This window comes from Microvirga sp. 2MCAF38, assembly GCF_052115485.1.
In the GTDB taxonomy this organism is placed as follows: domain Bacteria; phylum Pseudomonadota; class Alphaproteobacteria; order Rhizobiales; family Beijerinckiaceae; genus Microvirga.
Window position 1 is genome coordinate 53,344 of the sequence record NZ_JBFRGU010000002.1, and the last position, 56,604, is coordinate 109,947.

Annotated in this window: 53 protein-coding genes (2 of these 53 cut by a window edge); 28 read left to right on the plus strand and 25 right to left on the minus strand. The window is 59.9% G+C overall.

All coding sequences use genetic code 11. The features are described 5' to 3' along the window. The 3 genes from AB4072_RS04850 to AB4072_RS04860 all read left to right on the plus strand — a co-directional run. On the plus strand, positions 1-745 hold the 3' portion of the coding sequence (locus AB4072_RS04850; protein WP_441965856.1) for a dihydrodipicolinate synthase family protein. 185 nt of this gene lie to the left of the window's left edge; 745 of the gene's 930 nt are visible here — the last part of the coding sequence; its start codon lies beyond the left edge, outside the window; the stop codon is at positions 743-745. Between the two features lie 82 nt (positions 746-827). Beyond that, positions 828-1,844: a 4-hydroxyproline epimerase gene (locus tag AB4072_RS04855; protein WP_441965858.1), complete on the plus strand. Its 1,017-nt coding sequence runs from the start codon at positions 828-830 to the stop codon at positions 1,842-1,844. A 19-nt stretch (positions 1,845-1,863) separates the two neighbouring features. Next, positions 1,864-3,105, plus strand: coding sequence for an NAD(P)/FAD-dependent oxidoreductase (locus tag AB4072_RS04860; RefSeq protein ID WP_441965859.1), 1,242 nt, complete (start codon positions 1,864-1,866; stop codon positions 3,103-3,105). A gap of 4 nt (positions 3,106-3,109) precedes the next feature. Here the strand turns inward: AB4072_RS04860 and AB4072_RS04865 are convergent, their stop codons facing one another. Next, positions 3,110-3,463 carry a RidA family protein gene (locus AB4072_RS04865; protein ID WP_441965860.1) on the minus strand — a complete coding sequence of 118 codons (354 nt, stop codon included), beginning with the start codon at positions 3,461-3,463 and terminating at the stop codon, positions 3,110-3,112. A gap of 59 nt (positions 3,464-3,522) precedes the next feature. Next, a complete protein-coding gene (locus AB4072_RS04870) occupies positions 3,523-3,696 on the minus strand; it encodes a hypothetical protein (protein WP_441965862.1) in 174 nt (57 codons plus the stop codon). Positions 3,697-4,026: 330 nt separating this feature from the next. Here AB4072_RS04870 and AB4072_RS04875 point away from each other — a divergent pair, with 330 nt between their 5' ends. Further along, on the plus strand, positions 4,027-4,221 hold the full coding sequence (locus AB4072_RS04875; RefSeq protein ID WP_441965864.1) for a DUF1059 domain-containing protein: 195 nt from the start codon (positions 4,027-4,029) through the stop codon (positions 4,219-4,221). Between the two features lie 101 nt (positions 4,222-4,322). On the opposite strand, the gene AB4072_RS04880 is transcribed toward AB4072_RS04875, so the two are convergent. Then, on the minus strand, positions 4,323-5,981 hold the full coding sequence (locus tag AB4072_RS04880; protein WP_441965865.1) for a bifunctional metallophosphatase/5'-nucleotidase: 1,659 nt from the start codon (positions 5,979-5,981) through the stop codon (positions 4,323-4,325). A gap of 379 nt (positions 5,982-6,360) precedes the next feature. On the opposite strand from AB4072_RS04880, the gene AB4072_RS04885 reads away from it, so the two are divergent. The 5 genes from AB4072_RS04885 to AB4072_RS04905 all read left to right on the plus strand — a co-directional run bounded on the left by AB4072_RS04885 (position 6,361) and on the right by AB4072_RS04905 (position 12,017). Beyond that, positions 6,361-8,106, plus strand: a complete 1,746-nt coding sequence (locus AB4072_RS04885) for an alkaline phosphatase (protein WP_441965867.1) — start codon at positions 6,361-6,363, stop codon at positions 8,104-8,106. A gap of 15 nt (positions 8,107-8,121) precedes the next feature. Beyond that, on the plus strand, positions 8,122-8,577 hold the full coding sequence (locus AB4072_RS04890; RefSeq protein WP_441965869.1) for a hypothetical protein: 456 nt from the start codon (positions 8,122-8,124) through the stop codon (positions 8,575-8,577). Next, positions 8,555-9,274 (plus strand): ABC transporter ATP-binding protein, encoded by a 720-nt coding sequence (locus AB4072_RS04895; RefSeq protein WP_441965871.1) that lies wholly within the window; start codon positions 8,555-8,557, stop codon positions 9,272-9,274. The genes AB4072_RS04890 and AB4072_RS04895 overlap by 23 nt, the downstream gene beginning before the upstream one ends. Beyond that, positions 9,271-10,506 carry an FtsX-like permease family protein gene (locus AB4072_RS04900; RefSeq protein ID WP_441965872.1) on the plus strand — a complete coding sequence of 412 codons (1,236 nt, stop codon included), beginning with the start codon at positions 9,271-9,273 and terminating at the stop codon, positions 10,504-10,506. The genes AB4072_RS04895 and AB4072_RS04900 overlap by 4 nt, the downstream gene beginning before the upstream one ends. Before the next feature lie 95 nt (positions 10,507-10,601). Further along, entirely contained in the window at positions 10,602-12,017 is a 1,416-nt protein-coding gene (locus AB4072_RS04905) for a carbohydrate porin (RefSeq protein WP_441965874.1), read from the plus strand. 239 nt (positions 12,018-12,256) lie between these two features. On the opposite strand, the gene AB4072_RS04910 is transcribed toward AB4072_RS04905, so the two are convergent. The 3 genes from AB4072_RS04910 to AB4072_RS04920 all read right to left on the minus strand — a co-directional run bounded on the left by AB4072_RS04910 (position 12,257) and on the right by AB4072_RS04920 (position 16,090). Beyond that, on the minus strand, positions 12,257-13,351 hold the full coding sequence (locus AB4072_RS04910) for an ABC transporter ATP-binding protein (protein ID WP_441965876.1): 1,095 nt from the start codon (positions 13,349-13,351) through the stop codon (positions 12,257-12,259). Continuing rightward, positions 13,348-14,964 (minus strand): ABC transporter permease, encoded by a 1,617-nt coding sequence (locus AB4072_RS04915; protein WP_441965877.1) that lies wholly within the window; start codon positions 14,962-14,964, stop codon positions 13,348-13,350. Before AB4072_RS04915 ends, AB4072_RS04910 begins: the two co-directional genes overlap by 4 nt. A gap of 106 nt (positions 14,965-15,070) precedes the next feature. Continuing rightward, positions 15,071-16,090 (minus strand): iron ABC transporter substrate-binding protein, encoded by a 1,020-nt coding sequence (locus AB4072_RS04920; protein ID WP_441965879.1) that lies wholly within the window; start codon positions 16,088-16,090, stop codon positions 15,071-15,073. Positions 16,091-16,388: 298 nt separating this feature from the next. Between AB4072_RS04920 and AB4072_RS04925 the strand changes: the two genes are divergently transcribed. The 3 genes from AB4072_RS04925 (at position 16,389) to AB4072_RS04935 (ending at position 19,442) form a co-directional block, all read left to right on the plus strand. Then, positions 16,389-16,907: a MepB family protein gene (locus AB4072_RS04925; protein WP_441965881.1), complete on the plus strand. Its 519-nt coding sequence runs from the start codon at positions 16,389-16,391 to the stop codon at positions 16,905-16,907. Between the two features lie 201 nt (positions 16,908-17,108). Then, on the plus strand, positions 17,109-18,491 hold the full coding sequence (locus AB4072_RS04930) for an NAD-dependent succinate-semialdehyde dehydrogenase (protein ID WP_441965883.1): 1,383 nt from the start codon (positions 17,109-17,111) through the stop codon (positions 18,489-18,491). Positions 18,492-18,563: 72 nt separating this feature from the next. Next, positions 18,564-19,442, plus strand: coding sequence for an alpha/beta fold hydrolase (locus AB4072_RS04935; protein WP_441966536.1), 879 nt, complete (start codon positions 18,564-18,566; stop codon positions 19,440-19,442). 17 nt (positions 19,443-19,459) lie between these two features. Here AB4072_RS04935 and AB4072_RS04940 read toward each other — a convergent pair whose 3' ends face one another. Together AB4072_RS04940 and AB4072_RS04945 are read right to left on the minus strand one after the other, a co-directional pair. Then, entirely contained in the window at positions 19,460-19,690 is a 231-nt protein-coding gene (locus tag AB4072_RS04940) for a BrnA antitoxin family protein (RefSeq protein WP_441965885.1), read from the minus strand. 103 nt (positions 19,691-19,793) lie between these two features. Then, the gene (locus AB4072_RS04945; RefSeq protein ID WP_441965886.1) at positions 19,794-20,498 is read right to left on the minus strand and encodes a glutathione S-transferase family protein; all 705 of its coding nucleotides are present in this window, start codon (positions 20,496-20,498) and stop codon (positions 19,794-19,796) included. A 367-nt stretch (positions 20,499-20,865) separates the two neighbouring features. On the opposite strand from AB4072_RS04945, the gene aphA reads away from it, so the two are divergent. Continuing rightward, positions 20,866-21,552: an acid phosphatase AphA gene (gene aphA, locus AB4072_RS04950; RefSeq protein ID WP_441965888.1), complete on the plus strand. Its 687-nt coding sequence runs from the start codon at positions 20,866-20,868 to the stop codon at positions 21,550-21,552. Positions 21,553-21,684: 132 nt separating this feature from the next. Here aphA and AB4072_RS04955 read toward each other — a convergent pair whose 3' ends face one another. Next, positions 21,685-22,173: a GNAT family N-acetyltransferase gene (locus tag AB4072_RS04955; protein WP_441965889.1), complete on the minus strand. Its 489-nt coding sequence runs from the start codon at positions 22,171-22,173 to the stop codon at positions 21,685-21,687. Positions 22,174-22,401: 228 nt separating this feature from the next. Next, positions 22,402-22,659 (minus strand): hypothetical protein, encoded by a 258-nt coding sequence (locus tag AB4072_RS04960; protein WP_441965891.1) that lies wholly within the window; start codon positions 22,657-22,659, stop codon positions 22,402-22,404. Between the two features lie 361 nt (positions 22,660-23,020). On the opposite strand from AB4072_RS04960, the gene AB4072_RS04965 reads away from it, so the two are divergent. Continuing rightward, positions 23,021-23,611 (plus strand): acyloxyacyl hydrolase, encoded by a 591-nt coding sequence (locus AB4072_RS04965; RefSeq protein WP_441965892.1) that lies wholly within the window; start codon positions 23,021-23,023, stop codon positions 23,609-23,611. Positions 23,612-23,691: 80 nt separating this feature from the next. Here the strand turns inward: AB4072_RS04965 and pepT are convergent, their stop codons facing one another. Further along, positions 23,692-24,927: a peptidase T gene (gene pepT, locus AB4072_RS04970; protein WP_441965894.1), complete on the minus strand. Its 1,236-nt coding sequence runs from the start codon at positions 24,925-24,927 to the stop codon at positions 23,692-23,694. A gap of 291 nt (positions 24,928-25,218) precedes the next feature. Here pepT and AB4072_RS04975 point away from each other — a divergent pair, with 291 nt between their 5' ends. After that, a complete protein-coding gene (locus AB4072_RS04975) occupies positions 25,219-26,115 on the plus strand; it encodes a hypothetical protein (RefSeq protein WP_441965895.1) in 897 nt (298 codons plus the stop codon). A 9-nt stretch (positions 26,116-26,124) separates the two neighbouring features. Beyond that, positions 26,125-26,691: a hypothetical protein gene (locus AB4072_RS04980; protein ID WP_441965896.1), complete on the plus strand. Its 567-nt coding sequence runs from the start codon at positions 26,125-26,127 to the stop codon at positions 26,689-26,691. Between the two features lie 83 nt (positions 26,692-26,774). Here the strand turns inward: AB4072_RS04980 and AB4072_RS04985 are convergent, their stop codons facing one another. Beyond that, entirely contained in the window at positions 26,775-27,530 is a 756-nt protein-coding gene (locus AB4072_RS04985) for a class I SAM-dependent DNA methyltransferase (protein ID WP_441965898.1), read from the minus strand. Positions 27,531-27,750: 220 nt separating this feature from the next. Between AB4072_RS04985 and AB4072_RS04990 the strand changes: the two genes are divergently transcribed. Then, positions 27,751-28,278 (plus strand): cytochrome P460 family protein, encoded by a 528-nt coding sequence (locus AB4072_RS04990; protein WP_441965900.1) that lies wholly within the window; start codon positions 27,751-27,753, stop codon positions 28,276-28,278. A gap of 27 nt (positions 28,279-28,305) precedes the next feature. Here AB4072_RS04990 and AB4072_RS04995 read toward each other — a convergent pair whose 3' ends face one another. The 3 genes from AB4072_RS04995 to AB4072_RS05005 all read right to left on the minus strand — a co-directional run bounded on the left by AB4072_RS04995 (position 28,306) and on the right by AB4072_RS05005 (position 31,367). Further along, positions 28,306-28,566: a hypothetical protein gene (locus AB4072_RS04995; protein ID WP_441965901.1), complete on the minus strand. Its 261-nt coding sequence runs from the start codon at positions 28,564-28,566 to the stop codon at positions 28,306-28,308. A gap of 36 nt (positions 28,567-28,602) precedes the next feature. Further along, entirely contained in the window at positions 28,603-30,642 is a 2,040-nt protein-coding gene (locus AB4072_RS05000; RefSeq protein ID WP_441965903.1) for a hypothetical protein, read from the minus strand. 464 nt (positions 30,643-31,106) lie between these two features. After that, complete coding sequence (locus AB4072_RS05005; RefSeq protein WP_441965905.1) at positions 31,107-31,367, minus strand: hypothetical protein; 261 nt, start codon at positions 31,365-31,367, stop codon at positions 31,107-31,109. Between the two features lie 627 nt (positions 31,368-31,994). On the opposite strand from AB4072_RS05005, the gene AB4072_RS05010 reads away from it, so the two are divergent. The 5 genes from AB4072_RS05010 (at position 31,995) to AB4072_RS05030 (ending at position 38,548) form a co-directional block, all read left to right on the plus strand. After that, positions 31,995-35,120 carry a P-loop NTPase gene (locus AB4072_RS05010; RefSeq protein ID WP_441965907.1) on the plus strand — a complete coding sequence of 1,042 codons (3,126 nt, stop codon included), beginning with the start codon at positions 31,995-31,997 and terminating at the stop codon, positions 35,118-35,120. Positions 35,121-35,500: 380 nt separating this feature from the next. Then, positions 35,501-35,878: a helix-turn-helix domain-containing protein gene (locus tag AB4072_RS05015; protein WP_441965909.1), complete on the plus strand. Its 378-nt coding sequence runs from the start codon at positions 35,501-35,503 to the stop codon at positions 35,876-35,878. 471 nt (positions 35,879-36,349) lie between these two features. Beyond that, the gene (locus AB4072_RS05020; RefSeq protein ID WP_441966538.1) at positions 36,350-37,681 is read left to right on the plus strand and encodes a metallophosphoesterase family protein; all 1,332 of its coding nucleotides are present in this window, start codon (positions 36,350-36,352) and stop codon (positions 37,679-37,681) included. Between the two features lie 31 nt (positions 37,682-37,712). Continuing rightward, a complete protein-coding gene (locus AB4072_RS05025; protein ID WP_441965910.1) occupies positions 37,713-38,177 on the plus strand; it encodes a hypothetical protein in 465 nt (154 codons plus the stop codon). Beyond that, complete coding sequence (locus AB4072_RS05030) at positions 38,174-38,548, plus strand: hypothetical protein (RefSeq protein WP_441965911.1); 375 nt, start codon at positions 38,174-38,176, stop codon at positions 38,546-38,548. Before AB4072_RS05025 ends, AB4072_RS05030 begins: the two co-directional genes overlap by 4 nt. Positions 38,549-38,749: 201 nt before the next feature. Here AB4072_RS05030 and AB4072_RS05035 read toward each other — a convergent pair whose 3' ends face one another. Next, positions 38,750-40,438 (minus strand): FAD-dependent oxidoreductase, encoded by a 1,689-nt coding sequence (locus tag AB4072_RS05035; protein WP_441965913.1) that lies wholly within the window; start codon positions 40,436-40,438, stop codon positions 38,750-38,752. Positions 40,439-40,761: 323 nt separating this feature from the next. Between AB4072_RS05035 and AB4072_RS05040 the strand changes: the two genes are divergently transcribed. Further along, entirely contained in the window at positions 40,762-41,235 is a 474-nt protein-coding gene (locus AB4072_RS05040) for a VOC family protein (protein ID WP_441965915.1), read from the plus strand. Between the two features lie 325 nt (positions 41,236-41,560). Here AB4072_RS05040 and AB4072_RS05045 read toward each other — a convergent pair whose 3' ends face one another. Beyond that, entirely contained in the window at positions 41,561-45,253 is a 3,693-nt protein-coding gene (locus tag AB4072_RS05045; RefSeq protein ID WP_441965916.1) for a vitamin B12-dependent ribonucleotide reductase, read from the minus strand. A gap of 742 nt (positions 45,254-45,995) precedes the next feature. On the opposite strand from AB4072_RS05045, the gene AB4072_RS05050 reads away from it, so the two are divergent. From AB4072_RS05050 to AB4072_RS05060, 3 genes are all read left to right on the plus strand, one after another. Then, complete coding sequence (locus AB4072_RS05050; RefSeq protein WP_441965918.1) at positions 45,996-46,406, plus strand: NADH:ubiquinone oxidoreductase subunit NDUFA12; 411 nt, start codon at positions 45,996-45,998, stop codon at positions 46,404-46,406. Positions 46,407-46,424: 18 nt separating this feature from the next. Beyond that, positions 46,425-46,649, plus strand: a complete 225-nt coding sequence (locus AB4072_RS05055; protein WP_441965919.1) for a hypothetical protein — start codon at positions 46,425-46,427, stop codon at positions 46,647-46,649. 314 nt (positions 46,650-46,963) lie between these two features. Further along, positions 46,964-47,965, plus strand: a complete 1,002-nt coding sequence (locus AB4072_RS05060) for a hypothetical protein (protein ID WP_441965921.1) — start codon at positions 46,964-46,966, stop codon at positions 47,963-47,965. A gap of 36 nt (positions 47,966-48,001) precedes the next feature. Here the strand turns inward: AB4072_RS05060 and AB4072_RS05065 are convergent, their stop codons facing one another. Both AB4072_RS05065 and AB4072_RS05070 read right to left on the minus strand, forming a co-directional pair. Further along, positions 48,002-48,760 (minus strand): aldo/keto reductase, encoded by a 759-nt coding sequence (locus AB4072_RS05065; RefSeq protein ID WP_441965922.1) that lies wholly within the window; start codon positions 48,758-48,760, stop codon positions 48,002-48,004. A 2-nt stretch (positions 48,761-48,762) separates the two neighbouring features. Further along, positions 48,763-49,380 carry a hypothetical protein gene (locus AB4072_RS05070; protein WP_441965924.1) on the minus strand — a complete coding sequence of 206 codons (618 nt, stop codon included), beginning with the start codon at positions 49,378-49,380 and terminating at the stop codon, positions 48,763-48,765. Between the two features lie 320 nt (positions 49,381-49,700). On the opposite strand from AB4072_RS05070, the gene AB4072_RS05075 reads away from it, so the two are divergent. Then, positions 49,701-50,288: a DUF2155 domain-containing protein gene (locus AB4072_RS05075; protein WP_441965926.1), complete on the plus strand. Its 588-nt coding sequence runs from the start codon at positions 49,701-49,703 to the stop codon at positions 50,286-50,288. Here the strand turns inward: AB4072_RS05075 and aat are convergent. From aat to AB4072_RS05100, 5 genes are all read right to left on the minus strand, one after another. Then, positions 50,285-50,947, minus strand: a complete 663-nt coding sequence (gene aat / locus AB4072_RS05080) for a leucyl/phenylalanyl-tRNA--protein transferase (RefSeq protein WP_441965928.1) — start codon at positions 50,945-50,947, stop codon at positions 50,285-50,287. The genes AB4072_RS05075 and aat overlap by 4 nt on opposite strands. A 162-nt stretch (positions 50,948-51,109) precedes the next feature. Beyond that, positions 51,110-52,465: an acetyl-CoA carboxylase biotin carboxylase subunit gene (gene accC, locus AB4072_RS05085; protein WP_441965930.1), complete on the minus strand. Its 1,356-nt coding sequence runs from the start codon at positions 52,463-52,465 to the stop codon at positions 51,110-51,112. A 4-nt stretch (positions 52,466-52,469) separates the two neighbouring features. After that, complete coding sequence (gene accB / locus AB4072_RS05090) at positions 52,470-52,961, minus strand: acetyl-CoA carboxylase biotin carboxyl carrier protein (protein ID WP_441965932.1); 492 nt, start codon at positions 52,959-52,961, stop codon at positions 52,470-52,472. A gap of 25 nt (positions 52,962-52,986) precedes the next feature. After that, positions 52,987-53,454 carry a type II 3-dehydroquinate dehydratase gene (gene aroQ / locus AB4072_RS05095; protein ID WP_441965934.1) on the minus strand — a complete coding sequence of 156 codons (468 nt, stop codon included), beginning with the start codon at positions 53,452-53,454 and terminating at the stop codon, positions 52,987-52,989. A gap of 255 nt (positions 53,455-53,709) precedes the next feature. Further along, complete coding sequence (locus AB4072_RS05100; protein ID WP_441965936.1) at positions 53,710-54,486, minus strand: DsbA family protein; 777 nt, start codon at positions 54,484-54,486, stop codon at positions 53,710-53,712. Positions 54,487-54,913: 427 nt separating this feature from the next. Between AB4072_RS05100 and AB4072_RS05105 the strand changes: the two genes are divergently transcribed. Next, positions 54,914-56,095: a pyridoxal phosphate-dependent aminotransferase gene (locus tag AB4072_RS05105; RefSeq protein ID WP_441965938.1), complete on the plus strand. Its 1,182-nt coding sequence runs from the start codon at positions 54,914-54,916 to the stop codon at positions 56,093-56,095. 4 nt (positions 56,096-56,099) lie between these two features. Here AB4072_RS05105 and AB4072_RS05110 read toward each other — a convergent pair whose 3' ends face one another. Further along, positions 56,100-56,604, minus strand: partial view of a cadherin domain-containing protein gene (locus tag AB4072_RS05110; RefSeq protein ID WP_441965940.1) — the 3' portion only. 1,382 nt of this gene lie beyond the right edge of the window; 505 of the gene's 1,887 nt are visible here — the last part of the coding sequence; the start codon falls outside the window, past its right edge; it ends in the stop codon at positions 56,100-56,102.

Sequence of the window (56,604 nt, forward strand, 5' to 3'; positions counted from 1 at the left end):
CTCGGTCATGGAGGCGGCGAAGGATGTGGCACGCGGCCGGGTTCCGGTCGTCGCAGGTGTTGCGGAATTCACCACCGCATTTGCGTCCGAGGTCGCCAAGGATGCGGCGCGGGTCGGGATCGACGGCATCATGGTCATGCCGGCTCTGGTCTATTCATCGAAGCCGCACGAGACCGCTGCTCATTTCCGTGGTGTCGCGAAAGCCACCGACCTCCCGATCATGGTCTACAACAACCCTCCGATCTACAAGAACGACGTGACGCCTGAAATTCTCGCATCGCTCGCGGATTGCGACACCGTCGTCTGCTTCAAGGATTCCTCCGGCGACACCCGCCGCTTCACCGATGTGAAGAACATGGTGGGCGACCGTTTCGTGCTGTTCGCCGGTCTCGACGATGTAGTGGTGGAGAGCGTGATGCTCGGCGCCGCTGGGTGGATTTCCGGTATGTCCAACGCCTTCCCGCGCGAAGGTGAGACCCTGTTCCGTCTTGCAAAGGCAGGCCGCTTCGCCGAAGCACGCAAGCTCTATGAATGGTTCATGCCGTTGTTGCATCTCGATGCCCGCCCGGATCTCGTGCAATGCATCAAGCTCTGCGAGAAGATCATGGGGCGCGGCTCCGATCTCACTCGCCCGCCGCGTCTGGCGCTTGAGGCGCACGAGCGTGCCTATGTGGAGAAGATCATGGCGGAGGCGCTGAAGAATCGGCCGGTTCTCCCTGATGTGGGCCTGAAGAGCGCGGCCTGACTTTCTGTAAGGCGGCGCTTGCGTGAAGCGCCGCTTCCTTTCTTCTGCACTTCATCGAAAATCGAAAGCACCGGGCGAAGACATGGCGCGCCATACGTTTTTTTGCATCGACGGCCACACCTGCGGCAATCCCGTGCGGGTCGTCGGCGGCGGGAGCATTCCGCAGCTCAAGGGCGAGACGATGTTCGAGCGCCGCCAGCACTTTCTGGCGGAATACGATTGGATCCGCACGGGCCTGATGTTCGAGCCGCGCGGGCACGACATGATGTCCGGCTCCATTCTCTACCCGCCGACCCGCCCCGACTGTGACGTGGGCATTCTCTTCATCGAGACCTCCGGCTGTCTTCCCATGTGCGGGCACGGCACCATCGGCACGGTGACAATCGCGCTTGAAAACGGCCTGATCCATCCCAAAACACCCGGTCTTCTGAGACTCGATACGCCCGCCGGTGTCATCGAGGCGCGTTACGAGCAGAATGGGCCTTTCATCGAGAAGGTGCGCATCACCAACATTCCGTCATTCCTCTATGGCACCGATTACGAAGTGGATGTGGAAGGGCTCGGCACTTTGAAGGTGGATGTCGCCTATGGCGGCAATTTCTATGCCATCGTCGAGCCGCAAGCGCTTTATTCGGATCTCGCCGACGTCAATCCGTCCGACATTCTACGCTGGAGCCCGAAGCTGCGTGAGGCGTTCAACAAGCGCCATAAAATCGCGCATCCGGGGAACCCGGAGATCAACAAGCTCACACACGCCTTGTGGACCGGCAGGCCGCGGACCGAAGGCGGCACGGCGCGCAACGCGGTGTTCTATGGCGACAAGGCCATCGACCGTTCGCCTTGCGGCACCGGTACGTCGGCCCGCATGGCGCAGCTTGCGGCCAAGAGCAAGCTCAAGGAGGGCGACGAGTTCGTCCATGAGAGCATCATCGGCTCGAAATTTATCGGGCGCATCGAGGGGCGCGCCAAGGTCGGCGACCGCGATGCGATCATTCCGTCCATCGAAGGCTGGGCGCGAGTGACGGGCTTCAACACCATCTTCATCGACGACCGCGACCCCTTCGCGCTCGGCTTCCAGGTGGTCGACAAGGCCTCCTGAGGCCGTAGCGGAGAGCGCCATGCGGATAGCGATTGTCGGGGCGGGCATTGTCGGCGTGAACGTGGCGCATGCACTGCTCGATGAAGGGCATCAGGTGATCCTGATCGATGCCCTCGGGTGGGATGGGCGACCCTCGAATGGCAATGCGGGCTGGATCGCTCATACTGATATCCTGCCGCTCGCCTCGCCGAAGGTGTGGCGCAATCTGCCGCGCTGGTTGCTGGATCCGCTCGGGCCGCTCACCGTGAGGCCCGCTTATCTGCCACAGATCGCGCCATGGCTGATGCGTTTCTTCCTTGCCGCGACGCCCGGCCGGATCGAAGCCGGCATCGAGGCGATCCGCGCCATCAATGCGCAGGCCTTGCCCGCATGGCAGAAGCGTCTCGATGCGCTGGGTCTCCAGCATCATTTACGTGAGCACGGGGTTCTTTCCGTGTGGCGAGATCGCAATGCCTTTCTTGCCGAGGCGAGCTTCCTGGAACGGCAGCGCGGCTATGGCATGGCTGTCGAGACGCTCGATCCATCCGATCTCAAGACGCTCGAACCGGCTTTGCAGAATGTCGCGGCGGCGGTTCTCTATCCGGATGCCTGCCATGTCTCCGATCCGGCGAACCTCGCCTCGGTCCTCTTCGATCTCGCGATCCAGCGCGGGGCGGAGCATGTCTCCGAAGACGTGATTGCCATCGAAGCAGGGGACGCCTCCGTTCGCCTCAGAACCGACAATGCCTCGCGGCAAATCCAGGCCGACCGGGTGATCCTCTCGGCGGGAGCGTGGTCGCGAGCGCTCGCGAAGCAGTTCGGCGACGGCATTCCGCTTGATACGGAGCGTGGCTACAACGCCACTTTCGCGCCCGGCAGCCTCGGTCTCAATCGCCCCGTCGGCTATCAAGGCGACGGGTTCGTGACGACGCCGCTCGATACCGGGGATCGGGTCGGCGGCGCGGTGGAATTTGCCGGACTCGAGGCCGCGCCCAATCATCGGCGCACGGAGGCTATGGTCGAGAAGCTGAAGCACTTTCTGCCGCATTTCGACGTCGGCCAACCGGCCAGACGTTGGATGGGCTTTCGCCCGTCCATCCCCGATTCATTGCCCGTAATAGGGACGGCAACGCGGGACGAGCGCATCGTGTATGCCTTCGGCCACGGCCATTACGGCCTCACGCAATCGGCTGTGACGGCGGATATGATCGCCGCCATCGTTGTCGGGCGCTCCGGCCCTATCGATCTCGCGCCCTATTCGCCCCAAAGGTTTTCGCGCTGATTATCTAAACCGCAGCAGTGATCTGGATCTCCAGCGCGTATTGCGGGTTCGCGAGTTTCGATTCCACGCAAGCGCGAGCGGGCGTGTGGCCTGGCACGACCCATTGATCCCAAACTGCGTTCATCTCGGCGTAGGAGCTCATGTCCGTCAGCCAGATCGTCGCGCGCAAGATCTTCGACTTGTCGCTGCCGATTTCGTTCAGGGATTGTGCAATCTGATCGAGAATATCGGTCGTTTGCGCGGCCACGGATTGGCCGAGTGTGGTCTCGGGAACGTAGCCTGAAAAATAGGCCACGCCGTTATGGATCACGAGATCGCTGTAGCGGGCAGCGACGCCGATGCGGGTGATGTCGGTCACGGGATTGTCCTCGGTAGGGTAGGGAACCTACTGTTCCTTATCACAGCGGATACGTGAATTCAGGCCGCTTTGACCCTGACCAGAAAGCGCCCGATCTCGGCGCCGAGACGCTCGGCCTGCCGTTCCAGCGCGACGGAGAGATCCGCGACGGCATGGGCGGACTGAAGTGAGCTTGCGGTGACCGACTTCGTGATCTGGATGGCGGTAGCTCTGGCCTGTGCCTCGTTCGACACCTATGTAACACTACGGGCAATTTCCAACACAGCCGTCAATTGCTCTCCGACGGCCGTGGGGCTGCGGATACAACGGACGAGAGATCTTCGACGCTGCCTTGCACGGATTCGAGCGCGCCCACCGTCTCACGTGAGGCGGATTGCACAGCCTCGATCTCTAGCGCGACTGGCAGAACTAATCGCTCTCGAAGATTACAAGATCTGTATTGTAATGTCTGAATGATCCTGTGTCGTAGTGGTGACTTGTTGTGGGGCGTTCTGGCCCCAATATCGGCTTTATCGGAAGGTTTTCTCTCGCTCGTTCATTCGAGTTCAACATGGAGATAAGCCATGGGACGAAAGTTCATCGATTGTCGGGGAATGCCCAGCGACGTGAAATGCAGCATAACCATTATGGCGGATACAGAAGGTGAGCTCATGGAGGCTGCGGTTCAACACGCGGTCGCTGTCCATAAGCATCAAGATACGCCTGAGCTGCGCCAGCAGATCAAGAGCGCCATCAAAGACGGCTCGCCGCCCGCGTGATTTGACCGGCGTGAGCGCGACAATGAGCTGAGCCTCATCGCCATGAAAAAAGCCGAGATGCTTTCGCATCCCGGCTTTCGAGCATTCAAAATAGGCTGCGTTTAGTTGAGACGCGTAATGCGATCCAGCTTCACGGGTTCGATCGGGCTGTTACCGGCGAAATAGGCGGCAAATGCATCGATGTCGAATGGGCCGTAAAGCGGGTTCTTGCCCTGTTTGAGAACGGAGAACCCGTCGCCGCCGTCAGACAGGAAGTTGTTGATCGTGACGCGGTAGCTCTCTTCCATGGCAAGCGTCTTGCCGTTCAGCTTGATGCTTTCCGGCAGGATGCGGTCGCCGACGGGACGAGCGTTATCCCAGGAATAGGCGAAGCCCTTCGACACATGCAGGATGCGAGGCTTGGGCTGGTTGATCCATTGCTGCTCCAGCATGGTCTTGATCTGCGCGCCGGTGAGATCGATGGTGACCAGGGAATTGGCAAAGGGCTGGACTGCAAAGAGTCCGGCATAGGTGACCTTGCCTTCATCCTTCAGGGGAAGATCCGTCCGAACGCCGCCGGGGTTCATGAAGGCGACGACAGCGCGGCCGTCACGCTCCGTTGCGGTTGCTGCGAGCTGCGAATCCGCGATGATGCTGCCCAAAGTCGTTTCGCCGGCGGGGCTTTCGTCCTTGGTCAGCGCAGCGCTCAAGCGTCCGACGATGCGGTTCGCCAGGGGAGCTGCAACCTTTTGGTATTCCTCGATCAGCTTGGTCTGCTCGGCATCCTTAGCATAGACGGCAGTATCCACGATCACGTTGTCGGCCTTGGCCTGAATGAGATCGCGGGTCTTACGGTCGATCTTGATGTCGATATTCGTGACGACCGAGCCGAACTTGTCGCCGCTCGTGACCAAACGCCCATCGATCTGACAGTTATAGGCCTTGTGCGTGTGACCGCTGATGACGAGGTCGACGGCCTTGTCGAGCTTCTTGACGATATCGACGATGGGGCCGGAAATGCCGGGGCATTCGTTGTAATCGCCGGTCGGGAAGCCGCCTTCGTGGATCAGGACGGCGATGGTCTCGATACCCTTGGCGCGGATTTCCGGAACAAGGGCGTTCACGGTTGCCGCCTCATCCTCGAACTTGAGACCGGCTACGCCCGACGGCATGACGATGCCGGGGGTATCCTTCAGGGTCAGGCCGATGAAAGCGACTGGAACGCCCTCAAATTCCTTGACGTAGTAGGGTGACAGAAGAGGCTTGTTGGTCGCCGTGTCGATGGTGCTGGCCGCCAGATATTTGTACTTGGCTCCGGTGAACGGACGCGGACCCGCGCAGCCGTCCTGCTGGTGGCAGCCGCCGTTCTGAATGCGCAGAAGCTCAACCTTGCCCTCGTCGAACTCATGGTTGCCGACGGCGGATGCCTCGAGGCCCATGAGCGACAGGGATTCCACGGTCGGTTCGTCATGGAACAGAGCCGACAGAAGCGGGCTTGCGCCGATCAGGTCGCCCGCAGCGACGAAGATAGAGTTCTTGTTGGCGCTTTTGAGCTGCTTGACCAGGGTCGCCATGGCCTCGGAGCCGCCGGCCGGGACCGTGATCTGCTTGGACGCATCCTTCGGGTCGCGGATCTTGATGCCGCCGGCGGGAAGGAGGTTGCCGTGAAAATCATTGATCGCGAGAATTCTCACATCGACGGCGTCCTGCGCCATGGCAGCGCCCGCGGCGCCGAGCAATGCAAGCTGAGCCGTCATGGCCAGCATGGATAAACGTTTCATTGAAGTCGTGCCCCTCGGAAGGTCTGTTCACTCAATTAATGCTGCAACAGCACAAAACATCTTAGCCGGCGACCTACCGCCTGAGAAGAGGATTCGGCCTTTGTTGCCGTTGAGGAAGTCTGAAAATCGGCCGTTTACTGTGGATCGTGAGATGACTTTTGTGCCCCGTACTTCCGAACGACACGGACCGGGCAGGGGGGCAAGTCGGGTCATCATTCTCCCCGTGCTTGAGGGGATTCTAAGCAGGGAGTCCGTGCCGCTGGGATGACAGCTGAGCTGTCGGAAGTCCCAGGTTCAAGGACGTAACGACGTTCGGTGTCATTCAAATGTCGAACACGGCCCCTAGAACACGCCAGTCAGCAATGCAGGAGCCGACTTGATGAAGACGTGGACAGCGTTGGGCGTGGGCCTTCTTGGCCTCGTGGCAACAGGCGCGCAGGCGCAAACGATTTATCCCATCACCCGGGCCGAGATTCTCGCTGGGTCGAAATTCGACTTCAAAGTCGAGTTCCCCGGTGCACCGGCGCAAGGCGCCGTAAAGGTCACCATCAACGGTCAGGATCCGGCCAGCGTATTGGGCCAGTCCGCTAAATTCGTGGAGAAGGAAGACGGTGGCGAGCACTCGGCTTACTGGATCCGCGGGGCTCAGATCGCAAAGCCCGGCATGTACAACGTCGAGGCGACCCTCGGCGAGAAGAAGGCGAGCGTGAAGTGGGAAGTGTTCGGCACTCCCGAGCGCAAGGCCAAGAACGTGATCCTATTCGTCGGCGACGGCCTTTCCGTCGCGCACCGCACCGCCGCGCGCATGCTCTCCAAGGGCATCACGGAAGGTCGATATAACGGCGAGCTCGCCATGGACGACATGCCGCATATGGCGCTCGTCTCCACCTCCGGTACCGATTCCATCGTGACCGACAGCGCCAACGCCATGAGCGCCTACACCACAGGCCACAAGTCCTGCGTGAACGCCCTCGGCGTCTACTGCGCTAAGAACAAAAGCACCCTCGATCATCCGAAGGTCGAGACCCTCGGCGAGTTGGCCAAGCGCCGCAACGGCGGCATGGCGGTCGGCGTGGTCACGAATTCCGAGATCGAGGACGCGACCCCGGCCGGCATGGTGGCCCATACCCGCCGCCGTGCCGACTATAACGACATCGTCAAGATGTTCCACGATGTGAAGCCTGATGTGATTATGGGCGGCGGCTCGCCGAACTTCCTCGCCAAATCGACACCGGGCTCCAAGCGCACGGATGAAGACGATTACATCAAGAAGTTCGAGGCCGACGGATACAAGTTCGTCTCCACCAAGCAAGAGATGCAGGCGGCGGCTCAGGCAGGTTCCTCCAAGGTCCTCGGTCTGTTCAACACCAGCAATATTGATGGCGCTCTCGACCTCAAGATCCTGAAAAAGGGCACCGTGTCGAAGTTCCCGGATCAGCCGGATCTCGTCGAGCAGACGAAGGCAGCTCTCGACGTTCTGTCGAAGAACCAGAACGGCTTCGTGTTGATGGTCGAATCCGCCCGCATCGACAAGTACAGCCACTCGCTGGACCCCGAGCGCGCGATCTACGACACGATCATGCTCGACAATGCCATCCAGACCGCCAAGGACTTCGCTGCGAAGAAAGATGACACCCTGATCATCGTGGTCGGCGACCATGCGCATGGTGTTTCGATCGTCGGTACCTATGACGACGACACTCCGGGCAATCAGTTGCGCGACAAGTTAGGCATCTACGCGGACGCGAAGTTCCCGAACTATCCTGCGCCCAACGCGGAAGGATACCCGGAGAAGGTCGACGTCTCCCGTCGCCTTGCCATGCTGTTCACCGCCTACCCGGATTACTGCGAGACGGGCCGTCCCTACATGAATGGCGAGAACGTGCCGACCGTGAAGGCCGCCGACGGCAAGACCTACGTCGCGAACGAGGAATACTGCAAGGAGCCGCTGGCGGCGCGCCGGATCGGTAACCTGCCTCTCGAGTCCAACTCGGGCGTGCATACGGCTGACGATCTCGTGCTCACCGCCATGGGACCGGGTTCCGAGCAGTTCAAGGCTCGCATGGAGAACACCCGCGTGTTCCGAGTGATGACGACGGCCCTCGGCCTCGGCGCAGGCCAGTAAGGAGAGCCGGGCCTCATGGCCAATCTCTCACCATCAATGCTGACGCGGCGCCGATTTACGATCGGCGTCGCTGCGGCGCTTCTCGCCACTCGGGCGCAAGCCGGGGAGTGGATTGCATTCGACACGCTGTACAAGAGCTTCGGTGTTCGCGGCTTCGAATTCGCGGACCGGATCGTTGCCCTTAAAGGGCAGGAGGTCAGCCTTACCGGCTATATGGCTCCGCCGCTGCGGGCCGAGAGCACCTTTTTCGTGCTGACCCGCGAGCCGCTCGCCATCTGCCCTTTCTGTCAGTCCGATGCGGATTGGCCGGTGGACATCGTGGTCATTTATCTCAAGGCTGAAACGCCGCTCGTTTCTGCCGGAGCCAAGATCACTGTCAGCGGGCGCCTCGATGTCGGGTCCTCAACCGATCCGGATAGCGGCTTTGTCAGCCAATTGAGGATCGTCGATGCATCCTACCGCCGCGTCTGAACATCGTCCGGCCGCAGTGCCATTGATCTTGCGCGACGTCCGGGTCGAGGTGCCGCAGGAGAGCGGCACGCCCTTGCGTGTGCTCGACATTTCGTTACTCGACGTTCCCGCCGGAGACCGCGTCGCTCTCACAGGGCCATCGGGTGCGGGCAAGACGACGTTGCTTCATCTCATGGCGGGGATCGGTCACTCTAGCCACGGGTCTGTCCTGTGGGGCGATCTCGATCTGGCGGCCCTTACAGAGGGAGCACGCGACCGTTGGCGCCGACAGCATGTCGGTCTGGTGTTCCAGGACTTCCACCTCATTCCGGAATTGAGCGCCCTCGACAACATTCTTCTGCCTCTCACGTTCGGAGCTGTGGGACGCAGGCGCGATTTCATCGACCGGGCCGCGTTTTTGTCCGAGCGCCTGGGCTTGCCGGACCCTCATCGCCGAGCTGCCGTACTCTCGCGAGGCGAGCAGCAACGGGTCGCCATGGCGCGGGCCTTGTTGCGCGATCCGGCTATTCTTCTCGCCGATGAGCCCACGGCGAGCCTCGACGCCGCCACAGGCGAGACGCTCGGCACGCTGCTCCTCGAGGCAGCGCGGGAACAGGGCGCGACCCTCATCGTCGCGACCCATGATCCACATCTCATCGACCGCCTCGATACGGTGCACCGCATTGAGACCGGTCTTCTCGTGGAGGTCCGCTCATGAACCCGCTTCCGATGGTGCGGGCCGATCTGAAGGCGCTCCGCTGGCTCGCCTTCGCGATCCCGCTTCTCGTGGCTGTCGCCGTGGCCATGGGCGTAGGCATTGGCGCGCAGGAGAGGATGTTGCGCCAGAGTTCGGCTCGCGCTGCCGACGATTTCGATCTCCTGATCGGAGCGGCCGGCAGCCAGACGCAACTCGTGCTCACGACGGTCTATCTCGACCTCGAGGCTCTGCCCCTCACGGACGGCGCGCTTCTCAACACTCTCTCGAAGGATCCGCGCGTCGCCGCCGTCGCGCCGATCGCGTTCGGCGACGTTGTGCGCGGCTTCCCCGTGGTCGGTACAACGCCTACTTTCGCCGGGCGCTGGGGGCGGTTGCAGGCGGCTGAGGGGCGGCTCTTTGCGAAGGAGGGCGAGGCCGTCGTCGGCGCCGATGTTTCCTTCAAGATCGGTGAGACCTTCAAGCCTTCCCACGCCACAGGCGGGCAGGCTCATGCTTTCCAGGAGGATGCGGAGGAGGAAACCCGATACCGCCACGAGGACGTCACCTATACGGTCGTCGGCCGTCTTCCGCGTCTCGGTACCCCATGGGATCGGGCGATACAGGTGCCGGTGGAGAGCGTGTGGGAAACGCATGGGCTCGGTAATGGACATGCCGAGGACGAGGCGAGCCTCGGTCCTCCTTTCGACGCCAAGGTCGCTCCGGGTGTGCCCGCTATCGTGGTGAAGCCGAAGCGGATCGCCGATGCCTATTCGCTGCGCGGCGACTACCGTAAGGGCGGCACAATGGCGGTTTTCCCGGCCGAAGTATTGGTCGGTCTCTACAAGACCATCGGGGACGTGAAGGACGTGCTCGTCGCCTCGTCATGGATCAGCAACGGATTGATCTTCGTGGCAGTACTGCTTCTGCTGCTCACTCTCACCGGATTGCGGCGGCGGCGTTATGCGGTCCTGCGCGCGCTTGGTGCTCCGGCCATCTACATCTTGCTCGTGGTGTGGCTGGAAGCAGCGATCCTCCTCGCGGTCGGATGCGCGCTGGGACTGCTCTTCGGCTGGGGCGCGGCGGCGCTGGTATCTCAAGCGATTGAGAGTGAAACCGGTCTGCACCTTGCCTTCCGGCCTGGCCTGAACGACGGGCTTTTCGTCATCGGCCTGATGGCGCTCGGGAGTTTTCTTGCGCTCATTCCAGCCGCGCTGAACTATCGCGTCTCCGTGTCGGACGGCCTACGCTCTTAGGGCCCATGAAGGCGAGTCTCGAAGCCACCCTTGAAGATCGCATACCCTGCGCCTGATAGTAGGAGACAACGTTTTTCGCAAAAAATGGGACATCGATGTTACGCGCGCTCGGTCTTGGAATAACCTTGCTCTTCTGCGCTGCCAGCTCGGTATCCCTCGCGCAGTCCGAGACAAAGCCGCAATCGGAGACTTCCACCGCACCACAGATATCGCCTTCCATCCAGTCTTTCATGGAGGCTTATGGCGGCGACCCCGGAAGCATCCGTAGTTTTCTCGATACCAAGGGCCTCACCTACAGCCTCACCTATACCAACGAAGGTTTTGGAAACGTCTCTGGCGGCATCAAGCGTGGAGGCATCTACGACGGGCAGCTCAATTTTCAGCTGGATGCAGACCTCGACAAGCTGCTCGACTGGAAGGGGGCGGCCTTTCACACGAATGCCTATCAGGTTCACGGGCGGGGTTTATCCCGTTACTATATCGGCAATCTGCTCGCGGTGAGCAACATCGAGGCTCTTGCCTCGACACGGCTCTATGAGTTGTGGTTCGAGCAGAAATTCCTTGAAGACAAGGTGGCTTTGCGGCTCGGCCAATTGGGAGCCGACACCGAGTTTCTGATCAGCCAGTACGCCGCGCTTTTCGTGAACACCACCTTCGGGTGGCCGGCGATTACGGCTGCGGATCTCCCCAGCAGCGGACCATCTTACCCGCTCGCAACACCCGGCATACGTTTGAAGGTCACGCTGACGGACCAGTTCACGCTTCTCGCGGCAGTCTTCAACGGAAACCCAGCTGGTCCGCCAGGGCCGTTCGGTCCATTCGATCCGCAGCGCCGGGATCGCACCGGCACGAATTTCAGGGTCAACGATCCTGCCTTTGTCATCGCGGAGATGGCCTACGCTTACAATCAGGCCAAGGATTCGACCGGTCTTCCCGGCACGGTGAAGTTCGGTGGGTGGTATCACTTGGGCCGCTTCGACGATCAGCGCTTCGGGACGGACAACCTGTCCCTTGCCAGTCCGGACAGTAACGGGATTCCTCGTCGTGTCCGGGGCGATAGCGGGCTCTACGCCATCCTCGATCAGATGGTCTATCGCATCTCGAACACGACCGATCAGGGGATTGGAATCTTCGCTCGACTTGCCGTCTCGCCCTCCGATCAAAATCTGATCAGCTTCTACGCGGATACCGGTGTTTCGTTCAAAGGCATGATTCCGAGCCGCCCCGACGACCTATTCGCAGTTGGTTTCGCCTACGCGCAGATATCCTCTCGGGTCACCGGCCTTGATCTGGATGCCATTTCATTTACGGGCATGGTGCGACCGGTGCAGTCCAGCGAAGCTGTGATCGAAGTCACGTATCAGGCGCAGGTACTTCCCGGTTGGACGCTTCAGCCGGACTTTCAGTACATCTTCCGACCAGGCGGCAACGTGCAGAATCCACGCGCGCCGAATGGTGTCGCCATCAAGGATGCCATGGTTTTCGGATTGCGCTCGATCATCCGATACTGAGCCAGAGCCCGTCAGTCGGGACTGCTCGCCGGACCGCACCAGCCGGGGAGGTATTCGGCTTCGTGACTCTTGGCGAGCTCGAGCGCCCGTTCCATCGCTTCTTCGAAGTTGCCCTCCACTCGCTTTTTCTTGATGTTCCGACGGAGGAAGTCGGCCCAGAGAAGTCGGCCGCAGGTCCATTATCAGGACGGGGGTGAGGGCCGGTTCTCGCACTGCGGATGGCTGGCCAAGCCCGAAAGTCAACGAACTGAAACTGACGATGACGGACGTAGATCGAAAACATGGGCTTTGCCGAGCACGGTGATCTTCACATATGTGCCGACGTTGGGCAGGTCGATGCTCGAACTTCTGATCCGTAGCAATGGTGCATCGGGTGAGCTCAGGAGCGACAGGGTGACCATGCATACGGCTCCGCCGAACTCGACATCTGTCACCTGCCCGTAGCAGGCAGATGGATCGGCATCGTTCGCCTGAGCTTCGGGTAAACTCGGTGCGAGCCGCACCTGTTCCGGGCGCAGCATGATCTCAGCAGCGCCACGTCGCTGACCGGTGTCGGCGGCAATGCGTCCGAGATTACATAAGGCCCAGCCATCCTCCAACTTAGCCGGCATGATGATGGCGTCGCCTATGAAGACCGCCGTTCCGGGGTCTTTTGGCGTGAGATAAAGTTCGCGCGGCGAGCCGGCCTGCACCAAGCGCCCTTCGCGCAAAATGGCGACCTGGTCGGCGAAGGACAGGGCCTCGACCTGATCGTGGGTGACCAGCATGGTTGTGATGCCGGCGGCCCGCAATACCTCGGCCACTGCTTTGCGCGTGCTCTCACGCAGGCCTGTGTCGAGCGCGGAGAAAGGTTCGTCAAGCAGCATCAGTTTCGGCTGTCGGGCGAGGGCGCGGGCAAGCGCAACGCGCTGCTGCTGACCGCCGGAGATTTCATGGGGGCGCCTATCGAGCATCTTCCGGTCGAGTTCGACCGTGTCCATGAGTTCCAGAATGCGTTTATCCCGCGACGGTGCACTGGGATCGAGGCCAAAACCAATGTTGTCGGCAACGCTCAGATGGGGAAAAAGCGCGCCATCCTGAGTCACGACGCCGATACCGCGCAGATGGGCTGCAACGGTGGATGGACCCTCGGCCAAAACCTGCCCGTCTAGAGTGACGCGGCCCGCGTCCGGCGTCTCGAAGCCTGCAATGATGCGCAAAAGCGTCGTCTTGCCCGAGCCTGACGGACCTACGATCGCGGTCCGGCTGCCGCCCGACATGTTTAGGTCGACGCCCTCGAGTGCGACCGTCGCTCCGTACCGTTTGCCGATCCCTTGCACGCTGAGAAAGGTCATCGTCCGCCCGTCCGTTTGGATTGCGCGTGAAGCAGGATAGTGAGAGGCAGCGACAGCAACACCATCATCAGGGCGTACGGCGCTGCGGCGACATAGTCGATCTCGCTGGTGAGCGCCCAGAACTCCGTCGCCAGTGTTCTCGTACCATTGGGGGCAAGCATCAAGGTGGCGGTGAGCTCCGTGGTGATGCCGAGAGCCACGAGCGCCATGCTGGCCGCCGCGCCGGGAGCCGCAAGTCGAAGAGTGACCTGGCGTACAGCCTGGATGGGCGTGCGCCCGAGCGCCATTGCAGCGCGCTCCAGCTCGACGGGTGCTTGGGCGATGCTGGCGCGCAGGCCGACGAGCGCTCTGGGCAGGAACATCAGCGCATAGGCGAGCAACACCGTCGTCACCGTCTGGTAGAGAGGAAGCGCCACACGAACCGTGATGGTGACAAGGGCGAGAGCGACCACGACACCGGGGAGGGACCCGACGCAATAGTGGCAGGCTTCCAGAATACGCTGTAGAGGCCCGGGGGCTCTAACCGAGAGCCACCCCATGGGTATCGCGGCAAGGGTCGTCAGAAACGCCCCGGCGAGAGCGAAGGTGAGCGTTTGACCTAGAGCGGCTCCGATCTCTCCCAGTCGCCATACGTCGGCCCCACCGATGACCAGCCAGCGCCCGAGAGTGACGAGCGGTACGCCGAGGGCAAGCGCCGTCGTCGCTGCCGGTATCAGCAGGCATGGCGCCGCGAGGCGGCCCAGGCGGTTTCGAACCATCGGGCGGGCAGCCCCGGAGCCCACGCGCGCATAGCGCTCGTTGCCGCGGGCGACGGCTTCGAGCGAGAGGAGGCCAAAGCAGCAGACGATGAGGACGCCGCCGAGCATGTTGGCAGCCGGGCCGTTATAGGCGGATTGGAACTGATCGACGATCGCAGTGGCGAAAGTGTCGAACCGGATCATCACGAAGAGACCGTATTCGGCCAGAAGGTGGAGACCGATCAGGAGCGATCCGCCGCAGACGGCAAGCCGCAATTGTGGAAGCACGACGCGGAAGAAAACGCGCCAAGGTCCGAGGCCGAGCGAGGCCGCTGCATCCTCTATTGCCGGATCGAGCCTTCGCAATTGTGCGGCTACCGGCAGATAAAGAAACGGGAAATAAGCCAGAACCGAAATCAGAGTGCCGCCGAACAGACCGTGCAGGCCGGGCGCCACGCTGATCCAGGCATAGCTATGCACGAAGGCAGGCACCGCCAGCGGCGCGACAGCAAGCCATGCCCAGATACTGGCTCCGGGCAGGTCGGTCCGCTCCGTCAACCATGCGAGCGCTATCGCCAGAAAAATCGAGAGCGGAATGGTGCAGATTTCGAGGAGAACCGTGTTGATCAACAACTCGCCGACGCGGGGACGAAAGATGAGTGCCGAACTCGTCTCCCACCCGGTCAGGAACGTGATCCAGATAATGAAGCCGACAGGGAGCAGGGACACCAGCGACACCAGAACTGCAGCGCTGAAAACGGGCGCATTCGGCAATCGACCTCGCAAGCCACTCGAAATCGGGGCGGGCCGGTCGAATATGGCCTGAGTTGGCTCGATGGCTGCTTTGACTTGCGGCAAGACGAAGATTGCCTTCATACGTTTGAGCGATGGGCTGGTGACGCCCCCAAACGAAATTCCCCTTGCGAGGGAAGATCCTCAGCAAGGGGATAAAACGTCTAGCACACTGAGTTGCCGGCAAATACTACAGCAGGCCGGCGGCTGTCATCAGATCGGTCACTTTTTTGCTATTGAGCCTGGACGGTTCGACGCTCGGCGTTTGCAGATTCGACAGAGGCACCAGCTTCGGGTTCGATTCAGCCCCGACACCGACTGCATATTCGAAGGAATCGCCGGTCTTGAGAATTCCCTGGCCACCCTTGCCGGAGACCCATTTCAGGAACGCTTCCGCCTGCGCCTTGTGCTTGCTCGAAGCCAGAACGCCACCGCCGGAAATGCTGACGAATGCGCCGGGATCCTGGTTGCGGAAGTAGTGCAGGGCGACGCTCTTGCTGTTCTCCCCGGTCTTCGCCTGATCGCCGAACCAGTAATAGTGATAGATCACCGCGCCTTCGACTTCGCCTGCGTTCACAGCCTTCATGGCCACGCTGTTGCCCTTGTAGAACTTGGCGCTTTCCTTCATGGTCTTGAGCCAGGCTGCCGTTGCTGCCTCGCCCTTGAGTTCCAGCATGGCGCCGACGATGGCCTGGAAATCCGCGCCCGCCGGCGAGGCGGCCCACCGCCCCTTCCAGCTCGGATCGGCGAGATCCATAATCGACTTCGGTAACTTGTCCTCAGTCAGCTTGGTCTTATCGTAGGCGAACACCGTCGACCGTGCCGCGATCCCGGTCCAACGACCGTGCGCGGGACGGTAATTTTCAGGCACTTGCGCGATCACGTCGGCAGGAAGCGGCGCGAACAGGCCTGCATTGTCCACCAACGCCATTGCGGGCGAGTTTTCGGTCAGGAATACGTCGGCGGGAGAGGCGGCGCCCTCCTGCACGATCTGGTTGCCGAGTTCGGTGTCGCTACCCTTTCGCAATGTCACCTTAATGCCGGTCTCGCGGGTGAACCCATCCGCCCATGCCTGAGTGAGGCTTTCGTGCTGGGCGTTGTAGACGATGATGCCGTCGGTGTTTGCGCCTTGCGCTTTAGCTGCCAGCGGCGCACTCACGGCGGCAATCAGTGCCAATGCACTTGCAAGATAAGGCAGGGAAATTTTCATGGCAGCTTCTGCTTCAAAAAAAGGAGTGCGGCGTTCTGATGAAACGACTGCTGTGTAGGCGTCGGTGTCACGGGCTGTCAATTTGTATGTTCTTTAATTAGAATAATTTAAAAGTGATTTCTGCGACGAATATTATTGGGTGACGTTTTGCATAAATAATAACCTGCTTTCTATCTTAGTTTTACTTTAATTTGTCGCTTGCTTGACAAGCCGCTCCAGCCAACGTTTGTGATGCCCGCGGTGGCAACGCCACGCGCGTGTTTTCGATTGAAAGGTCAGTGGTTTGAGGCACTCGGATTTGAAGATTCATCAGGATCTTTTGGCTGCGATGAATCTGGTCTACACGCCGAACGCGCTTGAGTGTTCCGAACTGAAAATGGAACCGGAAAGCGCGGAGTATGGTGCATATGCGCTCCAATTGGCTGGGTTGGCCTTGCGGTTTCGCGCCTCCAAAATCACGCCGACAAAAATCGGTCAGTTCGTCACCCTATGGAAGCGGATCGGAAATGGACCGATCCAACCCTTCGATGAGTCCGATCCGATCGATTTTTTCGTTGTCAGCTGTCGCACAGACCAGCATTTGGGACAGTTTGTTTTTCCCAAGTCCGTTTTGTGTGCGCGGGACGTCGTCGCGCGCAATGGCAAGGGTGGTAAGCGGGCCATCCGTGTTTACCCGCCATGGGACAGGCCCACGAGCCGGCAAGCACTGCAAACGCAAAGCTGGCAACTCGATTACTTTCTGGAAACACCTGAAGACCGCCCCATAAACCACATCCGAGCCCGGATGCTCTTCGGTCTGGAGTCTGCTTCCGACTAAAAGTGCGAGAACGCAACTCGCGCCCACGTTTTCGCTTTCGATGCGGGCCTGAACACGTCGGTCGCATGGAACTGTGCTGCATCCCTCGGCTTATCGAATGGCTGATTGTTTTCGCGATGGGCTCTCTGGAGAGCGCACCGCAGCGATATCGGGAGAAGCTGTCATGGGCGAGAGCATTGTTCCGAACGCGACAAGGCTCGGATGACCGACAAACCGCGCTTCGATACGGCAGATCCGTCGACCGGGCTGCCCGGGCGGACATATGAAGGGCATACGACAGACGAAGCCTTGGCGATTGCCCGCGACACGCATGTCATCTTCGACACGTGGCGACGCACATCCTTCGCAGAACGGGCGAAGTTGATGGCGGCTGCCGCCGGGGTTCTTCGGCGCAATCAGGACGCCTTTGCCGAGTTGATGAGGGCGGAAATGGGCAAGCCGATCACGGAGGGCTTCGCTGAAGTCGAAAAATGCGCCTTCAATTGCGACTATTTCGCTGAAAACGCCGAACGGTTTCTGAGGCCCGAGCCTGTCGATCTCGGCGGTCCGAAGGCTTTCGTCACCTTCAATCCGCTCGGCACCGTGCTTGCGGTCATGCCGTGGAACTTCCCGTTCTGGCAGGTTTTCCGGTTCGCCGCGCCGAACCTCATGGCCGGCAACACGGCGGTCCTCAAACATGCGAGCAGCGTACCCGGCTGCGCGCTTGCCATCGAGAGTGTCTTCCGCGAGGCAGGTTTTCCCGCGAACGTGTTCCGGACGGTGCTCATTCCGAGCCGCGACGTGAAGGCGCTCATCGACGATCCGCACATCTCCGCCGTCACCCTGACCGGCAGCGTCGAGGCTGGGCGCCAAGTCGCGGCGGCCGCAGGCGCCGTGCTCAAGAAAAGCGTGCTCGAGCTCGGTGGATCCGATGCTTACCTCGTGTTGGCTGACGCCGATATCGAGCATGCCGCCGAAATTTGTGCCACGGCGCGGATGGTCAATGGCGGACAAAGCTGCATTGCCGGAAAGCGGTTTATTGTGGTGTCGAAAGTGCGAGACGCATTCGAACGCGCCTTCGTGGCCAAGATGAAAACTTATGCCATGGGAGACCCGCGCGACCCGACGACGAAGCTCGGGCCAATGCAAAGTGTTGCTGCGCGCGACAATGTACATGCCAAGGTTCAGAAAAGCATTGCGGCTGGTGCGCGCCTGCTTGCGGGTGGCGAGATCCCGGAGCGTCCTGGCGCATGGTATCCGCCAACGGTTCTTTCCGAAGTGAAGCCCGGAATGCCGGCTTACGAGGAGGAAATCTTCGGGCCGGTCGCTGCCGTGATCGAGGCGCGCGATGACGAGGATGCGATCCGCATTGCGAACGCGTCGCACTTCGGCCTGGGATCGTGCGTTCTGACGAAGGATCTGGCGAAAGGCGAACGGATTGCCGCAGAGGAGCTTGAATCCGGGCTGAGCTTCGTCAACGAGAATGTGCGGTCCGATCCGCGTATGCCCTTTGGCGGCGTCAAGGAGAGTGGCTATGGCCGCGAATGCTCACAATTTGGGATCCGTGAGTTCGTGAACATCAAGAGCGTGCACGTGCGACAATGAGGGCGTGGGTGAAACACTAATCAACGGAGAAGGAAGATGCTTCGGATCTTTCTCGGTGCGATTGTCCTTGTCATGTCGCTGCCGGTCACAGCGCAGGTTCAGCCTTTTCCAAAAGAGTTTCGCAATCAGGAAATTCAGACGAATGGCACAACCCTTCATGCCAGGGTTGGAGGACAAGGACCTGCGGTCATTTTGCTGCATGGCTATGGCGAGACCGGCGATATGTGGGCTCCGCTCGCGGCGGAGCTCGTCCGCGACCATACCGTCGTCGTTCCCGACCTGCGCGGCATGGGGCTCTCGCCCCGACCCGAGGGCGGCTACGACAAGAAAACGCAAGGGCGCGATATCGCCGGCGTCCTCGATGCGCTGAAGATCGACCAGGCTGACCTCGTCACCCATGATATCGGCAACATGGTCGGTTATGCCTTCGCCGCGCAATATCCGGAGCGGGTCACCCGCTTTGTCATCATGGATGCTCCTCTACCCGGTATAGGCCCCTGGGATGATATCGTGCGCAATCGGGCGCTGTGGCACTTCTCCTTCCAGGGCCCTGATGCGGAGCGACTCGTCGCGGGTCGTGAGCGGATCTACCTCGACAGATTCTGGAACGAGTTTTCTGCCGATCCCAAGCGGTTCAGCGAGGCCTCCCGGGAGCACTACGCGAAGCTTTATGCGCAGCCCGGCGCGATGCATGCCGGCTTCAACCAGTTCGCAGCCTTCGACCAGGACGCGATAGACAACAAGGCGTTTGTCGCAAAGGGCAAGCTTACGATGCCCGTGCTCGCCATCGGTGGGGAGAAGTCATTCGGGCCGACAATGGCGACGGTCATGCGTTTTGCCGCGACCGACGTCACCGAACTCGTGATCCCGAATGCCGGCCATTGGCTGATGGAAGAACAACCAGCCGCAACGCTTGCGGCCGTGCGCGCGTTCCTGGACCAGAAGCGCTGAGGAAAAGAGGAGCAGCTCTACTTACCGGCAGCCTGCCTCAATGCTGCGTTGATCCTGTCCTGCCACCCTGGTCCATCCTCCTGAAAGTAGTCGAGGACATCCCGGTCAATCCGCAAAGACACCGTTTCCTTGGCGCCTGGAATCGAAGGGGCCTTCGGCTCGGGTTCGGCAGGCCTGGTCGTCGCTTTCTTGAAGGCGGCCTCTGCCGCCTGCAGAGGATCTCGTGTTCTAAAGGGGGGTCTGGACATCGCGTGGCTCAGCTTTGGTATGACGTTCTCCCCGTACTTCTTCCGTCGGGGCTTCGGGGATCTCTGCAAAAATGTGTGTACCAGTTATGGCCCCGTCACGCCATCAGGGCCGCTTCGGGATCTCAAGTCCGCGCTTCACTGCCGGGCGCGCAAGGCAGCGCTCCAACCAATCCGGTACGTGCTTCAGGGTGTCGAATTCGACGAGGTCGCGAGCATTGTAAAAGCCGATGAGATTGCGCACCCAACCGAGAAGCGAGATGTCGGCGATGGTGTATTCGTCGCCCATGATCCATTGCCGACCGGCGAGCCGTGCTTCCAAAACGCCGAGCAGGCGTTTCGACTCCGTAACGTAGCGCTCGAGCGGCCGCTTGTCGTCAATTTCCCGACCGGCGAATTTGTGGAAGTAGCCGATCTGACCGAACATCGGTCCAACCGACGCCATTTGGAAAAACACCCATTGGATCGTCTCGTAGCGGCGAGCAGGGTCCGCGGGCATGAGCTTTCCGGTCTTCTCGGCAAGATAGAGCAGGATCGCACCGGACTCTACCAGGACGAGGGGGACGCCACCGGGGCCGTCCGGATCGATAATGGCAGGAATTTTCCCGTTCGGGTTCAGTGACAAAAATTCGGGCGTCCGGGTTTCGTTGTTTCCGATATCGATCGTATGCGGCTCATAGGGCAATCCGATCTCTTCCAGCGCGATCGAAACCTTCACGCCGTTCGGCGTCGGGAGGGAATAGAGCTGTAGGCGGTCCGGATGCGCTGCCGGCCAGCGCGCGGTGATAGGGAAGGTGGATAGATCAGACATCCGGAACTCCAAATGGGTATTTCACAATCCGGGCGACGACAGGGGCCCGGCAAGGGACAACATAAGGTCTCATCCTTGCGCGGGTAAGACCCGAGCTGGCCCCGTCGTGGATATTTGGGGAGCAGGCAGATTAGCTCGGCCACCTGCATCGCGCAGCCGTTGCTCTCACCTGCGCCATCAGCCCGTCATGCGCCGTGGGAACGTTGCATATGCGGGTCGTCACGGCTCCGAATTTCGCAGGGGAGGGAGAGGCTTCTGTTTATGCTCAGACAGCAACTTCCGATCTTGCTTAAGGCACAGGGTGAATTACGATGAGCCGGCTCACCAAATCGGGGTTTGCCCCCCGGCACCAGCTCGAGAGAACTCCATGAAATCATCTATCCTCACCGCCGCTTTGATCGCGGGATCGTTTTTCGTAGGTGTGGCCGGCGCTGCACCGTCCAATCTCAATCCCGGAGTGACCACCGATCAATTGATGCGCACGGCTCCGGTGCATTGGGTCTCCATCGATCAGATCGCGGCGAGCCTCGAGGGGCAGCCCTCCATGGTTGTCGGTTTCGATATCGACGACACGGTTTTGTTTTCGAGCGCGTGCTTCTACTACGGCCAGCAGAAGTACTCACCTGGCAGCGAGGACTATCTGAAGAACATTGAATTCTGGAAGGAAGCTAACGGTGGTTGCGACCGATATTCGATTCCGAAGGAAGTCGCGCGCAAGCTGATCAGCCTGCATCAGACGCGCGGCGACACGATCTTTTTCATTACCGGCCGCACCAAAACGGAAAACGAGCAAATCACGCCGATCCTGGAAAAAACTTTCGCCATCAAGAATATCAATCCGGTGGTTTTCACGGATGGGAGCGAGACCAAGACTTCCTTCATGAAAGAGCACAAGCTGAAAATCTATTACGGCGATGCGGACGGCGACATGCGCTCTGCCATCGAAGTCGGCGCTCGCCCGATCCGCGTCCTGCGCTCGCCGAACTCGACCTACAAGCCGATGCCGAAGAATGGATCTTTCGGTGAAGAAGTGATCGTCGATTCGGCCTATTGAGGGGTCCCCAGCGGCGACAATGGGGCTGCAGCGAGACTCAGCCCTCGCTAGTGTCATTACAGAAGGCTCATCGTCAAAAAAAATGGGAAGGCCGCCAGCATTGGCGGCCTTTTCCTTTTTTCAGCGCCATCTTCAAGAGGGAGAGATCAGCGGATTTGCTGAAGCGGACAAAGATATCGGCTTGTAGAGAATGAAATTTTCATGCCGTTCATTCTCTAGGTGAAAAAATGTCGAGCCGCTCCGTAGGAAGCGATGTTGCTCATAGAAGCGCAGGGCGTGCGTGTTTTCGTGATTGACTGCGAGCCAGACGCCTGTGCTTCCGTTCTTGTCGCAATAGGTCAGTGCGTTTTTCAGCAAAGCACTGCCTATGCCACGACCAATAAAATGCTCTTGGACATAGAGCCTGACAATTTCTACTCGTGTCGCCGGATCGTTGGGGCAGGGCGAGTCCAACGCTAGTCTCAGGTATCCAAGGAGATGTACGTTCTCCTCATAGACGATGAGAACCTGCTTTTCATTGCTTATGCTTGCCGCAATCTTTTCCGGCGTAAATTCTGCCAGAACATAGTCGGAGAGCGCATTTCTCAGGCCACTTTTCGCATAAGTGCGGAGCCAAACCAAATTCCCACCGTTGCAAGTTCCCGAGAGCTACAACCTCAGTGGCATTCTCAAGCAGGTCAAGCGGGCGAACGCCAACCACTCGAGCGACTAGGTATCGATGCTATGAAGTTTGTCCATCCGGGGTCTGGATGGGCGAGGGCGATCATCACAACGCCTTCACCCAGAAGCCTCGGATGGACATTGATCAAGAATGGGCGGACCAGCCGAGCAGCCCAACCGAATGTCAGCCTACCGACCTTCCGAGGAGTTTCTCAAAGTCGTTGTGAGGAACTGGTAGAAGCGCGCGGCAGGAAACACCGCGGCGGCGGACGCGATCAGAACCAGAGCGAAGATTTGGACGGCATCGAGATCGCCATAGTTCAAGGGCTTTACGAGATCCATCTGCAAGGAAGCGGATCGCTGGCCGAGGTAATCGATTGCACCCCGCTCACCGACAAATGTTGCGATCACGACCATCAGGACAGTCAAAGGGATGATGACGGTCATGAAGGAATTACTTCCGGTAAATGACAGTATTCGCCGCACGAAACTGGATGAGACTCGCTTCACTTAAACTCCCCCGTGACTGGATATTATTTTGTCTCATTGTGCCTAAGCCTGGCCGCACGCTCCTGGCAAGCGGCTAGGGGGATGACATATTGACAGCCCTCTCTCGGAACATCGCTACATCTCAGCGATCTGCTTGGACCTTATGTTCGCGCTACCAACGTCCGCAAAATGTGTCCCTGCGCCGATGCCCGCAGGAATACAACCTGTGAAAAGCTTTTTTCATCTTTTTCCTATAAGGCTCTACCAGAAGTCGTTTGCGAAACTAGGTTCATAGCTACGCTTAAACGGAGGGAGCTTTATGCGTCGTGTCCTCGCTATGATTGTGGCCGTGGTCGCGATCGCGGCAGGTGCCCATGCCGCCGATCTTGTCCCTCCGCCGCAAGCTGCCGTGCCGATATTCGTAGCGCCGCCGCCCGCACCCCCTTCATTCCTCTCCGAAGTCCGGCTCGGCGTGACAGCTCATGATCCAGGCGGGCAGGAGAGCGGATCGGCCAACCTGAGCGGAGAGATCTTATCGGGGCGCCCCTTTATCGCGGCAGATCCGATCCTCAATATGCTCATCCCGCGCTTTCACGTGGGCGGCAGCCTCAATTTCAACGGGCAGACAAGCTTCGGCTATGCCGGATTGACGTGGACGTTCGACATCACGCCGGAGATCTTCATCGAAGGAAGTTTCGGCGGGGCATTCCATAACGGCAAAATCGACCCGGTGCCGCATCGGGACGCCCTCGGTTGCTCGGCGCTGTTTCGAGAGTCGGGCGCGATCGGTTTCCGCTTCGCGCAGAATTGGAGTGTGATGGCTATCGTCGAGCATCTCTCCAACGCCGGACTATGCTCGAACAATCGCGGCCTCACCAATGTCGGATTGCGCGTCGGCTACACGTTCTAAGAACCCGTTTTAAGGCGAGGCGCGTCGGCTCTCCGCTACCGTCAAAACTGAGATTGCCCTGTTCATGTCGCGGAGGCGCTTCAAGCGCGCTCCTCCCAGAGCTTGGCGAGTTCGACGATGGTCTTCACGGCCTTTTCCATGTCCTGGCTGCTGACGAATTCCAGCGGGGAATGGAAGGCGTGGCCGCCGGCAAAGATATTGGCGCAGGGTAGCCCCATGAAGGAGAGGCGCGAGCCGTCCGTGCCGCCACGAATGCTGCCGCGCACGGGCGTCATGCCAGCCCGGCGGATCGCCTCCACCGCATAGTCTACGATCTCCGGATGCCGGTCGAGAACGACCTTCATGTTGCGATACTGTTCCTTGACCGTGAAGGTGTAGCTGGACCCCGGGTAGCCTCCCATCACTTCCTTGGTGATCTTCTCCAGCAAGACCTCCTTGTGCTTCAGGCCGTCCTCCGTGAAGTCGCGGATGATGAAGCTGAGATTCGCCTTCTCCATCACGCCGGAAATGCCGGTCGGATGGATGAAGCCGTCGCGGCCCTTCGTCGTCTCGGGCGCCATGTCCTTAGGCAGGCGGTCGATGATGGCGCCGGCGATCCTGATGGCATTTTCCATTTTGCCGTATGCGAAACCCGGATGCATCGCCACGCCCTTGATGGCGATCTCCGCCGCATCGGCGGAGAAGGTCTCGTCCTCGATCGTGCCGGCCGTCTCGCCGTCCATCGTATAGCCGAAATCAGCGCCGAGTTTCTTGATGTCGACTTTGTCGACGCCGCGGCCGATCTCCTCGTCGGTGGTGAAGAGGATGCGGATCGCGCCGTGCTTGATGTCCGGGTTCTTGATCAGGAACTCGGCCGCCGCCACGATCTCGGCGATGCCGGCCTTGTCGTCGGCGCCGAGCAGCGTCGTGCCGTCCGAGGTGACGATGTCGTTGCCGATCTGGTCCTTCAGCACCGGATGGTCTGCAACCCGAATGACCTGGTTGGAATCGCCCGTGAGGCGAATGTCCCCACCCTGGTAGTTCCTGACGATCTGCGGCTTGACGTTCGTGCCGCTGAAGTCCGGCGCCGTATCCATGTGGGAGCAGAAGCAGATGACAGGAACGTTGTTCTTGGGACTGTTCGAGGGAATGGTCGCATAGACGTAGCCGTGCTCGTCGAGATGCGCGTCGGCGATGCCGATCTCGAGCAGTTCCTCGACCAGCAGGCGACCGAGATTCTTCTGCTTCTCTGTCGAAGGCTGTGTCGACGATTTGGCGTCGGATTGGGTGTCGATGACGACGTAACGGAGGAAACGGTCAGTAACGCTGGCGGCCATGGGTCATGATCCAGATTGCGAAGGGAGATAACAGACTTGTAGCGAGGCAAAGCCGCCTCGTGAATAGGCAAGCCTTTTCGGCACACTCATTCCGGAGCGCCGCAAGCGAGCCCGGAATGACGCTAAGAGCGGAAAGTGCATCATTCCAAGACGCTCTCTCAGGGCGGCAAGATCAAAACAGTGAAGCAAATCAGATGGTTGTCGACGCCGACTAGCCCTTAAGATCTATGCGGATCAATCGACAACAGCCTCGAAATGTCTTAGCATCCGTAATGTTATGCGGAGGCTGCAATGTCGGCATCCTTTCCGTCCTCATATTTCATCTCGCTCTCGGCTGTTCTATCGCTTCTGCTTTTCTCGGCAGGAAGCGGCAGTGCCGCGCCCATCGCGTGCCCTGGGCCGAGCGAACAGCCTCATCCCATGTATCCGTTCGACTTCGGGACGAACTCGCGGGTGGAGGGGGTGACGGCGGGCCAGTACAAGTCGGCCATCGTCTCCTGCATCAGCAATAAAAATCCCGACGACTGGCTTTACGTTCATTGGCTGATTCCGAGGGTTCAGGGCTGGGTCGTTCCCGGTGGAATGATCGATAGTGGGCCTCGCCTCCAGATCACCGACGCTCCGGTTCCCATGGATACATGCCTCAAGTATGGAAACCGCAGTGACACGGTGAGCGCTCTCTATCTCGGCAATGACCTCGATCTGGAGGAGGCCGCGCTGGAAAAGAGGAACGGATGTCGCGCAACCGTCGCAGGCACCAAGCCCAGCGTGGTGGAGCGCATTCAAGAGATCATCCAGCAGATCAAAGTGTTCTTCCCGTCCGACGCGAAGCGGCCGAAGGAGACGATGCTCGAACTCAGCGGCGAGGCGACCGTCGTAGATGTCTCGGAAAACACCTTTACGAGCAGGCTCACTTATTCCGTCAGTCGGGTCGGCAACAGCAATGGCTCCGTTGAAGGCGTGCGGATGCGGCCCGCCTTCAACGCAGGTGCCAGTTCGCTCACCGAGGCATTTGGTAAAAAGTATCCCGAACCCATCAAGCTACGGGAGAAGGATGCGATCGCTTTCACGGCGCAGGCCGCGCAGCCCAGGCTGATCTACACTTCTCTGGAAGTGCTGGACATCAACGGGGTTTCCGTCGCCTCGATCACCTTCCCGGTCTACGTCACGCCGAACGTCCCAAAGTAGGAGGTTCGCTTGAGCGGCATCAAGTCTCTTTCAGCCGCCGTTCCGAGCCCCGCGATCGCCTTGGTCACGAGTTGGGCCGACCTTTTCGTGAAGACCAAGCTGACGGATCCCGAATGGAGCAGTGACGCGGAAGCCCTTGCGATCGCCATCGGCGCAGCCATCGCGATCGCGCTGAGTCTGCTCGTCTCCACGGCGGATAAGCAAAGGCTAAAGCAGGTCGCCTGGAGATGGCTCTATTGCGCTGGAGCGATGCTTTTGGCGTGCTTGGCCTTGCGCTACGCACTCGGATGGTCATTCGGGCCATTCTGGGTCGGTATTTTGCAACCGCTCTGGGAATTGGCGTTCGTCCTCGGCTTCGTTTCGTTCATGATCGCGATGGTCTATGCCTCGCTCTACGTGACGGAGGCTTCCCAGTTCGGCAAGATAGCAATCGCGGTCGCGATGATCGCTATCCTGCTCGCGGGCATCGCCTGGGGCGCCTGGATCTGGATGAGCCGGGACAACGCATTAGCCAAAACCTCCGGAGAGATCCAGATCGCCGCCTGGGGCGTTTGGGAGCATCGCCCCCGGACTTAACGCCGCGCCAAAAAGACATGGATGGCCGCAACAAGTGCGGCCATCACGGGTGTTTCATCCAGGGGCGAGAGCCTAGAGGCGCATCAGCTTCTTGCAAGCCGACCTATCGGGATAATCTCCTTGGCCGCTGGATGATAAGGGCTCGCGCCCCAATCACCGAGCCATTGTTCGACGACAAGCCCGGCATCCTCGATCAGGGCCGCGAGCTCCGTTTGCGGTGTGTAGCGGATCTGCGCCGATCCCGAGAACGCTTCGCCTGTCGCGAGGACGCGAAAGCCATTCTCATAGGTCAGGATGCTGGTGGCCTCATCGAAGGAAGGTTCGTTCCAGGTCTCGATGGCGCCGAGCTGGGGATGATCGAGCCGATTCAGGCTGTTGTGCCGGTTCCGGTTCTCCCATGTTCTGAGAGCCGGGTTGCGGCTGTCGAAGATGAAGCGCCCGCTTGGATTGAGATGCACCGCGATGGTCGAGAGCACGGCGCGTTGATCTTCCTCCGTGAGAAAGACCTGAAACACGTGTCCCGTCAGGACGATGAGGTCGAAGCGCTCGTCGAGGCGCAACGTGCGGGCATCGGCTTCGATCCAGATGGCCTTGTCGCCTGCGGGCCGCGCCCGTGCGATGTCCAGCATTGCCGCTGCAGGATCGACGCCGACCACCTTTCGGCTCTCAGCCAGCACGCTTGCCAACTCACCAGTGCCGCATCCGAGATCGAGAACGGAGCCGGCATCGGCCGCAAGAGCCATGCAGTAATCGAAGTCGACGCCCCATTTGTTCGCCGCATCATAGAACTGGGCTAACTGCGCGTCGCGGTAGAGAGGATCATCCGGAGGGACGCTCATTCGGTATTTTCTCGGTTCGTGATGTGGAGACAGCGAAGACCTTACGTGAAATCTGCCGCAATGCGGAGTCGTCCCTGAGTGCTCGCCACCTCCTTTGGCGTACCGCGAGAGGCTAGCGGCGACAGCGCGAGATCATCCTATTTTCCTGAGTTGTCGTGCGGGACCCGTTCGAATTGCCGGGCCAATAATCTCGTCCACGATCATTTCGAGAGGATCAGCTATGCAGCGCAAAAGCCAGTTCACAATTGGGATGGCCACAGCAGTGCTTGTCCTCGGCACGGCTGTTTACGCGCAGGACAAATATTCGCTGACATCGCCAGGCGGAATCGCGTTCTCCGACTTCAAGGGATACGAGGACTGGGCGGTGGTTTCTTCCGCGCGGACCGACGAAGTGCTCAAGGTTATTGTCGCCAATCCGACCATGATCGAGGCATACAAGGCCGGCGTTCCAGGCAACGGCCAGCCTTTCCCGGATGGGTCCAAGATCGCGAAGCTCCAGTGGAAGCCGAAGAAGAGCACGGAGGCTCCCTTCGTTGTGGACGTGCCGGACGTCTTCACGCAGGCTTTCGTCATGGAAAAGGACAGTAAGAGATTTCCCGAGAGCGGCGGGTGGGGCTACGCGCTGTTCAACTATGATGCCCCAGCCGACAAGTTCACGGCCGATCCAAGCCCCTCGGATTGCGGGCACGCCTGCCATGTGGCCGTGAAGGCGAAGGACTACATTTTCCACCCGTACCAGAAGCGTTGAGCCAGACGCTGCACAGGGCGGAGAGGCTCACATGGAAACCGGCGTGTGCTCGCAAACTCGGACGAGTGCCGCCAATCCTACCCGCAAAGCCTCGACAATTTGAGGATCGCTGACGCTTCTGTTGCGCAGCTCGATGGGCGTATCGGCGTCCGGCACGAGACGCGCCGACATGGTGGCGAGTACTTCGCGGAGCCCCACTTGAGCGTGAGAGGCGCGCGGTGACGTATTGATGAACATCACCGGCTTACCCGGAAAATCCGGCATGCCCACGAGCCAATCGGCCGGCACATGCCCGGCCCTTGTCGTTGCAGCGCCAGATCATCGTCAGACGATGAGGAAGTCCTTGTGCGTCAGCTTGAGGTTCTTGGGCAGGCTCGCGATCTGCAGTGCCGGCTGCTCGCCGGTGCCGTCGGGATCGAAGAAGAGCGTGCCGGTCTTCTTGTTGTAGATAATATGGTCGTTCGAATCGTGCACCCTGTCGCCGGTCCAGAACGCGGATTTCGCGAGGCCACCCTTCTTGCCGATACCCTTGAAAGCGGACAGCTTCAGGTGGATCGTGTCGTCTGCAACGTTGAAGTCGTAGAGATACTCGACATTCGTCTTCACGTTGGGCTTGGTGTCGAAGATGAACACGTCCTTACCGATGCCACCGAACATGACGTCGTTGCCTGCGCCACCCATGAGTGTGTCGGCGCCGTCGTTACCATAGAGAAAGTCATTGCCGGCAAGGCCCGAGAGACGGTCGTTGCCGGCCTCGCCCGACAACGTGTCGACGCCCTTGGTTCCGCTGAGGACGAGCGGGGTGGTCTCGATCACATTGCGGACGCTGAGCGTGATCGCCTTGGTAAATTCGAGGCCGTAGGGGTCCGTGGCCTTGATGGAGATGATGTGCTGCTTCGCCACCTCGTAATCGAGCGGACGTGTGAGAATGAGCCCGCTGCCGTTGATGGCAAATAGGCCACCGGCGCTGTCTGTGAGAGTGTAGGTGAGTGTATCACCATCGGCATCAGAGCCGTAGATATCCGCAATCTTGCCCGGCGCGGCCGCTTCGGAGAGGCTCGAAATCGAGAGGAAGATAGCCGACGGCGTAGCATTGGTGAGCGCGATGTTCTTGTCGGCGAATTTCAGGATGCGGATGTCCTTGAGGACATCGATGCCGTCCTGGCCCGTGTTGTCGGTGATCGTGTAGCTGCCGTCCGCTTTCAAGCTCCAGGTATAATTGGCGCTATTGCCAGCATATTCCGCTGTGTCCTCGCCAGAGCCTCCGTCCAATGAATCGTTGCCTGCACCACCGACGAGGAAGTCCACCCCGGATCCGCCCTCAAGCGTGTCGTTGTCCGCACCGCCTTTGAGCGTATCGTTGCCTCCATTACCGATCAGACGGTTTTTTCCGGCATCGCCGATGAACGTGTCGTTACCGGAGCCGCCTTCCAGATTGGCGATCCCGATCAAGGTATCGAAGCCGTAGCCGCCGGTATCCTGAGCAATCGAAATCGTGAGATCGATCTTGGCAGCGGAAGTGCTGCTATAGCGCGCAGTGTTGGTGCCGATGCCGCCGTCGAGTCGGTCTGCGCCCAGGCCTCCTTCGAGGGTGTCGTCCCCATCGCCCCCGCGGAGAGTGTTGTCGCTCGTGCTGCCGATGAGGACATCATTGTGTGCACTTCCAATGACATTCTCGATATCGACGAGGGTATCGAGGCCCTGCGAGCCACCGATGACTTGATCCGTTGTCTTTCTGAGATCGACGGTCACACTGCTTGTGGCTTCTGCATAATCCACTGTATCGCTGCCGCCGCCGCCGCCGATGTAATCAGTGCCTTCGCCGCCCGCGAATGTCTCCGATCCCGCCCCTCCGTAGGCGATATCGTCACCGGCTCCCAGCTTGATCATACCGCCGGTGGCACCCCCTAACGTCCCGTCATAGAGATCGTTGCCGCCCTTAAGGTCCATGAGAACGGGGGCGGCCGCAATGGAGGTGGTTTTCAGAGTGCCGTAGTTGGTGATCCGATCGTTACCGCTGTTTCCTTCGATAGCGATGCCGGTGGCTTCGATCGTTCCAAAGTTGGTGACGGAATTCATCCCTGCTGCCGCGAAGAGGATCGCCGTGCTGGTATTCGATTGGATGATGCCGTGATTGTAGATCGTATTTGTGATTCCCAGCATCTGAAGGCCATAGATCTGTCCGATGACCTTCCCGCCGGTGCCGATCAAAATGCGCTGCGTATTTGCGGCTTGGATGGCGGTCAGGGTGGTGCTGGAGACCTCGAGATCGATCAGTGTCGTGCCGCTCGTCGCCAGTTCGAGCCTGGCGACCGTGCCACTGACGGGGAGAGGGTTGGAGGCATCATAAATGATGTTGGCCATGGAACATCCGCAGGTCAAAGCAATGGATGTTTGAGATATACATTATTACGTAACAAAAACAAATTGTTTCACTCTTGTGGCCTGACGGCTGCCGGTACAATTGCAGGGGATGCGGAGATCAATTGGCGCTGGCTGGTCGCGACATAACGGCACAAGCAGTGCAGAATCGGTCCCGAACGCCGCTGCGATGACGGGCCTATACACGGCCTCACCCTGAGGAGGCGCGCTAGCGCCGTCTCGAAGGGCGGCGTCTCCAGGGTGCGCTGGACCCTCCTTCGAGACGGTCACTACGCGGCATCCTCAGGATGAGGCGGGGAGGGAAGCCCTGGCGTCATTCCGGACGCCATCGGCGATCCGGGATCGCATGACCGGCATGGCGCTTCCCCGTCTCGCGATCCCGGGTTCCGCTTTGCGGCCCCGGGATGACGAAAACCTGTACGCGACTGCGGATGATCCGACAGGCGTCATCGCTGCAGGGCCGCCCGGACGATCTTGCGCTGCTCGTCCCAATGCTCGCGATAAGCGGGCATGTTCTCGCGCAGGGCGTCGGAGAAGAAGTCCCGGCGCGCGAAGAAACAGGGCGGTCCGTAGCCGCCCTGGCAAGTCCCCTCGATGCGGCAGGCGCGCTTGCGGCAGGTGGAGGGCACCCGCAGGATGTCGGCCAGCCGCCGCAAGGTGTCGTCGCAATCGGGCAGTTTGGAGAGAGTGGCCTGAACGTGGCTCATGAAACCTCCGGCAATCGTTTCGTCTGAAATGGAATGGTTTGAAAAATGGCGAGCGCCTGCGGGCTCCGGGCCTGAAAAGGCCGGGAGCCTGTCACGAGAGTGGGCGAGGATGGCGCGATGCACGGCCCGGCTCGATCTCTGATGGTTATATGCTTGGAGCCGGGAGGCGCCTCGCGCACGGCTTTTTTAGGCGGACAGGCGGACGTGAGCCCGGCGACTGCCGTACGCGGATTCTGCCTCGCGGCAGGCGGCGCACGACCCATCCCGACGTCTCCAGCCACAGCCTGGGCCTCCCGCCGAACAAGGCTGCGTCACCTCGCCCGCGAGACCGTGCCCAACCCCACAATCACGACGCCTCGCGAACGCGCCCCTCGGTGGGTTGGGACAGGAGGAAGATGGCCCAGATTGGGATAATTGTCAAGAACAAATAGAGAACAATCTCTGTCCCCATGCAAACGAAAGGCTAGAAGGAGCGGAAAATGCGTAGCGGTTGTTGATTTTGCTGGTAAACCAAGCAGCGGTGCTGAATTGGGAAGAAGCCTAGATGACACCGGCTTAAAATCCCATAAATTATCTCCCGAGATTTTAGGCGGTCTCGACAACCGTCGCTAAATGTTCGGGGGAATTGTGACAGCTAAACGAGCTAAACCAAATATTCCGCCGCTACTGATTGAGGCCGTTAAAGCCCAGCGGTGCGTTCTTTTCCTAGGCGCGGGGGCGTCAAAAGAAGCAAATAATAAAAAAGGCGAAACGCCGCCTGATGCGAACCAGCTAAGAGACATTTTAGCACAACGGTTCTTTGGAAAGGAAATGAAGAATCGCGATGTCATGGCTGTTGCGGAAATGGCAATAGCCAACGGTTCCGCCGCGCAGGTATACGAAGAAGTCCGTAAGGCATTTGTCGACTTTGAGCCGAAAGATGCCCATAAGCTACTTCCAACCTTCAATTGGAGGGCAATAGCGACAACGAATTATGATCTAATTGTAGAGAACGCCTACAAGGTCGTCTCCAGTTCGGTTCAGCAGCTTGTTCCGCTAGTAAAGGATGATGAGCCAATAGATGAAAGATTGCGAGCGTTCAGCAATCCAGTCCCCTATCTAAAATTGCATGGATGCTTAAATCACATCCACGATAGCCAAATACCACCAGTGCTATCTCGTGAAGTCTACAATACTTATTCAAAAAATCGCACCCGACTGTTCTCGCGCCTTCAGGATATGGCGTACGAACATACATTTGTGTTTGTAGGCTACCGGCTCGACGACTCGCACATCCGAGAATTGATTTATAGCCTCGGCATTGGGAAGCGACCGCGCTGGTACATGGTCACGCCAAACGCTGAAAGCGAGGACGTTGATTTTTGGGCGACCAAAAACCTCGAAATCATCAAGGCCTATTTTGGCGATTTCATCTCCACGTTGGATGAAGTTATTCCACCATTATTTCGCCGCCTCAGCCAGCCTGCCGATATCGCGAACGTCCCAATTAGGCGTTTCTTTCGGTCGCACATCCTTGAGTCGGAGGTGGCTAGCCGCTCTCTGACAGACGATCTGACCTTAGTGCACGCCGAAATGCCTTTCGAGGTGCAAACCGCGCAGCAATTTTATTCCGGCTACGATACTGGCTGGGGCGGGATAATCCAAAAATACGATGTTCGGCGACAGGTCGAAGATGATATTCTTTTCGAAGCTTTGCTTGAGAATGAGAATCCGAATGGTCCAATTTTAATAACTGTTAGAGGACCTGCTGGATCAGGTAAAACCATCGCCCTCAAACGTACCGCATACGAAGCGGCGGTAGCTTCTGGGGCGCTTGTTCTTTGGCTCAACTCAGGGGGCACCTTGCGACCTGAGGTTTTTGTGGAGCTATTCGAACTGACTAATAGGACAATTTATCTATTTGTCGATGAGGTAGCGCTCCACGCTGAAGGTTTGATCAAGTTAATGCGGAAAGCGAAGGCGGATAAGCTTCCTCTCGTCGTTGTGGGGGCCGAGCGCGACGCAGATTGGAACACCTACTGTAAGGAGCTTGAGGACGAGCTTCCTGGATCAGAGCTAAGGGTGCGCTACCTGTCCCTTAAGGAAATTAATGGGCTACTTGATCTTCTGGAAAAGCATTCTTGTCTGGGCCTACTTGCTTCGGAGACACGCGAGGAACGTGTTCGTCAGTTTGAGAACGTAGCAGAACGGCAACTTTTGGTCGCGCTTCATCAGTTGACTCAAGGCAGGCCGTTTGAAGAAGTGCTAATGCTCGAACATCAACGCATCAATCCTGAGCAGGCCCGACAGCTCTACCTCGATATTGCAACGATGCATCAGTTTGCAGTAAGCGCTCGAGCAGGAACGATATCGCGCATTTCAGGAATAACCTTTGCAGATTATCAAGAGAAGTTTTTTGCTCCTCTGGAAAACATCGTTCGCACTGAGGTTGATAAATACAGTAAAGACCTCAGTTATAGAACCCGTCACGCCCGTGTGGCTCAACTGGTATTTAGGCAGGCATGCCAGAGCGATGAAGAGAAAGCATCTCAGTTCTCGCGACTGATACGTGGGTTTGATATCGGCTATTCGTCCGATTCTCGTGCTTTAGAACAGATAACTAAGGGGCGCGCGCTAGCCGATACGTTCAGTCGACCTGAGCCAGTTCGCGAAATATTCAAAGCGGCAATCGAAGTGGCTCCTAACCGAGCCTTCCTCTACCAGCAGGCAGCTTTATTTGAATTGCATCACTCTCAAGGATCGCTTGACCTTGCGGAAAAACTGGCCAACGACGCAAGGGAGATGGACGAGAACAGTACCTCTGTAATCCATACTCAAGCCGAAGTGGATCGCATTAGAGCGAATAGATCCTCATCCTTGCTGCTCAAGGATCAACTGCGGAGACGTGCTCGCGAGAGACTTAATGAACTGCCTAGCACCAACAGGTTTGCGGTTTCGAGTCGGTGTAAACTTTTGGTGGACGAGATAAGCGAGCTCAAGCAATTGCTTACCGATAATACGCCTGATCATGAAGCGATATTCTTTGCAGACAAAGTGAAGGATGCAGAGTCGCGAATATGGTCAGCGCTTCAACAATTTCCTGATGATGCGGATATCATTCAGATCGAAGCGAGGCTTAGAGATGAACTTGATCAGGAGGAGCGAGCACTAAGGGCCCTTGAAAGGGCACTACGTTCTTCCCCCAAAGGGTCTGGCGTGGCAATTCGAGTTGCTAGGATTTACAGTAGACGCGGTCGACCGGACGTTAGCTTGAAGGTTTTAACCGACGCTCTATCAAAGACACCGGACGATAAGGGAGTTCATTCCGAGCTGGCAAAGCTGTATCTCGAAGATGGCACCAAGAACGATGATTTTGTCGAGGGTCATCTGCGCAAAGGCTTTTCAACAGGGGACGGGAATTTTGAAGCTCGATTTGAGTTGGCCCAGTTTTTGTTCTCTCGCGGTGAGATGAGCAAGTCGAACGAGGAATTTATTTATATCGACAAAAACGCCCCGGAAGCCTTTCGGCCGATTGTGGCCAAAAGAGACAATATTTTCACAGAACGGATAGGTGAGAAGACGGGCTATGTTCAGAGCGTGAAGGGCCACATACTCTTTATTCGATTAGGGTCTTATCCTAGGGAAATATTTGCCCATAAGTCATCAATTGTTGATGGTGATTTTGAGCTTGTGTCTGCGGGAGACAATGTAAAATTCCGCGTTCGATTTAACCGCAAAGGCCCGGTGGCTGTTGATATCCGAATGACTCAGTAAGTTGTGTAGTGACAGGAAACCTTGCCGACCTCTCGGTCGGTATTCGCCGTAGATGACGCCAAGACATTCAAACCTCCGCTTTGTGCGTTGCTCTAGGAATGATCGGTTAGCCCTTACACACCACCATTGACCCTTTCCCCCCTTCGCGTGTTATCTCGTAGCCGGAGCCGGCCGTAGCCGGTTCTGGGGCGTAAGAACCCCTCCAAGAGCGGCCGGCATCGGCCGCTAACGATGCCTTCCCAGCCTATGGCCGGGGAGGCGATGGCGCATGTCCAGGGCGAAAGCCTAAAGGTCATCGCGGCCGTCTCTTGGCGGTTTCTTAACTCCCCGACCACCAGCGCCGCTGGTGGTCGCCACCGCCACAAGGGGGAGTTTTTTGAATGAGCAAAGCGCGTCGTCCCAAAGCCACGGGTCCTGCCGATTACCGCATCGCCAAGCGCATCCGCCTGCGCCGTCTGACCGTTGGCCTGTCGCAGGGGGCGGTGGCCGCCGCGTTGGGCCTGACCTTTCAGCAGGTGCAGAAATACGAGCTGGGCGCGAACCGCGTCAGCGCCAGCCGTCTGCAAGAGATCGCAAACGTTCTGCGCGCACCGGTGTCGTTCTTCTACGATGAGGGACCGAACGCGCCCATGCCGTCGATGTTGCTCGACACCCCGCAAAGCATCTCGATCCTGCGCGCCTTCAAGACAATCGAAAACCCCAAGCTGCGCCGCCAGGCGGTCGCGCTCGTCGAGGCGATAGCGGCGGTGAAGGGGTAGGGGGGCGGCATATGCTCTTTTTCGAGATTGCCTCAGGTTTTTTGCTGAAATGACCAATTGATCCGCCTCGCCTTACAATATGTGCGGATTGGTTAGTCTGCGGGGCAAAGCAGAAGTTCGGAGCTGCCCCTGTTTTTCTTCCGAGGTTGATCCAGAGCGGACCCTTCAAGTCCCCTACCTCCAAGGTTGAGCCTGGCTGGAACTTAGGGGGCACCCTTGTGCTCCAACGCTGCCATTTCTGTTAACCTGGGTGTGCCTGGTTATGTGCCGAACGCGCCGGGCACGGTTCCGTATCGAGTTGCCGGCGCAAACCGTGGTTGCGCAATGGGATCGGAGGCATGTGACGTTGCCTCCGAGAGCATGCCGGCGCTGACCAAATCTGCAGAATGGCGCCAGGCAATCATTAGACACGTTTCGTAGACACGTCTCGCGCGGACGATTGGGGGGCGCCTCACACTACGAGGAGTGACCATGATGGAACACTCACTTTCTTCGATCGGGCTGACGCGCAGGGCATTGGGGCAACGGCTCGGGGCTGCAGCCGCCATGGCCGCCATGCCGATGCTGGGCGCCACGACGGCGATGGCCCAGCAGGCCGGGCCCGGCTTCTCGTTCGCCGTCTGCGGCGACACTCGCCCGATGATGTACCTGCCATACAACCAAGGTCAGCCGGACCTGACCAAGCTGTTCATCGAGATGTTCGGGCTGGTCATGCCCGAAAAGGTCGCCGAAGCGGTGGTCCGGAAGGACGTGAAGACCATCTTCGACCCAGTCACCCGCGAACTCATTCGGATCATCATGCCGTTCGAGAGCCGCAGCGAAGTCATGACCCTGACGGTCGACAAGGGGTGGGTCACCGAGGCCTCCGTCGAGGATGTGAAGCTGCTGCCGGGCGTGCACCGGACGATGTTCAGGCTTGAGGGCGGGGATTGGGTGGCGCGGGAGATCGTGAAGGACGTTCAGGCCGAGCGCGCCAAATTCGTGATCAACAGCGGCGACGTCGTGTGGTGGGGCAATCAGGGCCTCACGATCGCCGACAGCCCGTACTGGAAGCGCGTCAATGACACCTTGCTGAAGCAACTGCCCGCTCCCGACGGCGAGATGCTCGCAGCCGGGCTGGAAGGCCGGTGGTTCATCGGGGTGGGCAACCACGAGGTTTGGGGCGATCCCAAAATCGACGGCGTGCTCTCCGCCGTGCCTTATCTCAAGAAGTTCGGCGTGACACCGGACCGCCTCATCTACAAATTCGACTTCAAGGATGTTCGGTTCATCTTTCTCTGGAGCGGGAAATACGACTACCGATCCCCTTCGCTCTGGGACGCCGACCGGCCCAAATACGCCGAGCAGATCCAGCAACTCCAGCAATGGATCGACGAGGCCAAGGCAGCGGGCATCCGCAAGATCTTCATCACTTTCCACTACCCGGTCTTCGCGCGGTCCGGCCTCGGGCCGATCCCCGCACCTGACAACCCGCACAAGCTGATCGCGTCCTATGCCAAGGACATCGAGATCGTCGTGTTCAACGGGCACGTCCACACGACCGAGATTTATGACGTCGATGGCGTCAAGTACCTGATGCTGGGTGGCGGCGGCGCCGAACAGGATCCGATCCTCCCCGGCCGCACGAGCATCAAGCTACCCGCGGACTACCCGCCGGATCTTTATTGGAAGGGGCGGCCGCCTTTGGAAGAATACAACTACGTCCTCGTGGACGTGAAGCCTGGCCTGAAGACGAGGTTCACCCTTAACAGGTTCCGTCCCGGATCGGCCGAGCCCTTTGGAACGGAGGAACTGTTCACGTGACGGGTCGAGCTCAAAGGGCGGGAGGGCGGCCGTGGCGACCGTCCTCCTGATCATCCACGGGCTGGTGGCGGTCGCGCTACTGGGCGCAATCACGCACCAGACCCTGGCGACATGGAGGCCGATGCGCGGGCGGCCCGGTTCGTTCTTCGGCCGCTTCCGTACCGTTCCGTCGGCCTCATTCGCCAACGCCATTGTGCTCTTGTACGTGATGTCCGCTCTCATGGGCGCGGTCATCTATCTGTATTTCCGCGTCGACGTCAGGCCCCAGTTGGAACGTGGCGGTCACTGGCAAGCCCTCGGCTTCTTTGACATGAAGGAGCATTTCGTCGCCATCGGACTGGCGCTGTTGCCGGCCTATTGGGTCTGCTGGCAGCAGCCACGCGCCAACGACCTTGCCCGGACCCGCGCCGCCCTGACCACGATCCTGTCGTGCATTATCTGGTGGAGCTTTCTCGTGGGCCACGTCGTGAACAACATCATGGGTTTTGGGTCATGACATTCTCGTCCGCGTTTCGCCGCTTTGCGTTCGCCTATGGGCCAATCTTCGCGGTGCTCTACGTCATCGCCCTGGCGCGAGACCTTGCGCTCTTCACGGTCTATCCATCGCTCGGCATCGTCCTTGCCGGCACACACCATGCGAAAGACACAGTCGATCCCGCGATGGGGTTCCTTGCCCCTGCAATGTATTGGTACGGCTGGACCGCGACAGCCGCCCTCGGGGCGCTGGTCTTCGGCCTTGTTGCTGCGTTCCTGCCCGAGCGGTGGACGAGCCGGCTCTGGTCAGGATGGGCGGCATGGGTCATTCCCCTGGTCGCGATGATGGCATGCACTTACCTGACATTGCCGTGGTTCCGGCTCTACCTGTGAGCTTCAGGCGGATTGTCGATCCGGTCCGGACCGAGAAAGCTGGCGCTCTTCAGGCGCCGACGGAAGATGGCGAGAGCAGCAGTGTTCTCGCCCCTGTGAGTTCAATGTCCGCTTTGGGTTATTCACGCCGCGAGCAGCCGGCCGCAGGTCGAGCCACTTCCCGCTGTGCCCCATAATCGAAGCAAAATTAAAGCTTTGGCGTCAGGTCATCCTCATCCATTGGGGCGCGCTGGGTTGCCGGCCTTCCCGGGCTAGGTATGCGTGCACTGCTGCCACGACCTGAGCACCTTCCCCGACCGCGGCCGCCACCCGCTTGACCGAGCCCGAGCGCACATCGCCGATGGCGAAGACGCCGCTGCGATTGGTCTCCAGCGGGTGCCGCTCTTCGCCTGTTTCGACTCCGGTTTGGATAAAACCCTTCCCGTCGAGTGCTATGTCGCTGTGCGCGAGCCAGTCGGTATTGGGGTCGGCCCCGATGAACAGAAACAGGTGGCGGATCGGGCGCGCCGCTTCTTCTCCTGCGGGGCTGCACCAGCGAACCAATTCCAGGTTCCCTTCCTGTCCGTCCAACGCCGTGACCGTAGTCTCGGTCAACACCTTGATGTTGGGCTGAGCCTTGATGCGTTCGACCAAATATCGCGACATGCTTGCGTCCAGGCCCGCACCGCGCACGAGGAGCCACACTGTTCTCGCATGGCTAGCGAGAAAGACGGCCGCTTGCCCGGCTGAATTCCCGGCTCCGACCAAGGCCACCTCCTGCCCAGCGCAGAGGCTCGCTTCGATGGGGGTGGCCCAGTAATGAATGCATGATCCTTCGAATTGCGCGAGGTTTGTCATGTCGAGGCGGCGGTAGCGCGCGCCGCTGGCCACGATCACCGTCCGCGTGTGCACGGTTTCGTCATAACTCGTCCTTAGGCGATAATGCTGGCCGATATCATCCGCGGCGATGCTCAGATGTCCTGCCTCGTCGGGTATTGCCATCTCCACGCCGAATTTCTGCGCCTGGTTGTAGGCACGTGCCATCAGCGCCATGCCGGAGATCCCGGTCGGAAACCCAAGATAGTTCTCAATGCGAGCGGAGGCGCCCGCCTGTCCACCGAAGGCACGGCAATCGAGCACGATGACGGACAAACCTTCCGAGGCCGCATAGACGGCAGCCGCCAGGCCGGCCGGTCCGGCACCGACGATGGCGACATCATAGAGCTTCGACGCATCGACCGGCTTCACAAGGCCGATGCAACGTGCGAGCTCTCGCTCCCCCGGATTGAGCAGTAGGTTTCCATTCGGACACAGCACGATTGGCAGGTGGTGACGGTCCACGTGAAACCGCTCGATAAGGGTTCTGGCGCAGGAATCAGTGTCGGAATCCAGCACACGGTGCGGATAGCCGCTTCGGGCAAGAAATCCTTGCAGTCGCAGCATGTCGACATTGTCTTGACGCCCGATGATGATGGGTCCGCTGCCGCCACTTTCCAATAGGCCTACACGACGTAGGATCAGCGCCCGCATGACGCGCTCGCCAAGGCTGGCCTCCTGAACCATCAGGTCGCGCAGTCTTCGCGAGGGAATGACGAACGAGGCCACCGGCTCGATGGCCTCGGCCGTCACGAGCGAGGGACGTTCGGAGAGTTGGGCCAGCTCGCCGATGAAACTGCCAGGGCCGTGGACGACGATGGTCTCGTGGCGGCCGCCGCCACCGTCCTGGGTGACCTCGACCTTGCCTGACACGACTACGATGAGCCCTGGTGCGACGTCTCCGGCTCTGACAATGCGCTCGCCAGCCGCAAATGATGCGGCCTCGCCGAACCGGCGCATCCGGACGACATCGTCCGGAGACAGAGTGGGAAACATTTGATCGCGACGGGTAATGAGCGTGGCAGATTGAGACATGGCTTCCGGCCATTTACTCAGAGCGTAGACGTGAATTACTCTTCCGCTGAGGTCATGTGGCGTAGTCTAACCCTCACGACCTGCCTTGAACAGGGCCCACGTGTCGCGCTTGCCTCGCGGGTGGCATGGCCTAAGCAGATATCCGTGAAGGGCAGGGAACTTGCTGACCGACAGTGGACAGCGACACTTTAAGTTAGCTGCCCATGGCGATCGCCCGGACGGGACGGACCTATCCGGCGTGGAGAAATGCGGTTCGCTACCTATTTCGGAAGAGCGGTGGGAAAAAAGGCCGAGTATTGGCTTTAAAGCGAAAGGAACACGCAATGGCAAAGAATACGATTTGCCTTTGGTACGATAAGGACGCCGAGTCTGCCGCCCACTTCTATTCCGAGACCTTTCCTGACAGCGCCATGGGAGCCGTGCACCGTGCACCCAGTGACTACCCGGCCGGCAAAGAGGGCGACGTATTGACGGTCGAATTCACAGTTGCGGGTGTTCCCTGTATCGGCCTCAACGGAGGTTCCGCGTTCAAACATAACGAAGCCTTCTCGTTCCAAATCGCCACCGACGATCAGCACGAGACCGACCGCTACTGGAATGCCATAGTCGGCAACGGTGGCCAGGAGAGCGCGTGCGGCTGGTGCAAAGACAAGTGGGGTGTATCCTGGCAAATCACGCCGCGCGCACTGACGGAGGCGCTGGCGGCAGGCGGCGATCAAGCCAAACGCGCGTTTGATGCGATGATGGACATGAAGAAGATCGACATCGCCGCGATCGAGGCGGCGCGGCGCGGTTGATGCTCCACCGCGTATGGCGGCAAAATTGCTGCCATTGGCGCAGTTACAAGATTCATCGCCGGCCTCATCAGGTTATTCTGAAAATAGTCAGCTGTCTCGATCGCCCTTGCTTGAGGGCAACCGCACTACCGCTGTCAGGCCACGCTTTCGCGCAGAAGGTTTTCGATTTTCAAGTCGAGATCGCGTGGGGGACGGGCGGAGCACCCGCCGCAAAAGATAAGCCCGCCTCATCGGGTGAGGCGGGCTTGGCTTCATTTGAGGCGCGCTATGGGGTGATTATCACCATTCTATGCGAGCGTCCTCATCATCAGTGCCCTAATCTAACTCAGCTACACCCCGTCGTGCTTCCGCATGTGTCGCACTTCAAACAAGTCCCATTCCGAACCAGCGTGAAGTTCGCGCATTCCGGGCAGGCCTCGCCCACATAGCCCTTCATCTTCGCCTCGGCGCGCTTGTCGGCGAGCGAAGTGGTGGCGGGGGCGGTGAAGCCGAGTTTGGCTATTTCCGCTTCGCCGACGACCTCTTGCAGCAGCTCGCTCTTGAGAGCGGCGGCGCCTGAGGTGGCCAGCGCCACGGCGGGGGCGGCGGCGCGGGCGAGGGCGGCTCCGCCGGGGATGAGCATCAGGCGGTCGACATTGCCGCGGGTGAAGCCGCGGGAAACGATTGCAGTGGCAGGCGCGGGCTCGGGAGCCTTCGACTGGTTCTCGCCCTGGCCGATGGTGGTGGGGCCGGCTTCCGACGGATCGACATGCGCGAGATCGTTGCGTCCGAGATAGGACACGGCGAGTTCGCGGAACACGTAGTCGAGGATCGAGGTTGAGCTCTTGATGCGCTCGTTGCCCTGCACGAAGCCCGCGGGCTCGAAGCGCGTGAAGGTGAAGGCCTCCACGTATTCTTCCAGCGGCACGCCGTATTGCAGGCCGAGCGAGATGGCGATGGCGAAGTTGTTCATCATCGCGCGGAAGGCGGCGCCTTCCTTGTGCATGTCGATGAAGATTTCACCGAGGCTGCCATCGTCGTATTCGCCCGTGCGCAGATACACCTTGTGACCGCCGACGACGGCCTTCTGGGTGTAGCCCTTGCGGCGATCCGGCATCTTCTGGCGTTCGTGTACCTTCACCACGCGCTCGATCACCTTCTCGACGATGCGCTCGGACAATTGTGCGGCCTTCGCTGCAGCGGGCAGCGCGACAAAAGCCTCGACGGCATCCTCCGCATCCTCTTCCTCATCACTGATGAGAGCGGAATTCAGCGGCTGCGAGAGCTTGGAGCCGTCGCGGTAGAGCGCGTTCGCCTTCAACGCCAGACGCCAGGACAGCATGTAGGCGTTCTTGCAATCCTCGACGGTGGCGTCGTTCGGCATGTTGATGGTCTTCGAGATCGCGCCCGAGATGAAGGGCTGCGCCGCCGCCATCATGTGGATGTGGCTCTCCACCGACAGGTAACGCTTGCCGATGCGACCGCACGGATTGGCGCAATCGAACACTGCGTAGTGCTCTTCCTTGAGGAAGGGCGCGCCTTCGAGAGTCATCGCGCCGCAGACGTGGATGTTCGCGGCCTCGATATCGGCCTTCGAGAAGCCGAGGAAGGTGAGAAGGTCGAACGAGGGATCGTTCAGCTTCTCGGCCGGAACCTTCAGCGCGCCGGTGAGGAAATCCTCGCCGATGGTCCACTTGTTGAAGACGAACTTGATGTCGAAGGCGCTCTTGAGACCCTTCTCGACAGCCTCGATCTTCTCGTCCGTAAAGCCCTTCGCAGAGAGCGTCGCGCCGTTGATAGCGGGTGCCTGACGAAGCGAGCCGTGGCCGACCGCATAGGCCTCGATCTCGGCGATCTCCGCTTCGCGATAGCCGAGCGCGCGAAGCGCGTCCGGCACGGCGCGGTTGATGATCTTGAAGTAGCCGCCGCCTGCGAGCTTCTTGAACTTCACGAGGGCGAAGTCGGGCTCGATGCCGGTGGTGTCGCAATCCATCACGAGGCCGATGGTGCCGGTCGGCGCGATGACGGTGGCTTGCGCATTGCGGTAGCCGTGCTTCTCGCCGAGTTCGAGCGCCTTGTCCCATGCGGCCTTGGCGTGCGCGACGAGGGTCTGATCGGGGCAGGAGGCGTGATCGAGCGGAACCGGGTTGACGCTCAGGCCTTCATAGCCCGTGTCTTGACCATGCGCCGCGCGGCGATGGTTGCGGATGACGCGCAGCATGTGCTTCGCGTTCTTGGCGTAGTTCGGGAACGGGCCCAGCTCGCCCGCGATTTCCGCCGAGGTGGTGTAGGACACGCCGGTCATGATCGCGGTGAGAGCGCCGCCGAGGGCGCGACCTTCCGCCGAGTCATAGGACAGGCCCATGGTCATGAGCAGGCCGCCGATATTGGCGAAGCCGAGGCCCAGCGTGCGGTACTCGTAAGAAAGCTGCGCGATTTCCTTGGACGGGAACTGCGCCATCGTCACCGAGATCTCGAGCACCACCGTCCACAGACGGCAGGCATGCTCATAGGACTCGGCGTTGAAGGTCTTGGCTTCGCGATCGTAGAACTGCAACAGGTTGGCGGAAGCCAGATTGCAGGCGGTGTCGTCGAGGAACATGTATTCCGAGCAGGGATTCGACGCCCGGATGCGGCCACCGGCAGGGCTGGTGTGCCAATCGTTCATGGTGGTGTTGAAGTGCAGGCCGGGATCGGCGGAGGCCCACGCGGCGTGGCCGATCTGCTCCCACAGGTCGCGGGCTTTGAGCGTCTTGATCACCTTGCCGTCCTTGCGGGCGGTGAGGTTCCAATCCGCATTCGCTTCGACAGCGCGCAAGAAGTCGTCGGTCAGTGAGACCGAGTTGTTCGAGTTCTGGCCGGAGACGGTGAGGTACGCTTCCGAATCCCAATCGGTGTCGTAGATCGGGAAGTCGATATCCGTGTAGCCTTGCTTGGCGAACTGGATAACGCGCTTGATGTAGTTGTCCGGAATCATGACCCGGCGAGCCATCTTGATCTCGCGCTTCAGAGCCGGGTTCTTCTCCGGATCGAAGCAGGCGTCGTCGGCGGCCTCGCAGTTCACGCAGGCCTTCATAATGGCCTTGAGGTGCTTGTTGCCGAGCTTGGAGCCGGTGACGAGAGCCGCAACCTTCTGCTCCTCCTTCACCTTCCAATCGATATAGGCCTCGATATCCGGGTGATCGACATCGACCACCACCATCTTCGCCGCGCGGCGCGTGGTGCCGCCCGACTTGATGGCGCCCGCAGCGCGGTCGCCGATCTTGAGGAAGGACATGAGGCCGGAGGAGCGACCGCCGCCGGAAAGCTTCTCGCCTTCGCCACGCAGCTTGGAGAAGTTGGAGCCGGTGCCCGAGCCGTACTTGAACAGGCGCGCCTCGCGGACCCACAGGTCCATGATGCCGCCCTCATTCACCAGGTCGTCCTCGACGCCCTGGATGAAGCAGGCATGCGGCTGCGGATGTTCGTAGGAGGACTTCGACTTCGTCAGCTTGCCAGTCTTGTAGTCCACATAATAGTGGCCTTGGCCGGGGCCATCGATGCCATAGGCCCAGTGCAGGCCGGTGTTGAACCATTGCGGCGAATTCGGCGCGACCATCTGGTTCGCGAGCATGAAACGCAGCTCGTCGAAGAAGGCCTGCGCATCTTCCTCAGAGGTGAAATAGCCGCCCTTCCAGCCCCAATAGGTCCAACAGCCGGCGAGGCGGTCGAAGACCTGCTTGGAGGAGATTTCGGAACCGTAGTGCTGATCCTCGGGCAGAGCGGCGAGGGCGTCTTCATCCGGCACCGAGCGCCACAGCCAGGAGGGAACGTCGTTTTCCTCGACCTTCTTCAGGCGCGCGGGCACGCCCGCCTTGCGGAAATACTTCTGAGCGAGAACGTCGGACGCGACCTGGCTCCAGGTCTCCGGCACTTCGATGTTCTCAAGCTTGAAGACGACCGAGCCGTCCGGATTGCGAATCTCGCTCGTCGCGAGACGGAAAGCGAGTGAAGAATAGGGCGATTGCCCAAGCTTGCTGTAACGCCGCTCGATCCGCATTTTTCAAATTCCTTTATGTGGAGACAATAAGTCCCCTGGCCGCAACTGACGTGCGACTCCTCAGCCCACAATATTTAGACGCCCCAACGATCCCTCCTGAAGGGACCGCCTCATGTGCAACGCCCGATTTTTCACCTTTCCAGGACACATTCTCCTCGTCGTGCAATGTCCGCGCGAGGGTGTGACTCTTTAACCTTGGAAGGGTGTTCGACCGGCCCTTTCAGGTCGGCTGCCGGTCTCGGGTCGGCACATTCACAAAGTAGTCGTAAGGGCACTCCGACGTCAAGAACTTGTGCCATCGAACCTCGCTAAAAACTATATGTAGTGGTTCCTGTGTAAATTGTGGATAGCTTTGAAAGCTCGCGCTAACCCTCGGAGACTCCTTCGAGATTCCAAATAGGCATTTTGTCTGTGGGGTCGTTTCGTGGCTATTGAGGCGTTGCAGAGACGGCAAATGACGTATGGTAAAGTTGAACCCCGACAGACAGCGATTTAGGGCCGGCATTTTACGTGGCGAGGTCCGCATTCGTCGGCAAGTGGCCGCATTTGCTGAGAGAATCATCCAGGCCGCGAGCCCCTCGGCTTTTTCGACGTGGATGAGAGAATCGGAAGGCGATTCTCATCCGCCGTGCGATCTTCGGGGGTGTCGGCGGGACTTTGCCGGATCCTGCTCTAAAGACTGGACTTCCTCACGGGGCGAAGCCATATTCCGCGCGAATTTTAAGAACCTTCGGCGGCAGCGATGAAACAGTTTTGGCTTCAGTTCTTTACCTGGTGGAACGGCCAGACGCTCGGCACGCGATTCTATACGTGGCGTCACGGGCAGTTCGTGGGACAGGACGAGTTCGGCAATAAATATTACCGCGCTCAGGGCCCGCTCATCGACCGGTCCGTCGGGTCGGAGCGTCGCTGGGTGGTCTATATCGGCGATGCGGACGCTTCCCGGGTGCCTCCCGGCTGGCGCGCTTGGCTGAATCACAACGAGGACGTCCCGCCGAGCGAAGACAATTATCAGCCGCGTGAGTGGGAGAAGGGGCACATCCCGAACCTTACGGGGACGCCGCAGGCCTATCGCCCGTCCGGCTCGCAATTGGCCTCGGGCCAGCGCCCGCCCGCCACGGGCGATTATGTGCCGTGGACGCCGGGCGAGTAATCCTGTCCGGGGCAGCTTATGTTGAATCGTGTGAGCCAACGCCGCTGTCTCGAATGTGGACGTCCTTTCGGCGATCCCGATTTCGTCTCCTATTCCGGTCGGGTCGAAAACGGCCCGGCTTATTGGACCGGTGAGGGCGCGCTCTGCTCGCCCGCCTGCTCGACCGCGCATTTCAAAAAGCGGGAGGGGGAAGGTCGGCCTTTGACCATGCCCGCGGATGAGCCTTTCCCGAAGGGCCGCTAGGTCTCGAGTTGTTCCGCTGGAAGCCTGTGCCGATGCCGTTCTGATGAACGGGCCTGAAACCGACGCAAGTGAGAAATCTATCACAACCTTGAGAGATTATCTCGCCGTTGTGACGAGATGTAGTTGTCGTAACGGTATTATCTGCTATTGCAGCGATTCACCAATGTCGTTGCAGTACACTTATGGATACCAGGCAACTTCTGGAAATTGTGACTGGAGTTTATGACGCTGCCCTCGATCCTGCGTTATGGGACCAGGTCATAACCAGGCTATCGAGCTCGCTTCGTGGGAATGCTGGCCTGTTTTCCCAGGACATGAGCAATGATGAGGTCGGTCTCGTCAAGTATGGCGAAGCTGATCTGGCTTATGCAACGCAATATCAGAACTACTATGCGCAGGTAAATCCCTGGTATCGAAACATGCTGGCGGGAGAAAGCCCCGCAGATCGAGAAGGCCGGCTTTTCTTCGGTTCTGAACTGGTGAAACCGGGGGAGCTTGAGCGCACGGAATTCTATGCTGACTGGCTTCGACCGCAGAGCATCTACGAGATGCTGGCCACACCAGTCATCATCAAGGGAAACGGCGTTACGAGCCTGACGATTCTCAGGTCGCGCCGTCATGCTGAATTCGAGCAGCATGAGATCGATCTTTGGAAGCAGCTTCTCCCGCACATCAGGAAAGCCGTCCTGGTTCATCAAAAGGTGTGGCAAAGCGAGCATCAATATCTTGGTGCGCTCGCGGGTTTCGATCAACTGGACGTCGGTGTGATCTTCGTCGCGAGCGATGGGACACTGACATTCGCAAATGCGTCGGCCGAGAAGATACTGAATGCGGGGCAGGGGTTGTCTGTCCGTTTCGGCCGCGTTTGCACTCCATCCGTAGCAATGACCGAAACGCTGCTCCACGCGATACGACAGGCTTCGGCAACCGGCATTGGAAGGTCACTGCACCCGGGGGCCAGCCTCGTGGTTCCGTTCGGTCCCAACCAGGCTTTGAGCGTGACCGTGAGTCCTGTCGGCGCTGACCGGCTGTCGGGTCTTCCCTCGGGGCCAACAGCAATGTTGATCCTTTCCGTTCGCGGCGGTCTTCTCAATCGCTCCACGACGTGGCTCGATCAGTATCGCTTGACTCAGGCCCAGCGTAAATTGCTGGCGGCTCTCGTGGGTGGAAAACAGCTCTCCGAATACGCGGAAGAGGAGCGCTTAAGTATCAATACGGTCAAGAGTCACATGAAGCAGATTTTCGAAAGGACCGGCGAACGCCGTCAGGCGGATGTCATTCGAAAAGTGCTGCAAGCCCAAAGGATGGCGGAGTAAGCGGCTCCACCTTGCGAACGTTTTCTGCCCATAGAATCAGCGGCCGCGCGTGCGAAACGATTCGACGTTCTCTCGCAGGTGTTTCGTCTTGCCCGTCCCCGTGAGAACGATTCCGCTGCCGATCTCATCCTCGATGAAACGGAATGCGGCGCGCGGATCTCCGGCCGCGAGGCCGCCCATGGCGAAGGGGCGGTTGACGATGGCCGTCGCGCCCTTGGCATGGAGAGCCGGGATCAGATCCGCCATGAAGCGGGTATCTACGTTGAACGGAAACTGCAGCGCCTGATAGAGCCCGGTTTCGAGGGCGGCGATGCCCGCCGCCACATCGCTGACGCTTGCCCCGAAAGTCCCCACGCCGCAGGCTTTCGCGTGCTCCACCGCTGCGATCACGTGCGGATGATCGACCACGTCACGGGTCGCCTTGTGAATTTGCAGCACATCGATCCGGCCAAGCTTTTCGAGACTCCGGTCGATGCTCCGGCGCAACGCGTCCTTCCCATGATCGACGAAGCTCGCATGGCTCTCATCGTCCCAATGCTCGCCTGCCTTCGTCATGATGACGATATCCTCGCGGTCTGTGGGAGCGAGATCCGCGAGGAACCGGCCGAAGCGTCCCTCGCTCGCCGCATAAGCGGGGGCCGTATCGAAGATGCGAATGCCGAGATCGAACGCGGTCTTCAAAAGATCGCTCGCTTCCGCTTCCGTCGGTGGAGCACTTTGCGCGACGCCCCATACGCGTCCAAGCGAAACCAGACCGAGGCCGAGTTCGAATGTATCGGGTCGGATTTTTGTCATTCTCAGGCCTCGGGCTTCGGATGAAAATATGATTGCGGACGCATTACGGCGCTCGCAAAAAGGTCGAAGGACTGGATCACATGTCCTTGTGGAACATCGATATTTCTTGCGACACCCGAGCCTTTCAGGACGCCGCCGCGCAGATCCGGATCGGGCTCGCGATGGGTGCCGCCACTGCCCAGGCGACAGTTCTGACAGCGGATCGGGCCGAGAATCTGCGCGCCGTTTCCGATCTCGTTGGACAGGGCAAGCGACCCGCCGCCGAGAAGCCGCGCGCCGTCGCCGATCGTGATGACGGCCTTATTCTCGGCCTTGATTGTGAATCCACCTTCCTCGCCGAGCTCGACGTCGGACCCTATCTCGATCCGTCCCGCACTAGCCACCACCCGCGTCCCCGGAAAAACGACCGTGCCCGCACCGATGCCAAGTTCGCCGTCACTCGCGCATTGGAGGATCGTATTCGGCCACAACGTCACGTTCGCGCCAAGCGTGACACGGGGAGAAATCAAGACCGACAGAGGATCCGGCACTGTTATCCCGCGAGTCGCCAGCCGAATGGTTTCCTCGATCCCGAGAAAACCCAAGGCGCGTCGCCCTTCGTCCAATGCGTCACGGTTCATGTATTTTTTCCCCTAGAGCTTGATCGTGTCTCTTTGAAACACGATCAAGCTCTAGATTCTTCATTGCCGCATGATCCGGGCGAACAAACCGGTTTCCACTTGTTCCGATCATGCTTCAGGGGCGATCTTAGGTCTCGGTTCCGGTGGATGTCGATCCGGTGGAGGGACGATATGCGGTGAATATTCCCGTTGAGCCTTTGGGAAACCAACCCTCTATCCAGGCGCTGCCCTTTTTCCAACATGGTTCGCGTGTTATCGCGTGTCGCAAGGTCGGATAAAGCCACGCTGGCCACTTCAACGCTTCAATGCGGACGGAAAAGATGAACCTCGGATGGACGCGGGCCGGTCTGGTGCTCGCATCGGTGATTTGCGGCGCAGGAGCGGCCCAGGCGGATCGGATCAAGAATCCGACGGCCCTGTTTTCCGGCCTCGACAAGATCACCGGGCGTATCGTGTCGTTCGAGGTGGCGGTCGGCGAGACCGTGCAGTTCGGCTCGCTGCAGATGACGCCGAAGGCCTGCTTCACCAAGCCGCCGAACGAGAACCCGAACACCACCTCGTTTGTGGAAGTGGACGATGTCGGGCTCGACGGCCAATCGAAGCGCATCTTCTCAGGCTGGATGTTCGCTTCGAGCCCGGGCCTGCATGGCGTCGAGCATGCGGTCTACGATCTCTGGCTGGTGGATTGTAAGGGCGGCACCGAGGTCATCACTGAGCCGAAGGATGCGCCTGAGGAATTGCCGCCGATCCAGCCGGAGCCGCCGCGTCAACCCGCGCAGGCTCCGCTGCCTGGGAACATCATGGCGCCAGTGGACGCCGTGCCTGTTCAGCCGGTTCCGCGACAGGTGTTGCCTGCACGGCCGGGCGCGCCGCCCATTCTCAATAACAATCGCTCCAACGACCGTTAAGTTCGAAGGGCGGCGAGCACTTCCTGGCCGCTCACGATTCTTTCGCGCGGCCAGACATACCAGTCGGCGTCCCGGTCCATGGCGGCCTGAAGCTTCAGCTTGTACTGGCGGCGGGAAATCTCGGTGGCGCCAAACTGCGCCAGATGCGGCGTGACGAATTGCGTGTCGAGTAGGGTGAACCCGCCCCGGCGCAGACGCGCGATCAGATGGACGAGGGCGACCTTGGAGGCATCCCGCTCCGTATGGAACATGCTCTCCCCGAAGAAGGCGCTCTTCAGGCGGACACCGTAGAGCCCGCCGACCAGCAGCCCCTCCCGATAGACCTCGACCGTATGGCAATAGCCGGCGTCGAAGAGCGCGCCATAGAGCGCATGAATGCGCTTGCTGATCCAGGTTTTCTCGCGGTCTCGCCCCGGAGCGGCGCAACCGTCGATCACACCTTCGAAATCATGATCGACACGGACCTGAAAGACATCGGATCGGACGGTGCGGGCAAGCCTTTTGCCCGCATGGAATGATTCGAGCGGGATGATGCCGCGCTCGCGGGGCTCGACCCAGAATAGGGAAGGATCGTCGGCATCTTCCGCCATCGGGAAGATACCGGCCGCATAAGCCTTGAGCAGGATCTCAGGCGTGATCTCGATAGAGTCCCCTCGCATCGGGGTACGTTATCACGGTGGGACGCGCGCGCGAAGTGGTGTCCGCGCGCCGTTCTTGGGTGGCTTAGAGCATGATCAGAACAAGTGGAATCCGGTTGTTCGCCCGGATCATGCGGCAATAAGAAACGAGAGTTGATCGTTTCAATCTGAAACGATCAAACTCTAGTTTTCTTCGATGCCGCCCGTCTTGAGGAAATTCTCAAGCCAGTGAATGTCATACTGGCCGTTCTGAATATCCGGGTTGCGGACGAGCGTGCGGAACAGAGGCAGCGTCGTATCGACTCCGTCCACCACGAACTCGTCGAGCGCGCGGCGCAGACGCATCAGGCACTCGTTGCGCGTACGGCCATGAACGATGAGCTTGGCCACGAGCGAATCGTAGTGCGGCGGAATGCGGTAGCCCTGATAGGCGGCCGAATCCACGCGCACGCCGAGGCCACCCGGCGGGTGGAAATAGCTGATCGTGCCGGGCGAGGGGCGGAAGGTCGCATGATGCTCCGCGTTCACACGGCATTCGATGGCATGGCCCTCGATCTTGATGTCGCTCTGCTTCACGGAAAGCGAATGACCGGCCGCCACACGGATCTGCTCGTTGACCAGATCGATCCCGGTGATCATCTCGGTGACAGGATGCTCGACCTGGATGCGCGTGTTCATCTCGATGAAGTAGAACTCGCCGTCCTCGTAGAGAAATTCGATGGTGCCGGCGCCCGCATATTGCAGGTCCTGCATCGCCTTGGCGACGACGCCGCCGATGCGCTCGCGCATCTCGACATTGAGCGCGGGCGAGGGGCCTTCTTCCCAGACCTTCTGGTGACGACGCTGGAGCGAGCAATCGCGCTCGCCGAGATGGATCGCGTTGCCCTTACCGTCGCCGAGCACCTGGATTTCAATATGACGCGGCTTCTCGAGATACTTCTCGATATAGACCGCATCGTCACCGAAAGCGGCCTTGGCCTCGGTCTTCGCGGATTCGAGAGCGTAGACGAGATCCTCTTCCGTGCGCGCGACTTTCATGCCGCGTCCGCCGCCACCGGCGGCAGCCTTGATGATCACCGGATAGCCGATGTCCTTAGCGACGCGCTTGGCCTCGACTTCATCGGTGATGCCGCCCTCGGAGCCGGGCACGCAAGGGATGCCGAGGCGCTTCGCGGTACGCTTCGCCTCGATCTTGTCGCCCATCATGCGGATGTGTTCCGCCTTGGGACCGATGAAGGCGATGTGGTGATGCTCCAGCACTTCCGCGAAACGGGCGTTCTCGGACAGGAAGCCGTAGCCGGGATGGACCGCATCCGCGCCGGTGATTTCGCAGGCGGCGATGAGCGCCGGAATGTTGAGATAGCTGTCGCGGGCAGGCGGCGGGCCGATGCAGACGCTCTCGTCGGCGAGGCGCACGTGCATGGCGTCGGCATCGGCGGTGGAGTGAACCGCGACGGTGGCGATGCCCAGTTCCTTCGCAGCGCGTAGGATGCGCAGCGCGATTTCGCCCCGGTTGGCGATGAGGATCTTGTCGAACATCGGCTTACTCGATGACGATCAGCGGCTCGCCATATTCGACCGGCGTGCCGTCTTCGACGAAGATGGACGTGACCGTTCCGGCGCGAGGCGCGACGATCTCGTTGAAGGTCTTCATGGCTTCGACCAGGAGAAGCTTGTCGCCGGCCTGCACCTTGGACCCGATTTCGATGAAGGGCTTCGCCTCCGGGGAAGCGCGCCGGTAGGCCGTGCCGACCATCGGCGAGAGAACCGCGCCGGGATGGCTGGCGGCGGACTTGGCGGTTGCCGGGGCGCTCTCGGTTACGGTCGGCGGCGGAGCGACGACGGGAGCGGGAGCTGCAGCAGGAGCGGCGTAACCGGCTGGCCCATAGGGAAGTGTCACATGCGTCGGAGCGGCACGTGCCACGCGGATGCGCAGATCGCCCTTTTCCACCTCGATTTCTGTGAGATCGGTATCGGAGATCAGGGACGCCAGCTCACGCACGAGATCGGGATCGAAAGGATTTTCTTTAGCCATGGGCCTGCCTCTTAATCTTGAGGAATCAATGTTTTGAAGGTTGCTTCGCGCGCATCCGCTCGACCATCACCTGATGAACCGCGTCCACGCCGAGGATGTAGCTCACCGGGCCGAAGCCGCAAATCACACCAACGCAGACAGGGGCGATCAGGGAGCGATGGCGGAAGCCTTCGCGAGCATGCACGTTTGACAGATGGACTTCGACCGTGGGCGCTCCGGAGCCGGAGATGGCGTCCCGAAGGGCAATCGAAGTGTGGGTATAGGCACCGGCATTGATGACGATCCCAGCCCCTTGTGCGCCCGCTTCCTGAATCCAGTCCACGAGCTGCCCCTCGTGGTTCGACTGGCGGAAAGTAATATTCGCCGCAACCTTCGCAGCACTCTCGCGCACGAGCCGTTCGATCTCGGGAAGCGTGACGCTCCCGTAGATGTGCGGCTCTCGGCGGCCCAGCATGTTCAGGTTGGGTCCGTTCAGGACGTGGATGGCGGTCATTACAGCGGAAACGCTCCAAAAGCCCCCGCGGACGGGAGCTGAAAGGCCCTATTATCCAAAAGCACGGCCGTGGGAAAGGGTATTGGAGCGATCATCCCACGGGAAGCGGGTGGAAGATCAAAGAAAACCTTGATCAACGGTCCTAGGCAGGGACAGGGCGACCCCGTCTGTCATTCCGGGGCGCCGCAGGCGAACCCGGAACCCATAACCACTGGTGTCGCCGTGCGCGGCCCCGGAATGACGGAGGCGGGTTTCTCAGCAGGTCGCCTTGCCGCACTGGCGGACGCTGGCGACGACCTTCTTGAGGGGATCGAGGCCGACGGCGCCTGAAATGACCTCGTCGCCGATGATGAAAGCCGGGGTGCCGGTCAGGCCGAGCTTGTCGCCGAGATCCGCGTTTTCCGCGAGCGCAGCTTTGACATCGGTGCCGTTCATGTCCTTTTGCAGGCGCGCAACGTCGAGACCCATTTCCTTTGCGACGGCGATGGCGCGATCGCCGTTCACGCGGCCACGGCTTTCCAGGAGCTTGGTGTGGTACTCGAAGAGCTTGTCGGCGGAGAGCTGGTTCTTGGCCGCGAGGGCGACGCGGCTCGCTTCCACGGATTCAGGACCGAGAACCGGGAAGTCCTTCAGGACGATGCGGAGCTTCGGGTCAGATTTCGTAAGCGTCTGAAGGTCGCTGAGCGCGCGTTTGCAATAGCCGCAATTGTAGTCGAAGAACTCGACCAGGGTGACATCGCCGGTCGGGTTGCCGACCACGAAAGAATGGGGCGCGCTCAGGATCGCCTGCTTGGATTCCTTCATCACGGCGGATTGCGCTACGCGCTGCTGATCCGCCTGGCGCTTTTCAAGCTCGGCGATGACTTCCTGCAGAAGCTCCGGGTTCTTGAGAAGGTAATCCCGCACGATTTCGCCGATGGCCTGGCGCTGCGTCTCGTTGAACGTGGTGTTCTGCGCGGAAGCCGGCGCGCCGACGGCGAGCATTCCGGCAACAGCGACCATTCCGAAAACGTGGCGAAGAGAAAAGCGCATCGTCCGTCCTTGTGACAAAACCGCGTCGAGGGGCGGCAGGTCTTCCAATTGTTTCAAAACCAGGCCTTGGTCGCAGGGCGGAGCATCCGAATCCGCATCCCAATCAATTATCTGGTACCTGGGTTAAAGGGTTGCAAAGGCAAACGTCAAATCACGGCTTCGTTGGGCCGTGACTCAGTTTGATGAGGATAAGTCACAGGCTTTCCCTCCCTCTTGCGGGGAGGGACGACGGGTGGGGGTAATCTGACCGGGTGAAACTTTCATACGTCTGGCACTGGCAGCCTTCCTGCTTATCGGATCACAGGCAACGCTCTGACTTTTCATACTCCTCCCCACAAGGGGGAGGGAAGAGCACGGATCAAGCTGAGTCACTACCCTTCGTTGGGGGGTGTTGAAGCGATCGGCCTGAACGGATACGAGCCCTGTCATGACAAAATCGATCGCCAATCCGCCGGTTCCTCAAGTCGCCCGCCGCATGGAGCGCGTGTCGTCCTTCCTTGCGATGGATGTATTAAGCGCCGCCGCGGCGAAAGAAAGGCGAGGGGGCAGCGTCATCCATATGGAGGTGGGCCAGCCCTCCGCCGCCGCGCCCCGTATCGTCCGCGAAGCGGCCAAGGCCGCGCTGGATCTGGGAAAGATCGGCTACACTGAGGCCCTGGGGATCGCCGCCTTGCGCGAGCGCATCGCGCGTCACTACCGGGAGACCTACGGCGTTACCATCGCGCCGGAGCGCGTCGTGGTGACGACGGGGTCCTCGGCGGGGTTCGTGCTCGCGTTCCTGAGCCTCTTCGACGCAGGCCAGCGGGTCGCGATCACCGCGCCCGGATATCCGGCTTACCGCAATATTCTCGAGGCGCTGGATCTCGAACCGGTCGTCATTCCGCTCGCCAAGGCCGATGGTTGGATCATGACGGCGAGTGCCATCGAGAAGGCTTATGCGGAAAAGCCCTTCCACGGCATTCTCGCCATGAGCCCGGCCAACCCCTCCGGCACCATGATCGGCCGCGCCGCGCTGGCCGCCTTGGGCGAGACCTGCCGCCGTCTCGGTCTGTGGTTCGTCTCCGACGAGATCTATCACGGCCTGACCTACGGCGAACCCGCCGCGACGGCTCTCGCCTCGGACGATGATGCCGTCGTCATCAACTCGTTCTCCAAATATTACTGCATGACCGGTTGGCGCATCGGCTGGATCGTGGTGCCGGACCGGCTCGTGCGCCCCATCGAGCGGCTGGCGCAGAACCTCTACATCTCGCCGCCCTATCTCTCGCAGGTCGCCGCGCTCGCCGCCTTTGACGCGGTGGAGGAGTTGGAGGAGATCAAGGCGGGATACGCCCGCAATCGGGCGCTTCTTCTGGAGGAACTGCCGCGTATCGGAATTACCGATATGCACCCGGTGGACGGCGCGTTCTACATCTATGCCGATGTCGCCCGCTACACGAACGACTCCATCGCCTTCTGCAAACGCATGCTGGAGGAAACCGGCGTCGCCGCCACGCCCGGCCTCGACTTCGACGCAACCGAAGGCGCGCATTACATGCGCCTGTCCTTCGCAGGCTCGCAGAACGATTGCCGCGAGACGGTGAACAGGCTCAAGGGCTGGCTGAAGTAGGACTTCAGAAAATCAGGAAGTCCTTTTCGCTTAGCTTCGCAGGCTTGTTGCGCAAAACCGCGAACTTGATGGCGCTTTGCGCGCCGATGCCATCGGGGTCGTAATAGAGGCTGCCCGTCTTCGCGTCGTAGATGATGCGATCCCAAGCATCATGCGCTTCGGTGCCTTTCCAGAACGCCTTCTTCGACAAAGCGATGGGGCTCTCCGGCGAGCCCTTTTTGCCGAGCGCTTTGAAGATGGCGTTGTCGAGATGGATCTTGTCCTGCTTCACCGTAAAATCGGTGATGGTGTCGATACCGGTGCCGGATCTCGCCAGCGAGGTATCGAACACGAACACGTCCTTGCCCGCGGAGCCGGTCAGCGTGTCCTTGCCGCGCCCGCCGTGGAGCACGTCTTCTCCCAGCCCGCCCCAGAGTCTGTCGTCGCCGTTGCCGCCCCAAAGCGTATCGTGCCCGTCGGTGCCGATCAGGCGATCTTTCTTCGACGTCCCTTCGATGATTTCGCCTTCG

Excerpts from the sequence above, each read along its gene's own strand:
- AB4072_RS04855 (WP_441965858.1), top strand. The coding sequence starts at position 828 with ATGGCGCGCCATACGTTTTTTTGCATCGACGGCCACACCTGCGGCAAT.
- AB4072_RS04860 (WP_441965859.1), top strand. The coding sequence starts at position 1,864 with ATGCGGATAGCGATTGTCGGGGCGGGCATTGTCGGCGTGAACGTGGCG.
- AB4072_RS04875 (WP_441965864.1), top strand. The coding sequence starts at position 4,027 with ATGGGACGAAAGTTCATCGATTGTCGGGGAATGCCCAGCGACGTGAAA.
- AB4072_RS04880 (WP_441965865.1), bottom strand. The coding sequence starts at position 5,981 with ATGAAACGTTTATCCATGCTGGCCATGACGGCTCAGCTTGCATTGCTC.
- AB4072_RS04885 (WP_441965867.1), top strand. The coding sequence starts at position 6,361 with ATGAAGACGTGGACAGCGTTGGGCGTGGGCCTTCTTGGCCTCGTGGCA.
- AB4072_RS04890 (WP_441965869.1), top strand. The coding sequence starts at position 8,122 with ATGGCCAATCTCTCACCATCAATGCTGACGCGGCGCCGATTTACGATC.
- AB4072_RS04895 (WP_441965871.1), top strand. The coding sequence starts at position 8,555 with ATGCATCCTACCGCCGCGTCTGAACATCGTCCGGCCGCAGTGCCATTG.
- AB4072_RS04900 (WP_441965872.1), top strand. The coding sequence starts at position 9,271 with ATGAACCCGCTTCCGATGGTGCGGGCCGATCTGAAGGCGCTCCGCTGG.
- AB4072_RS04905 (WP_441965874.1), top strand. The coding sequence starts at position 10,602 with ATGTTACGCGCGCTCGGTCTTGGAATAACCTTGCTCTTCTGCGCTGCC.
- AB4072_RS04910 (WP_441965876.1), bottom strand. The coding sequence starts at position 13,351 with ATGACCTTTCTCAGCGTGCAAGGGATCGGCAAACGGTACGGAGCGACG.
- AB4072_RS04915 (WP_441965877.1), bottom strand. The coding sequence starts at position 14,964 with ATGAAGGCAATCTTCGTCTTGCCGCAAGTCAAAGCAGCCATCGAGCCA.
- AB4072_RS04920 (WP_441965879.1), bottom strand. The coding sequence starts at position 16,090 with ATGAAAATTTCCCTGCCTTATCTTGCAAGTGCATTGGCACTGATTGCC.
- AB4072_RS04930 (WP_441965883.1), top strand. The coding sequence starts at position 17,109 with ATGACCGACAAACCGCGCTTCGATACGGCAGATCCGTCGACCGGGCTG.
- AB4072_RS04935 (WP_441966536.1), top strand. The coding sequence starts at position 18,564 with ATGTCGCTGCCGGTCACAGCGCAGGTTCAGCCTTTTCCAAAAGAGTTT.
- AB4072_RS04940 (WP_441965885.1), bottom strand. The coding sequence starts at position 19,690 with ATGTCCAGACCCCCCTTTAGAACACGAGATCCTCTGCAGGCGGCAGAG.
- AB4072_RS04945 (WP_441965886.1), bottom strand. The coding sequence starts at position 20,498 with ATGTCTGATCTATCCACCTTCCCTATCACCGCGCGCTGGCCGGCAGCG.
- aphA (WP_441965888.1), top strand. The coding sequence starts at position 20,866 with ATGAAATCATCTATCCTCACCGCCGCTTTGATCGCGGGATCGTTTTTC.
- AB4072_RS04960 (WP_441965891.1), bottom strand. The coding sequence starts at position 22,659 with ATGACCGTCATCATCCCTTTGACTGTCCTGATGGTCGTGATCGCAACA.
- AB4072_RS04965 (WP_441965892.1), top strand. The coding sequence starts at position 23,021 with ATGCGTCGTGTCCTCGCTATGATTGTGGCCGTGGTCGCGATCGCGGCA.
- pepT (WP_441965894.1), bottom strand. The coding sequence starts at position 24,927 with ATGGCCGCCAGCGTTACTGACCGTTTCCTCCGTTACGTCGTCATCGAC.
- AB4072_RS04975 (WP_441965895.1), top strand. The coding sequence starts at position 25,219 with ATGTCGGCATCCTTTCCGTCCTCATATTTCATCTCGCTCTCGGCTGTT.
- AB4072_RS04985 (WP_441965898.1), bottom strand. The coding sequence starts at position 27,530 with ATGAGCGTCCCTCCGGATGATCCTCTCTACCGCGACGCGCAGTTAGCC.
- AB4072_RS04990 (WP_441965900.1), top strand. The coding sequence starts at position 27,751 with ATGCAGCGCAAAAGCCAGTTCACAATTGGGATGGCCACAGCAGTGCTT.
- AB4072_RS05000 (WP_441965903.1), bottom strand. The coding sequence starts at position 30,642 with ATGGCCAACATCATTTATGATGCCTCCAACCCTCTCCCCGTCAGTGGC.
- AB4072_RS05005 (WP_441965905.1), bottom strand. The coding sequence starts at position 31,367 with ATGAGCCACGTTCAGGCCACTCTCTCCAAACTGCCCGATTGCGACGAC.
- AB4072_RS05015 (WP_441965909.1), top strand. The coding sequence starts at position 35,501 with ATGAGCAAAGCGCGTCGTCCCAAAGCCACGGGTCCTGCCGATTACCGC.
- AB4072_RS05020 (WP_441966538.1), top strand. The coding sequence starts at position 36,350 with ATGATGGAACACTCACTTTCTTCGATCGGGCTGACGCGCAGGGCATTG.
- AB4072_RS05030 (WP_441965911.1), top strand. The coding sequence starts at position 38,174 with ATGACATTCTCGTCCGCGTTTCGCCGCTTTGCGTTCGCCTATGGGCCA.
- AB4072_RS05035 (WP_441965913.1), bottom strand. The coding sequence starts at position 40,438 with ATGTCTCAATCTGCCACGCTCATTACCCGTCGCGATCAAATGTTTCCC.
- AB4072_RS05040 (WP_441965915.1), top strand. The coding sequence starts at position 40,762 with ATGGCAAAGAATACGATTTGCCTTTGGTACGATAAGGACGCCGAGTCT.
- AB4072_RS05045 (WP_441965916.1), bottom strand. The coding sequence starts at position 45,253 with ATGCGGATCGAGCGGCGTTACAGCAAGCTTGGGCAATCGCCCTATTCT.
- AB4072_RS05050 (WP_441965918.1), top strand. The coding sequence starts at position 45,996 with ATGAAACAGTTTTGGCTTCAGTTCTTTACCTGGTGGAACGGCCAGACG.
- AB4072_RS05055 (WP_441965919.1), top strand. The coding sequence starts at position 46,425 with ATGTTGAATCGTGTGAGCCAACGCCGCTGTCTCGAATGTGGACGTCCT.
- AB4072_RS05060 (WP_441965921.1), top strand. The coding sequence starts at position 46,964 with ATGAGCAATGATGAGGTCGGTCTCGTCAAGTATGGCGAAGCTGATCTG.
- AB4072_RS05065 (WP_441965922.1), bottom strand. The coding sequence starts at position 48,760 with ATGACAAAAATCCGACCCGATACATTCGAACTCGGCCTCGGTCTGGTT.
- AB4072_RS05070 (WP_441965924.1), bottom strand. The coding sequence starts at position 49,380 with ATGAACCGTGACGCATTGGACGAAGGGCGACGCGCCTTGGGTTTTCTC.
- AB4072_RS05075 (WP_441965926.1), top strand. The coding sequence starts at position 49,701 with ATGAACCTCGGATGGACGCGGGCCGGTCTGGTGCTCGCATCGGTGATT.
- aat (WP_441965928.1), bottom strand. The coding sequence starts at position 50,947 with ATGCGAGGGGACTCTATCGAGATCACGCCTGAGATCCTGCTCAAGGCT.
- accC (WP_441965930.1), bottom strand. The coding sequence starts at position 52,465 with ATGTTCGACAAGATCCTCATCGCCAACCGGGGCGAAATCGCGCTGCGC.
- accB (WP_441965932.1), bottom strand. The coding sequence starts at position 52,961 with ATGGCTAAAGAAAATCCTTTCGATCCCGATCTCGTGCGTGAGCTGGCG.
- aroQ (WP_441965934.1), bottom strand. The coding sequence starts at position 53,454 with ATGACCGCCATCCACGTCCTGAACGGACCCAACCTGAACATGCTGGGC.
- AB4072_RS05100 (WP_441965936.1), bottom strand. The coding sequence starts at position 54,486 with ATGCGCTTTTCTCTTCGCCACGTTTTCGGAATGGTCGCTGTTGCCGGA.
- AB4072_RS05105 (WP_441965938.1), top strand. The coding sequence starts at position 54,914 with ATGACAAAATCGATCGCCAATCCGCCGGTTCCTCAAGTCGCCCGCCGC.